Here is a 57,671-nt window from a genome sequence, read left to right as displayed (position 1 = left end):
TCTTCGCCGCGGCCGAGGTCCGCCTTGCCGGGGTCTTGGCCGCGGTGGTCTTGGCCGCCGGGGTCCGGGCCGCCGAGGTCTTACGAGCCGTAGTCGGCTTCGCGGCCGTGGCTGCCTTCGCGGCGGTGGTCTTCGCCGCCGTAGCGGCCTTCGCGGCCGCGCTCTTCGCAGCCGTGGTCGCCTTCGCCACCGTGGTCTTCGCCGCCGTGGCCGCCTTTGCGGGCGGGGCCGCCTTCGCCGCCGTGGTCTTCGCCGCCGTCGTCTTCGGCGCCGCCTTGGCGCGGGTGGTTGCCGGCTTGGCCGCCGGTGTCCTCGTCGTGGCCGGCTTTGCCGCCGTTGCGCGGGTTCGCGTGGTCGTCGACCGCGTGGTGGCCGGCTTCGGAGCCGCCGCCGCGGTGCGGGACGTGGTTGCGCGGGGCGTGGTTGCGCGCGTCGTCGTGGTCGCCGCCGCTCGGGTGGCCGTCGGTGTGCGCTTGACCGGGGTCGCCTTCGGCAGCTTCTTCGCTCCCGAAATGACGTCCTTGAACGTGGTCCCCGCGCGGAAGGCGGGCACGTTGGTCTTCTTGACGCGGACGGCCTCACCGGTGCGCGGGTTGCGAGCCGTCCGCGCGGCACGGGCGCGCTTCTCGAACACCCCGAAGCCGGTGATGTTGACCTTTTCGCCCTTGTTGACCGTCCGGATGATGATGTCGACCAGACCGTCGACCGCCTCGGAAGCGGCCTTCTTGTCGCCCAGGCGCTCGGTCAGCGCCTCGATCAGCTGGGCCTTGTTGGCCATGTCCAGTCCTCCAGGAAGGATCCACGGCCGCGTCGGCCGGCTAGCGACACGGTATTACCAAGGCAGCACAAATTCCAAACGGCATGCGGAACTTTCCCTTGCCCCGGGAGGGGTTCCGCCTCGCACCGAACCCCGGTGAAGGGCTCGCGGAGGGCCGTTCGGCAATGAAACAAAGCATCCCGGAAAGAGGCGGAATCACTTGCGGGACAAGCGATTCCGCCCCACGACCGGGCTAGCCGGCAGCCACCGGCGTCGTCGTCGGCTTCCAGGACGGGCGGCTCGCCTCGAAGCTGTCGATCTCACCGGCATGGCGCAACGTCAGCGCGATGTCGTCGAGACCTTCCAGCAGCCGCCAGCGGACGTAGTCGTCGATCTGGAAGGGCGCGGTGAAGTCCTTGGCCCGCACGGTCTTGGTCTCGAGGTCGACCGTGACCTCGGTGCCGGGCTCGTTCTCGAGCAGCTTCCAGAGCAGCTCGACGTCGTGCTGCTCGCACTGGGCGGCCACCAGGCCGCCCTTGCCGGAGTTGCCGCGGAAGATGTCGGCGAACCGGGCGGAGACGACGACCTTGAAGCCGTAGTCCATCAGCGCCCAGACGGCGTGCTCGCGGGAGGATCCGGTGCCGAAGTCCGGCCCCGCGACCAGCACGCTTCCGTTCCGGAACGGCTCCTGGTTGAGGATGAACTGCTCGTCGCCGCGCCAGGCGGCGAACAGGCCGTCCTCGAAGCCCGTCCGGGTCACCCGCTTGAGGTAGACCGCCGGGATGATCTGGTCGGTGTCCACGTTGGACCGGCGCAGCGGGACGCCGACGCCGGTGTGCTGGGTGAACGGTTCCATGTTCGGTAGCTCCTCGGGTGGTCAGCGGGCGGCGGTCAGCAGGTCTTCCGGCGACGACAGCGTGCCCCGGACGGCCGTGGCGGCGGCCACGAGCGGCGAGACCAGGTGCGTCCGGCCGCCCTTGCCCTGCCGGCCCTCGAAGTTGCGGTTCGACGTCGACGCGCTGCGCTCCCCCGGCTTCAGCTGGTCCGGGTTCATGCCGAGGCACATCGAGCAGCCTGCCTGCCGCCACTCGGCGCCCGCCTCGGTGAAGACCTGGTCGAGGCCCTCCTCCTCGGCCGCCTTGCGGACCCGCATCGAGCCGGGAACCACCAGCATCCGGACCGAGTCCGCCACTTTCCGACCGCGCAGCACCTCGGCCGCGGCCCGCAGGTCCTCGATCCGGCCGTTGGTGCAGGAGCCGAGGAAAACGGTGTCGACGGCGATCTCCCGCAGCGGCGTGCCCGGCTTCAAGTCCATGTAGGACAGGGCTTTTTCAGCGGCGATGCGGTCGTTCTCGTCCGGGATCGCCTCCGGGTCGGGCACCTCGGCGCCCAGCGGGAGACCCTGGCCGGGGTTGGTGCCCCAGGTCACGAACGGCGTCAGCGCACTCGCGTCGAGGTGCACCTCGGCGTCGAACTCGGCGCCGTCGTCGGTGCGCAGCTGCCGCCAGTTCTCGACCGCCGCGTCCCAGTCCGCGCCCTGCGGTGCGTGCGGACGGCCCTTCAGGTACTCGAACGTCGTCTCGTCCGGCGCGATCATCCCGGCGCGGGCGCCGGCTTCGATCGACATGTTGCAGACGGTCATCCGCGCCTCCATCGAGAGCGCCTCGATGGCCTGGCCGCGGTACTCCAGGATGTAGCCCTGGCCGCCGCCGGTGCCGATCTTCGCGATCACCGCGAGGATGATGTCCTTCGCCGTGACGCCGGGCCGCAGCTCGCCGTCGACGGTGATCGCCATCGTCTTGAACGGACGCAGCGGCAGCGTCTGGGTCGCCATCACGTGCTCGACCTCGGACGTGCCGATGCCGAAGGCGATGGCGCCGAACGCGCCGTGCGTGGAGGTGTGGCTGTCGCCGCAGACCACGGTCATGCCGGGCTGGGTCAGGCCGAGCTGCGGGCCGATGACGTGCACGATCCCCTGCTCGGCGTCACCCATCGGGTGCAGCCGGACGCCGAACTCCTTGCAGTTGCGGCGAAGGGTGTCGACCTGGGTGCGCGAGACCGGATCGGCGATGGGCAGCTCGATGTCGACGGTCGGGACGTTGTGGTCCTCGGTCGCGATGGTCAGGTCGGGGCGGCGCAGCGGTCGCCCGGCCAGGCGGAGGCCGTCGAAGGCCTGCGGGCTGGTGACTTCGTGCAGCAGGTGGAGGTCGATGTAGAGGAGGTCCGGTTCGGCGCCTTCGCCTCGGCGCACGAGGTGGCTTTCCCACACCTTCTCCGCCAGTGTGCGGGCCTTGCCGGTCGGGCTGGTCATCTCCGGCTCCTTCCACGGTTCGACGTCGGAACTCGGGCGCGCACCTGCGGAACGGATGCGAGCCGCGAAGGAAGGGCGCAGCTCGAGTTCGGGGTTTCCCAGATACTGGACTTCCCAAAGTGCGGGACGCTAGTATCGGGTCGTGGGACAGCATAGCGGTATCGGAGTACTGGACAAAGCAGTGGCCGTCCTGCAGGCGGTCGCGGACGACCCCTGCGGCCTCGCGGAACTGTGCACGCGGACCGGCCTTCCCCGGGCCACCGCGCACCGGCTCGCGGTCGGCCTGGAGGTGCACCGGCTGCTGCGCCGTGGTCCGGACGGGCGCTGGCGCCCCGGTACGGCGCTGGCCGAGCTCGCGGGCGGTTCGACGGACCCGCTGCTCGACGCGGCGGGCGTGGTCCTGCCGAAACTGCGCGACGTCACCGGCGAGAGCGTCCAGCTGTACCGGCGCGACGGCGTCCAGCGCGTGTGCGTCTCGACGGCGGAGCCGCCGAGCGGGCTGCGCGACACGGTGCCGGTGGGTTCACGCCTGCCGATGACGGCCGGTTCGGGCGCGAAGGTGCTCGCCGCCTGGGCGGACCCGCACACGCAGCGCACGATCCTGGCCGACGCGGTCTTCGGCGAGCGGACGCTGCTGGAGGTCCGGCGGCGCGGCTGGGCGCAGAGCGTGGCGGAACGGGAGCCGGGCGTGGCGAGCATTTCGGCGCCGGTGCGGGATTCGGCGGGGACGGTCGTGGCCGCGGTGTCGGTGTCGGGGCCGATCGAGCGGATCGGCCGCAAGCCGGGAGCGCGCTGGGCGGCGGATCTGCTCGCCGCGGCGGATGCGTTGCAGGAACGGCTCTGACGTTTCGATTGCGCCGCGCAGCCGCACCTGGCACGGTGACGCGATGCTGAACGAGGTGGCCGACGGTGTCTGGGTGCGGCAGAGCGCGTGGGTCTGGAGCAACACCACCGTCGTGAAAACGGACGACGGGCTGATCGTCGTCGACCCCGGCATCCACGGTGCCGAATTCGAGGAACTCGCCGACGACCTGGACCGGCTCGGGAGTCCCGTCGTCGCCGGGTTTTCCACCCACCCGCACTTCGACCACCTGCTCTGGCACCACCGCCTCGGTGACGTCCCCCGCTACGCGACCGCCGCCAACGCCGGCATCGCCGCCGAAGCCCGGGAACGAGCCCGGGCCATGGCACTGGAAACCGCGCCGGACATTCCCGTCGACCTGATCGCGCTCGTCACGCCGCTGCCCGCGGACGGCGGACCGATCCCCGGCGAGATCATCGAGCACGACGCGCACGCCCTCGGCCACGCCGCGCTCCTGCTCGCCGACCGGGGCGTCCTGCTCGTCGGCGACATGCTCTCCGACGTCCTGATCCCGCTGCTCGACCCGCGCCGCCCGGGCCAGCCGGACGCCTACCCGGCCGCACTCGACCGGCTGGAAGAAGCCGCCAAGCGCGTCGACGTGCTGATCCCCGGGCACGGGGCGGTGGCCGAGGGGCCGGAGATCGCGGCCCGCTTCGCCGTCGACCGGGCCTACCTCGAAACGCTGCGGCGCGGGGAGGAACCGGACGACCAGCGGTGGGGCAAGCGCCCGTAGCGCCGTTCGGGTGACCCGGCCCGAAGTGGCGTATTCGGTGACGGCGGTCACGTCTCCTTTCTGTCAGCACCACAGAGGGGGATGACCACCATGAACACCGAACTGAATCGCCGGGCGATGGCGATGCTGCGGGCCGTCGGGGCCGGGCGGGCCGAACTCACCTGCAGCTGTGAACCCGACCTGCGGGTCGACGGTCTGCCGTGCTGCGACCAGGCGACCGCGCACCAGCTGGCCCGGGCCGGCCTGATCCGGCCCGTGCGGGTCGTGGCCGTCGGGCAGTGGACGCGGGCCGAGCTCACCGCCGAGGGCCTCCGGGCGCTGGGCGGTACCCGCGCCGCCGCCTGACGCAACCTCCCGGCGCGCTCGCGCGTGTACCCGGCAAACGCGAGGGGGATCCATGAAGCTCACCGCCGTTCTGCTCGGCGCCGGCCTGCTGCTGTCCGCGTGTGGCACCACGCCGGCCGAGGCGCCGCCGTCGGAGCACCTCAGCCGAGTCGAGACCATCACCTCCGCGCCGGTGGCCGATCCGGCCGCCGTGCGCTGGATGGACGGCTTCTGCTCCGCCGTCCACGGCTACCGGGAGCGCACCAACCGGGAAGCCGACCCCGCCCAGCCGACGCCCAAGTCGATCGCCGAGGAGCAGAAGGCGCTCAGCGCGACGCTGGGCGGCATCGCGGCCCGCACCGGCGAGGCGGCCGACAAGCTCACCGCGCTGCCGCCCGCGCCGGTGCCGCTCGGCGACACCGTCCGCCAGGCCTTCGTCACGAAGTTCGCGAAGGCCCGCGACCGGGCCGCCGGGGCGAAGGCCGCGCTCGACCGCGCGAAGCCGGGCACGGAAGTGTCCCAGGACCCGGCCGTCAAGGCCCTCGAGCAGGCGCAGCAGGACGTCGACGGCACCTACGACCCGGTCGGCGCCGTGACGGCGTCCCCGGAGCTGATGCTCGCCGCCGCCACCGCGCCCGGCTGCAAGGCCTGAGACCTCACCGCCGCACGAGCGGGGCCTGCAGCGGCAGGGACCGCGACGAGCCGCCGACGGACACGGTGAACGCGCCGCGCGCCGGCTGCCACGCGTGGGCCGCCGTGTCCCAGACCGAGAAGTCGCGCTTGTCCAGCCGGATCGTCACGCGCCGGGCCTGCCCCGGCGCCAGTGAGACCCGCTCGAAGCCCTTGAGCTGGCGCGGCGGCTCACCCGCGGCCACCGGGAAGCCCAGGTACACCTGGGCGACCTCGGCGCCCGCGCGGCTTCCGGTGTTCCGCACCGTGAACGTCGCCGTGGCGCCGTCGCCGGAGTTGTGCACCGCCAGGCCGGAGTAGGCGAACGTCGTGTACGACAGGCCGTGGCCGAACGGGAACAGCGGCGCCCGCCCCTGCGCGTCGAACCACCGGTAGCCGATCTGCAGCCCCTCGGAGTAGGTCGCGACGCCGCCGACGCCGGGGAACTGCGCCGGGGTGTTCGCCGGGGTGTCGGCGTCCGCGGCCGGGAACGTGATCGGCAGCTTCCCCGACGGGTTGACGTCGCCGAAGAGCACGCCCGCCACCGCCGCGCCGTCCTGCTGGCCGGGGTACCACGCCTGGAGGATCGCCGGGACGCGCGACACCCACGGCATGAGCACCGGGCCGCCGCTCTTCACCACGACGACCGTGTGCGGGTTGGCCTCGGCGACGGCGGTCACCAGCGCGTCCTGGTTGCCGTCCAGGGCCAGGCTCGGCCGGTCCTTGCCCTCGGCCTCGTTGTCCCCGACCATCACCACGCTGACCTCGGCGGTCCGGGCCAGCGCGGCCGCGCGCGCCGGGTCACTGCCGTCGTCCAGGGTCACCACGGCACCCGGGACGCGCTGCTGCAGCCCCGCCAGCGGGTCCACTGTGGACGTCGGGATGACGGCCGAGCTGCCCCCGCCGCCGGTCTTGGCCCTGGTCGCGAACGGCCCGATCAGCGCGATCGACTTCACGCCGGGGTCGAGCGGGAGCTGCGCGTGCTCGTTGCGCAGCAGCACCATGCCGCGTTCGGCGAATTCCTTCGCGGCGGCGTCGTGCTGTGCCGTCGGCAGCGGCGAGGCGACCGGCGGGTGGTCGAACTGCCCGAAGGCGAACATCGTGCGGAACCGCGGCAGCAGCAGCTCGCCGACGCGCTGTTCGCTCACCTGCCCGGCCAGCACGGCCTGCTTCATCTTCTCGCCGTACCAGGTGCCGTCGATCATTTCGAGGTTCATGCCCGCGTTCGCCGACCCCACGGTGCTGTGCGCGGCACCCCAGTCCGACTGGACGAACCCCTTGAACCCCCAGTCGTCACGCAGCTTGTCCTGCAGCAGCGCCGGGTTCTCGCACGTGAACACGCCGTTGATCTTCGGGTACGCGCACATCACCGAGCCCGCGTGCCCTTCGGTCACCGCCTGCTCGAAGTGCGGCAGGTAGATCTCGTTCAGCGTCCGCTCGTCGATGTGCTCGTCGATGCCGTGCCGGTCGGTCTCCTGGTTGTTCGCCGCGTAGTGCTTGACCTCGGCGATGGTGCCGTTCTCCTGGATGCCGCGGATGTCGGCGGCGGCCAGCGCGCCGGCGAGCACCGGGTCCTCCCCCATGCCCTCGAACGTCCGGCCGTTGCGCGGGACGCGGGCCATGTTGATGTCGGGCCCCTCGGACACGTTGTGCGCGAGCGCCCGGGTTTCGTCGCCGATCAGCCGGCCGTACCGGCGCGCCAGACCGGTGTCGAACGTCGACGCCAGCGCCATCGTGGCCGGCAGCGCGGTCGCCGGTTTCTGCGGTTTGTCGTCGGCCGGGCCCATGCCCGCCGGGCCGTTGGCGATCCGGAAGCCCGGCACGCCCAGCCGCGGGATGGGCGGCACGAACCGCTGGTGCTCGGCGTCGGGCTGCAGGTGCAGCTGGGAGATCTTCTCGTCGAGGGTCATCGCCGCGACGAGCTCGGCGGCCCGGCGGTCGGGTGACTGGCGGGCGTCACGCCAGGGCTGTGCCTCGGCGGTCGCCGGCGCCGCCAGTGACAACCCCAGAGCCGCAACAAGAACGAACGGGCCGGTGCGCATCGAGTCTCCCTCGCCGCTGACGGGACCAACGGCGAACAAGCTAACCCATATGTGACACGGAAACATAGACTCGATTGCCGTTCACGTCCTTGAACGGCCGCGGGCTCGCCTGTTTGCCCGGCTCAACCCCGGAACGAGCGGGTTGAACCATGGTCAAGAAAACCCTGATCGGCCTAACGACCGCGAGCCCGAAGTCAGCGAGCCGCGGCCAGCCGCAGCGCCCGGTAGACGAACTGCTGGTCGCCGAGCCGGTGCCGCAGGTCGCGCTCCAGCCCCGCGATCGGGTAGAGGTTCTGCGGCGCCCGCGAGTCCTTGTAGGGGACCGACGCGAACCGCCCCAGCACCGACTGGGTGACGTTCGCCAGCTCGGCCACCTGCTCGCGCCCGAGGTGCGGCGCCGCCTCCACCCGCACGACCCCGGACCACGGCGGCCCGCCGGCCGACGGCAACCGCAGGTACCACGAGTGCCGGACCCACGTCGTGCCCATCAGGAACACCGGGGTGCGCTGGTGCGGACCGAGCCTGCCGACCAGCGCGTTGAGCTCGCCGGGCAGGTACGTCGTCTGGTGGCTCTTGATGAACCCGACGGCCCGGTCGAGGTGCGCCCGGCCGCGCAGCGGGCCGTCCACGACGAGCAGGTCGCCGCGCACGTGGCCGTCGATCGCCGTGCGCGCCCGGATGGCCGTCTCCAGCTCGGTTTCGGCCAGCTGCTCCTGCAGCGCCGAGGACAGCACCACCGGCAGCGGCTTGTCCTCCTTGGCCGCCGCGCGGTGCGCCGTGTAGATCCCGGCCGGGGTGGCGATGTCGTCGGCCTGCGGGGCGACGGTGAACAGCCCCCGCCGGACGTCGGTGCCGACGACGTGCGCCTGTCCCTCGCAACAGCACACGACGCCCGCCGCGTAGGACGCGCAGATCCCGATCGACGCCGAGTTCGTGCCGGCCGGGTCGTCGATCCAGACGCGCGCGTCGATCCGGCGGACACCGTCGACGAACAGCACGGCTTCCGGCGGGGACACCGGCGACGGGTCGATCGGCGCCCACTCGGCCTCCGGCACCTCGACGTCGAGCTCGACCTCGGCCTGCGAGCGGCCGAGCTCCTCGGCCTCCATCGAGCTGCCGTAGCCCGGGTCCCAGGCGTCGATGCTGAAGTTCATCCCGGCCACCGCGGTCATGCGCCCTCCCTGGCGATGTGCGAGCCGGTGCCGTCCCGGGTGACCAGGAACCGCACCGGGACGCGCTCGGCGAGCGCCGGCACGTGCGTGATCACCCCGACCATCCGGGAGCCGGACGCGGCGAGGTTTTCCAAAGTGGACGCCACGACGTCGAGGGTGGCCTCGTCCAGCGTCCCGAAGCCCTCGTCGAGGAAGATCGACTCCAGCTTGGTCGCGCCTTCGGCGGCCATGGCCCCCAGCTGCGACGACAGCGCCAGCGCCAGGGCGAGCGACGCCTGGAACGTCTCGCCGCCGGACAGCGTCTTCACCGGACGCCGGGCGTCGGCCTCGTTGTGGTCCACCACCAGGAAATCGCCCTTGTCGTGGGTGAGCTCGAACTGGCCGCCGGACAGTTCCAGCAGCGACGCCGACGCCTCGGCGACCAGCGTGTCGAGCGCCCCGGCGATCAGCCAGCGCGGGAACTTGTCCGAGCGCAGCAGATCCGCGAGCAGCCGGGCGACCTGGGCGTCGGACTCCGCGGCCGCGATGTCTTCGTGCAGCCCGGCGACCCGCGCCACGCGCCGTTTCATGTCGGTGTGGTCGGCTTCGGCGCGCGCCCGCGCGGCCGCGACGGCGACCGGGACGCGGTCGCGCACCGGCCCGTCCGGCACGGCGACCCCGAGCGCGGTGACGTCGCCGGCGACCGCGCGTTCGGCCGCTTGCAACGCTTCGGCGGCTTCACCTTCGGCGGTCTTCGCGACGGCCAGCAGCTCGCGGTGGGCTTTCGCCTGGCCGGCGGCCCAATCCGTGAGCGCGGTCCAGGCTTCGAGGAGGCTTTCGCCGTCTGTGACAACCGGGGCTTCGCCCTGGGCCGGGGGCTCCGCCACCCGGACCCCCGAAAAGCCGTCGATCGGCGGGGCACCCAGGCCGACCAGCGGGTCTCGGGCCCGGGACAGCCGCTGCCGCTCGGCGTCGACCTGGGCGCCGATGCCCGCCTGGGCTTCCGTGGCGCGTTTCGCGGCCACCCGGGCAGTGCGCAGATCCGCGTCCGCTCGCTTCGCGGCTTCTTCCAGGGAAGCGACCTTCGCCAGCTCCTCGGTGACGACGGCGGCGGACGGCGCACCGGCGAGCGCCGCGGCGAGTTCACCGCGCCGGCGCCGGGCGGTGGCGAGCTCGGTGGCCGCCGCCTGCTCGGCCAAGCCCGCGTCGACGGCCCGCTTCCGCCACTCCTCGGCGTTCCGCTCCGCGGCGGCGAGGTCGTCCGCCGCGACGACGGCTTCTTTGCCCGCGGCTTCGGCGGCCGCTTCGAGCGCGGCCAGCGTCGTCCGCCGGTCCGCCAGCGCGGAAGCCGCCCACGCGGTGAGCCGCTGCCAGCCTGACGGGACGTCGTCGCCGTCGATGGCCGGTGCGCCCAGCTCCACCAGGGGGTCGCGCGCGGCCCGCAGCGCTTCCCTGGCCGCCGCGAACGACTTCTCGACGGCGTCGGCTTCGTGCTGCGCCGCCGCGCGTTCGGCGCGAGCCGCGGCCAGTTCCTGGTCCGCGGCGCTCGCGGTCTCGGCGACGCGAGCGCGGCCGTCGATCGTCTTCGACAGCCACTCGCCCCGCTCGCGCACGGCGGCAACGAGGTCCGCGTAGTCCTGCTCGGAGAAAGCAGCCTCGACCGGCCGCAGCAGCACGGCCGATTCCGGCGGGCCGGCCACCTCGGCCAGCACCGCGCGCAGTTCCTCCGCCTGCGCGGCCGCCGACGCGGCGGAATCGGCGTCGCGGTCGGCGGCCCGCTCCAGCTTGCGCACGACGGCTTCGGCGGTGGCGCGCTCGCCTTCGGCGCGCTCGAGGCGTTCGCGGGCCTCGGCCAGGTGGGCGTGGCCGCCGGCATCGGGCAGCGCCGTGACTTCCTGCTCGCACACCGGGCACGCGTGCCCGACGGCGAGGCCGGCCCGCAGGCTCAGCGCCTGCCCGGCCCGTTCCGCTTCGGTCACCGCGGTCTTCGCCGCCGTCACTTCGGCGTCTGCGCGGGCGAAGGCGCTTCGCGCCGTTTCGAGTTCCCTCCGGCGCGCGGCCTGCTCGGGGGCGGCTTTCCGTTGCGCCTCGCACACCGCATACAGCGTGCGCGCATCGGAGCGCGCCGCCGCGAGCGGAGCGACGTCCGGCTGCGCGGCCAGCGCCGCCCGCGCTTCGGCGTCGGCGGCCTCGGCCGAGCTCAGGCGGGCGGCCGCGGCCGCCGTGCGCTTCGCCACCCGCGCCGAATCCGCCGACAGGTCCCCGAGATCCGCGGGCGGGCGCAGGCCGGTCAGCCGGTCGCGATCCTGGCGGGCCCGCGCGGCTTCCGCGGCGGTGTCCTCCGCGGCACGGGCCGTCGAGTCCCGGTTCTTCCGGGCCGCCTCGACGACGGCGAGGGCTTCGGTGACCGCGACGGCGGCCGCGTCCTTGCTCTGCAACGCCGTTTTCGCCGCTTCTTCGAGCCGCGGAAGGGCCGTCTCCGTCGCCTCGAGCTCGGTGCGGTCGGCGCGGATCCGTTCCAGTTCACTGCGCGCGGGCGCCGCGGCGAGCGCGGCGCGGGCGGCTTCGTCCGCCGTTTCCGCCGACTCCAACGCTCCCCGGGCGGCCGTGGCCGCGTCCGCCGCGTCGCGACGCCGGGTTTCGAGGTCTTCGACGCCGTCCGGGCGTTCTACAGCGTCGAGGACTTTCAGCTCCGTCGTGAGCGCGACGACGCGTTGCCGGGCTTCGTCGTGCGCGCGCGTGGCGTCGTTCAACCCCGGCAGGGCCGCGGTCACCCGCGCGTCCAGCTCCGTGAGCGCCGTCATCCTCGCCGCCAGCTCGGCGACGGCTTCTTCGGTGGCGTCGGCGTAGCTGCCGAGCTGTTCGGTGAGGACGGCGGCGCGCTGCTTCTGCTGCTCCGCCGTCACCCCGGCCCGGCGGCCGATGCGCTCGTAGACCTCCAGGCCCAGCAGCTTGATGAGGATCTTCTGCCGGTCGGCGGCCTTCGCGTGCAGGAACTCCGCGAAGTCGCCCTGGGGCAGCGCCACGCAGGTGCAGAAGTGCTTGAACGTCAACCCGAGCAGGCGTTCGACCGCCGGGGTGACCTCGGAGTCCGCGGCCACGGCGTCGGCGTCGTCCTCCGGGCCGCCGAGCGCGGCCGGGTCGATGAGCCGTTCCAGGCGGACGTTCTTGACGCTGACCGTGGGTTTCTTGCCGCCGCTGCGCCGGACTTCCCGCACCACGTGGTAGCGCGCGCCGCCGGCGTCGAAGACCAGCCGCACGGTGGCGCGGTTCACCGTCGGCGCCAGCGCGGGCGCGACGAGACCTTCGTGGTCCCAGCGGGCCACAGAGCCGTACAACGCGAAGGTGAGCGCGTCGATGACCGTGCTCTTGCCCGCGCCGGTCGGCCCGACGAGCGCGAAGTAATCGGTGTCTTCGAAGCTGACTTCGGTCTTCTCGCGGAAGGACGCGAAGCCGGTCATCTCCAGCAGCACTGGCCGCATGTCACACCCCGCTCGTCTCTTCGTCGTGCAGCCGCGCGAAGAGCGCCTGCACGCGCTTGTCCTCGACGGTTCGTTCCGCGCAGTAGCTCGCGAAGAGCTCTCCTGGCGAACGGTCCGCGATCGCGCGGTCGCCGCCCGACGTCGGCACCGGCGCGGCGAACTCCGGGTCGATGCGGATTTCCAGGGCGTTCGGCAGGGCTTGCTGGATCTCCTCCCGCAGCCCGGCCCTGGTCGCTTCGCGAAGGTAGACGCGGAGGTAGTCCTCGCCGAACTCCCCCGCGCGGGCGATCAGTTCCGCCACCGTGCCGTGGACCGTCCGCAGTTTCCGCCCGGCGGCCAACGGGATGTCGGTGATCTTCGCCGGCGTGGCCGGACTCACCTCCACCGACAGCACGACGCTGGTGTTGTCCTGCTCGCCGAAGTCGACGGCGAACGGCGAACCGCTGTAGTGCACCGGGCACGCGGCGGGCAGCGACTGGCGCCGGTGCAGGTGGCCCAGCGCCACGTAGTGCGGGTCGGCGCCGAACGCCGTCGCGGGCACGTGGTACTCGAAGATGGACTGCGCCGCGCGTTCCCCGCCGCCCATCGTCCCGCCGGTCACCGTCAGGTGCGCCATGACGAGGTTCACCGCACCGGGGGTGAATCCGGACTTGAGGTGCTCCAGGATGTCGCGCACGCGCTGGTCGTACTCGCCGACGTTGTCCGCCGGGGTCCCGGCAAGCAGCTCGGCGGCGCGGACCGCGTAGCGCTGGGAAAGGAAGGGCAGCACGGCGACGTTGACGCACTCGCCCGTCGAACGCGCGTCGAACGAGACGACGCCGCCGTCGTGGACCGGCCGCGGATCGCCGGTGAGCTGGATGCCCGCGGCCTTGAGCAGCGGCCGGTACGCCTCGAACGTCGCGGCGTGGTCGTGGTTCCCGGCGATGGCGAGCACCTCGGCACCGGTTTCGCGCAGCGCCATCAACGCCCGCACCACGAGTTCCTGCGCGGCCGCCGACGGCGCCGACGTCTCGTAGAGGTCACCCGCGACGAGGATCGCGTCGAACTGCCCGTCCCGCGCGATCCGGACGATCTCGCCGAGCACGGCCCGCTGCTCGTCGAGGCGGTTGCGCCCCTTGAGCGTCTTGCCGATGTGCCAGTCGGAGGTGTGCAGGAACTTCACCCTTCGTCCTTCCGTTCGGGTGGTGGGCGGCTCAGAACGGCGGCGGGTCGTCACCGAAGGGGTCGCTGCCGCGCGAGGGCAGGCCGGCGAAGGGATCGCTCTTCTTCGACGTGGACAGCCCAGCGGTGGCCGCCGGGATCGGCCCGGCCTCGGAAAGCCGCGTGGCCCAGGCGGGGAACGGGAAGCCGACGGCGATCGGCACCGGGATCTCCGGCTGGCTCACGAACATCGTGCCCGGCGTGGCGAGCGTCGCGCGGACCCGCTGGCTGGCCGGGAGGAAGCCGTACTCGGGCCGCGAAGCCTCGGCGGCGTCGAGGCGGCCGACGATGCGGACCGAGCTGTTGCTGACGATCCGGCGCTCGACCTCGCTGGCGGTCTGCTGCGCGCCGATCAGGATGACGCCGAGGGACCGGCCGCGCTCGGCGATGTCCAGCAGCACTTCCTTGATCGGGCTGCTGCCTTCCCGCGGCGCGTACTTGTTCAGCTCGTCCAGCATGGTGAACAGCAGCCCGCCCGGGCCGGCCGCTTCCTTGCGCGCGGTCTCCGCGGCGAGCGTCACGCCGACGACGAACCGCTGCGCGCGCTCGACGAGGTTGTGGATGTCCACCACGGTCACCTGCTGGTTCTCCGTGGACAACTGCCGCGCGGGGTGGTCGGCGAGGTCGCCGCGGATGAGGCCGGACAGCGCGCGCTGGCTCGAGCGCAGGCGGCGGATGAAGGCGTTGACCGTGCCCGCGCCGGTGACCGCACCCGCCCAGTTCGCGCGGGTTTCCTCGTCGGTGACGCGGTCGCAGACGACGTCGACGAGCTCGGCGTAGGTGCGGCACAGGACGCCGTCGACGTTCGCGGCGCCGTCCTTGCCCGCCGGGGTGCTGTCCAGGCGCAAGCGGTTCGCGACCTGGTGGATGACCATCGTGTACTGGTTGCGCTCGTCCTCGGCGTCGGCGAAGACGTAGGGCAGCAGGTCCTTGGCGCAGAACTCCGCGATGGTCCACCAGAACGCGCCGACGCCCGAGGTCCGCCCGGTCACGTACGGCTTGCCCGTGGTGTCCGACGGCGTCGGCGGGGCGAAGAACCCCGTCGACGCGAAGGGCTCGGCGGGCAGGCCGAGCTTGGCGTAGTCGGCCTTGAGCTTTTCGTCGAGCGCCTTGTTCGGGGTGTCGAGGAACAGCAGGTCCTCGCCCTTGACCGAGAAGACGAGGGCCTTGGCGTTGTGGGCGTTGGGCAGGGCGCCGCCGCGGAAGATCGAGTGCAGCAGGAACAACGCGAACGACGTCTTGGTGGCCACGCCGGAGACGCCGCTGATGCTGACGTGCGCGCCGCGGGTGCCGTCGAGGAAGTCCATGTTGAGGTAGACGGGTTCGCCGTCCCGGCCCAGGCCGACCGCCACCTGGCGGGTCATGTTGTCGAAGTACAGCGCCTGCGCGCGATCCTCTCCCTTGGCGCGCTCGACGACCGATCCGGGCTTCGGCGGGACGTAGCACTCGGGCTCGACGCGGGTCGTGGCGATCTCGGCGATCTCCTGCACCTGGGCGGGCAGGACCCCGTCGGAGATCAGGAAGACGTCGCTGCCGAAGCTGGCGCCTTCGTGCCGCGCGGTCACCTGCGTCACGACGCCGTAGGAGGTGACTTCGCCGAGCCCGGGCAGTTCCCGCCGGGTCACGACGACGTCGTCGAGCTGCAGATAGGCGTCCGGATCGATGGCCACGCAGAACTGCAGCGGGGTCGAGTCCTCGGTGCCTGCCACCCGGCCGACCACGGTGGTGAGCGTCTCCTGGTCCACGGTTCTCCCTGTCTCACCCGGCGCTTCCTCCCGCGGCAGACTAGCCCGCCCGGACGACAGTCCCGCGCCCAACACGGCGTTGCCGCCACCGGCGTCACCGCAGGCCACGACTGCGCCGAACGAGTGAGCTCACCCTTCGGGGAGGGTCTTTCGTCCCCGCCACAGGCATTCCGGGGGCGTACCGGTTGCGGCGCAACGCCGTGCCCGGGGGTCGCGCCGGACGGCCGCGGCGTTACGGGCGCCGCTTCCGCCTGGCTCCACGGCGAAGCGGCGCCGGGAGGCCTCCGGGGCGGCCCGCGATCCCCGGCCGTTGCGCGGGATCGGGCCCGGGTGGCCTCGCCCACCCGCCGCGACACCCCCCGACCGGCGTGTCGCGGGAAAAGTTCTCCGGAAGGGCCTCGGGTCCTATATGGACGACCACTGTGGACGGCTCTCGCCCCCGGTTTTGCCTGCTCAGAGGCATGGCGGCAGTCCGGCCCGCGCACCGGACGTCGTCCGGGAAGGGGCGTTCCGGAGGCGGAACCCGCCCCCGTACAAGGAAATATTTCGACCCCCGGTTGGATTTTGTGCGGTATTGGTAATACCGTGTGCAGTGTCGGCCGAGATGGGCCGTGACTAGTAGTTCCACTATGGAGGACTGGAATGACGAACAAGGCCCAGCTGATCGAGGCGCTGTCGGAGCGTCTGGGCGACAAGAAGGTGGCTTCGCAGGCCGTTGACGGTCTGGTGGACATCATCATCCGGACGGTCAACAAGGGCGAAAAGGTCAACATCACCGGCTTCGGGGTGTTCGAGAAGCGCGCCCGCGCCGCTCGTACCGCCCGCAACCCGCGCACCGGTGAAGCTGTCCGCGTCAAGAAGACCAACGTGCCCGCCTTCCGCGCCGGCACGACCTTCAAGGACGTCATCTCCGGCACCAAGAAGCTCCCGAAGGCGACCCCGGTCAAGCGCGCCACCGCCGCCACCACCAGCACGCGGGCCACCGCCACCAAGACCGCCGCGGCCTCCGCGCCGGCCAAGGCGACGACGACCCGCACCACCCGCGCGGCGGCGGCCAAGCCGGCCACCACGCGCTCGACCACCACGCGGACCCGCGCCACCGCGGCGAAGCCGGCCGCCAAGGCCACCACCGCCACCAAGGCGGCCCCGAAGACCACGGCGTCGAAGACGACCGCGGCCAAGGCCACCACGGCGAAGGCGACCACCACGCGGGCCAAGACCGCCGCCGCCAAGCCGGCCGCGACCAAGACCGCCGCGGCCAAGAAGCCGGCCGCCGCCAAGGCCCCGGCCAAGCGCACGTCGGCTGCCAAGAAGAAGTAACACCGGCATCGATGCCGGAAGGGCCCCGCACCGGGTGGTGCGGGGCCCTTCCGGCATTTCGGGGCGGTGAAATGTGCGCCGGGCGGTTCCAGCGGGGGCCGCCCCTGTTCCGCGCCCCTCGCGGGTCGAGAGTGCGGCCGGCACCCGGGTTCCGGAACCGGTTCGGCGAACCCCACCTGCCGGTGCCGCGGCGATTTCGGATGGGCCGCTGCCAGCGGACCAGCCACACCATCGACGATCCCAACCCCAGCCCAGCCAACCCACCCGCCCGACCACCGCGGGCCGTTCGCGCCCAAACCAGGCTGAGATCGCCGCTCACAGCTTGCCGCGCGAACTTCGCCTTTTGCCGGGTCGCCGATCCACCCCGGACCGCTCTCCGGCGGCCTGACCGCCGCCCATCGCCCAGCGGCCACCAAGGCCACCACACAGGACATCGGCCACGGAACCACCCGCAATTCCCGCCCTCCCGCGCCACGGAACCGGTCCCGTCACCGGCTCACCCGATCCCCCGGCGGCCGCCGAACAATTCACCGTGGCCACTCGTCGGGGTGAACGGCCGCGACGGTTGCGTTCGGGGCTCCGGGGGTAGCCGTCCGGCAGAGAACGCAATCCCGACGGCAAGGAGTCGCGATGACGGAGAACGAAAACCGGCCCGAAGCGGACCTCGCCCACAGCCGGCAGCTCATCAAAGAGGCGAAAGAAGCCGCCGCGGAGGCCCAACTGGCCGATCCCGCCGAAGGGGCCGCCGACGAGGCGCTGGAGACGGATCCGCCCTACCACCACGGCGAGCAGGGCTCCACGCCGTCCGGAACGTAGATTCCCGGCGTCATTTCCGCCGGTATTGCCGCCCGCGCCGCCGCCTCCGGGCGAAACCCGCGACCCGGCCGGAACGGCGGTGGCCGGTCCTATCAGGACCACCTCGGGCCGCCGCCGTTCCGCGTAAGCAGGAGGAAATTGCCGTACCTCTCCTCGGGTGGATACACTCCACCGAAGAACGCCGACCATTGTGCAACTTGTCACACGTCGCGTTCCCCCGGACGCACATCCAGCTGAGGAGCATTCACGTGGCCCAGAAAGTCCTCGTCGAGATCCTGGACGACATCGACGGCAGCACCGCCGCCCAGACCGTTCAGTTCGGCCTCGACGGCGTCACCTACGAAATCGACCTTTCGGACGAGAACGCCTCCGCCCTGCGCGACGAACTGGCCCGCTACATCGGGGCCGGCCGGCGCATCGGCGGCCGCAAGGTCCGCGTCGCCACCGGGCAGTCGACCACGACCAGCACGACCGACCGCGAGCGCAACCAGCAGATCCGCGCCTGGGCCAACGCGAACGGCTACGAGGTCTCCGAGCGGGGCCGGCTGTCCTCCGAGGTGATCGCCGCCTACGAGCAGGCCCAGGTCGAAGAGGCCGAGGCGCCCGCCGCCCCGCCGCGCAAGCGCGCCCCGCGCAAGAAGGTCGCCGCCGCCAAGAAGTAACGCGGTGGCCGGGAGATCACTGGGGAGAGATCACCGCAGCGGCGGTGGCGAGGGCTGAACACCCTCGCCACCGCCGTCGGCATTCCGGGGGAACGTGGGAGGCATCACACTTCCCGCGTTGTCAGGAATTGTCAGCGCATTCAGCGCACGGTTTCCGGAAACCGGCCGGGCGCCTCAGCCGCGCAGCGCCGGCCCGATCCAGCGGCGGACCAGGGCCCGCAGCCCGTCGTCGGTGAGCGGCGGTGTCGAGGGATACTGCAGGAACGACAGGAACAGCCGCATCAGGACCTCGGCGAGCCCCTGGAGCTCCTCGTCGGTCGCGATCCCGGCGGCCGGCCAGTCGACCGGCAGGTTGCGCAGGATCCGCGCGCCGTACGAAAACGCCAGCGGCGAAACGACGCCGTCGGTGAAGAAGTCCGCTTCGCCCGCCTGCAGGAGCAGCCCCATGCGGGGCTCCCCGGGGAGCGCCCGGACGGCGAACACCACGGACTCCACCGCGGCTTCGGCGGCCGTCCCGAACGCGGCCAGGTGCCGCTCCATCCGCCCGGCGAACTCTTCGACGCCGGCCAGCGCGACGGCCCGCAGGATGTCCTTCAGCCCCGGGAAGTAGCGGTAGACGGTCTGCCGGGTGACGCCCGCCTCGGCGGCGACGTCGGAGAGGCTCGTCTTGGCCAGCCCGGCCCGGTCGAGGCACGCCGTCGCCGCTTCGACGATCCGGCGGCGTGCCTCGTCTTCGGTGCCGGGCGGGTTGCCCTGCCATCCGTGGTGCCCCATGCCGCCATCTTCCCCGAGAACGGCGGCTCAAGCCGGGGCAGGGGCGCGGACCCGCCGGTACAGCGCGAGCAGCAGCAGGCCGGCGCCGGCGAAGCAAGCGAGCGCGTACCACCCGCTGCCGATCGGGGTGCCGTCCGCGGTGACGCCGTCCTTCGCGGCCAGCTGAGCCGGAAGGGCCCCGAGCCAGAACACCGCCATCCCGCCCAGGTACACCGCCGGGTAGAACCGCGTGAAGGCCGGCAGGGGCTCCCCGGGCTCCCCGGAACGCAGGTGCGCCACGACGATCCACGCGCCGGCCAGCCACAGCAGGCCCAGCTCGACGCCGAGGATCCACGCCCGCGCTCCTGCGTTGTCGCCGGCGAAGCTCGACGGGATCCCGGCGATCGCCATGGCCGGCGGCGTGAGGACGCCCGCCAGCAGCGTCCGCAGCACCAGCCGGCGCCGCGGCGGACCGCCGGTCAGGCGCACGACGAGGTAGGTCATCGCGGCCATCGAAACGGAAGCGAACAGCAGCATGCTGTTCAACGGCACCGACGCCAGCGCCGGCCGGTTGACGACCGCGTTGGCCGGGTTCCAGGCCCACCACTTCAGCTGCGGGCCGAGGTGGTCGAAGACTTCGTAGAACACCTGGCACACGAAGGCCACGGCCACCGAACCCCGCAGCGCCCCGCGCCGGAAGAGCCCCAGCGAACGCACGACCTCGTAGGCGAGCTGGCTGAACGCCGGGTAGAACGCCACGATGTAGAGCGGCAACCGGTCCGCCATGAACTGCACGGTGAACCGGTTGTGGGCGAAGATGAACCCGTACAGCCGGTCGAGCCCGAACCACTCCGGGAAGTACAGCGGTGGCTCGGTGACGAAGAGGTAGACCAGCGAAGCCCACCACAGCGCCAGGTTCACCGGATCGCCCTCGCGGCGACGGCGCAGCGCATGCACCAGAGCGAACACCGCACCGCCGACGATCAGCAGTTCCAGCAGCGGCATCGTCCAGTGGGCGAGCGCCCACGGCGGCCGGACCGAAACCACCGGCGAGACGTCGTGGCAGTCGAAGCCGAGACCGCGGGTGACGGCTTCGGCGTCCGGCCCGCACACCGTGCTCATCGCGCGGTCGCCGTCGCGGTCGAGTAGTCCGTGGCCGGCGGCTCGGCCTGGGGATCGAACCCGAACGGGACGCGGTGGCGGCCCAGTGCCGCGCGGACGCGGTAACGCACCAGGCCCGCGAGCACCCGCGGGTTGCGCAGCATCTCCCCCAGCGACTCGTCCAGGTTGAACACCTTGGCGAAGTGCTCGTCGACCACGGCGTCCTCCCGGGCGGCGCCGACGACGAGGCTGAACGCCGGCGCCGACACGGCCGCGACGAGGCGCCGCCGCCACTCCGGCAGCTGTTCGGTGCCCACCGCGCAGGCGTAACCCTGGTCCCTGGCCATCGCCAGGCGCCACGGCACGCGCAGCAATCCGCGTTGCGCGGCGAAGAAGCGGTCCGAGAACCTCGCGTCGAGCCGTCCGGCGCGGGACAGGTGCTCGCGCAGCAGCAGGGCCGAAGCCGACGCGGAACTGATGCCCTGGGCGTAGAAGGGGTTGAACGCGCAGATCGAGTCGCCGACGAAGACCAGCCGCCGCGGCCGCGTGCGCAGGCGGTCGTAGCGCCGCCACTTGTTGCCGGTCGAGCGGGTGAGGTGGACCGGCGAGGCGGGGGCGCACCGGTCCATGGCGTCGGCGAACAACGGCGTGCGCACCCGGCGCGCCGTCTCGACGAACGCGTCGGTGGTGCTGGGCATTTCCAGTCCCCACGACCCCATGCAGGCGATGACGCGGTTGCCCTCGATCGGGAAGAAGTTGACCAGGAACTCGTGCTCGGCGGGGTGCTCGCCCTTGTCCGGCGTCGGCATGATCACCAGGTGCCGCCACCACCAGGACGCGGGGCGTTCGGCGGGCAGGTCGTACCAGCGCGAGGTGTAAGTGACCTTGGCGTCGAGCGTCTGCACTTCCGGCTCGGGCCAGCCGGCCGCCGCCAGCCAGCCGGCGACCGGGGACCCGCGGCCCATGGCGTCCACGACGAAGTCGGCGTCGACGTGCTCGTCGCCGTCGGCCGCGGTGAAGCCGACGCCGGTGATCTCCCCGTCCGCGCTCGTCAGGCCGCGCACCGCGACCCCTTCGCGGACGACGACGTTGGCCAGCTCCCGCACCTTGTCCCGCAGCACCCGCTCGATGAGGATCCGCGAGCCGTAGACCATCGTCATGGCGCTGCGCTTGCGGGCCGACCAGCCGGGCCCGTCGAGGTAGGCGGCGTCCATGGACGGCATCAGCAGCAGGCCGCCCGCCGCGATGAGGTCGTCTTCGAAGCCGGGGAACAGCGCGCCGATCGCGCGCCGGCCCGAGTTGAGCAGGAAGTGCGGGTGCTTGCTCTGCGGAACGCCGCGGCGGTGCTCGGCCCCGTCGGGCAGTTCGTCGCGTTCCAGCACCAGCACGCGGTCGAAGTGCGGGGCGAGCGCGCCGGCCGCGCAGAGACCGGCGGCACTGCCTCCGAGGACGACGGCGGTCTTGCCGAGCCGCATGCGGATCAACTCCCGTCATTCATACAAAGAGACACTGAATGTATGAATGACCACCAGGGCGTGTCAAGCCTCGCTTCGCGTCCACAGTGGACAGAACTGCCCGGTTCGCCGGAGATTTCCGAATACTCGAGAGTTCGCCCGATCCACGATTCGACGACGTCGGTTGCCAAAGGCGGAACTCACCGTCTAAGCTCTCTCCAGCACAAATGTTAGCGCTAACACCTTGCAGCGCCGCAGGGAGGTTTTCATGCTGCCCGTCGTCGCCGGTTCGCCCTGAGCCCTCGCTCCGCTCCTGATCACGGGCCCGGCCGGCCGATCCCCCGCCGTCTTTCCCCCGCATTCCGGATGCCCGGAGGATTCTGTGCTCCGGCATCGCGGAATGCTTCGCCCTGCGTTTTTCCAGGGTCGTCATCCTCGAAACGGAGAGCTTTTCATGTTCGCTCGGAGAACTGCTTCCCTCCTGGCCGGCGGGGCACTGGCACTCGCCGCCACCGTCCTGAACGCCGGTCAAGCCGCCGAGGCGGCCACGTCGCTGCCGTGCGACATCTACGGCGCCGCGGGCACCGCCTGCGTCGCCGCGCACAGCACCACCCGCGCGCTGTACTCGTCCTACAACGGGCCGCTGTACCAGCTGAAGCGGGCCTCCGACGGCGCCGTCGCCAACGTCGGGCTGCTGGCCGCCGGCGGGTACGCCAACGCGGCCACGCAGGACTCCTTCTGCACCGGCACGACGTGCGTCATCACCGTCATCTACGACCAGTCGCCCCGGCACAACGACCTGTTCATCGAACCGGCGGGCGCGGCCGGACCGGCGAACGCCGGCGTGCCCGCGGACGCGCTGCCCGTCACCGCGGGCGGCCACGCGGTGTACGGCGCGTCGTTCTCCGGCCGCATGGGCTACCGGCACACCTCGGCTTCGGGCGTCGCCGTGAACGGCCAGGCCGAAGGCATGTACATGGTGACGTCCGGAACCCACGTCAACAACCGGTGCTGCTTCGACTACGGCAACGCCGAGGTGTCCATCGCCGACACCGGCAACGGCCACATGGACGCGATCAACTTCGGCACCGAGTGCTGGTTCTCGCCGTGCGTCGGCCAGGGCCCGTGGGTGCAGGCCGACCTGGAGAACGGCCTGTTCCAGTCCGACGCCGGGCCGAGCAAGAACAGCTCCTACACCGGCAACGCCGCGCCGTTCGTCACCGCGCTGCTGAAGAACAACGGGCAGAACTTCTTCGCCACGAAGGACGGCAACGCCCAGTCCGGCGGCCTCGCCACGCGCTACGCCGGACCGGAACCGACCCAGCCCGGGTATTCGCCGATGCAGCAGGAAGGATCGATCGTCCTCGGCACCGGCGGCGACAACAGCAACGGCTCGATCGGCTCGTTCTTCGAGGGCGTGATGACCAGCGGGCTGCCGACCGACGCGGCCGACAACGCGGTGCAGGCCAACGTCGTCTCGGTCGGCTACGGCGGCCCGAGCCCGGTGGCCGGCGGCACGCTGAACCCCGGCTCGACGATCTCGCTACGCGCCACGACATCCTGCTGCACCACGCGCTACATCCGGCACCAGTTCGACGACGCCGTCACGTCGGTGGTGAGCTCGGGCAGCTCCGCACTGGACAAGAGCGACGCGTCCTGGATCGTGCGCCGCGGCCTGGCGAACCCGTCGTGCCTGTCGTTCGAGTCGCGCAACTACCCGGGTGACTTCCTGCGCCACTACAACTACCAGCTGCTGCGCCAGCCGATGGACGGCAGCGCGGCCTTCCGCTCCGACGCGACGTTCTGTCCGCAGGCCGGGAAGAACGGCCAAGGCACGTCCTTCGCCTCGTTCAACTACCCCGACCGTTTCCTCCGCCACTACAACAACACGGTGTACATCGCGAGCAACGGCGGCCCCGACACCTTCGACGCCACGGCTTCCTGGGCCGACGACGTCAGCTGGGCCGTCAACGCTCCCTGGGCGCCGTAGCCCGTCCGGACCCGCGGAACCGTTCCGCCGTGCGGTTCCGCGGGTCCGGCGTTTCCCGCCCCGCCCGCCCGGGTAGTCCCCGCCTGCGACAGAAGGGCGGCCGGGCCATGACCGACGACGAACCGTCCACGGCCGCGCGCATGCGGGCGGTGGCCGCGGAGCTGGGGTTGCAGCCGGAGGACACGCGCTCGCACACCGGCGATTTCGCGGGCGGCCAGATCCGTTTCGCGGGCCAGGCGGGAGAACGCGAACCGAGCGACTACCTGCTGCGCTGGACGCCCGGGGAGGGCTGGGAACTGGCCGCGGACGCCGGCAGCCCGGCACTGCAGGTCGTCGCGGGACTGCCGGAAACGCGGTCACCCGAGGCGGTGGCCGACTTCGTCCTCACCGCCCTGTCCGAGCGCGGGGAACGCCCGGTGCGCCGGTCCGACGAGGACGCCCCCGAGCCGGCTCTGCGCTCGACCTCGAGGTCGCCGCGGCGATCACCCTGACCCGCTGCTGTTCGTGCGGCACTTACTGCTGCGCAAGGACTTCCGAGGCCGCTGGGCGCAGCCGGCGCATTCGCCTGCCTCGGCGTGCGCCGGTCAGGCTTTGCCGGCGACGCCTGCCCACATGTAGGGGCGGGCTTCTTCCTGCTCGTCCGTCAAACCGGTGCCGGGTACCGGGCGCCAGTCGGGCGGGTGGACGATCCCGGGCTTGAGCAGGTCCCAACCGGGAACGTCGAGCCACGAGACGATCGTGTCGTAGTCGCGCAGCCACATCGGATTGCTGGTGTTGCGGTAGCTGTCGACGACCGCCTGGATGTTGCCGGCGCCGGGTTCGGGGGCGGCGTCGTTGCAGGCGTGGGTGAGGGCGAGCCAGCTGCCGGGCGCGGCGACCTCGCGGTAGGCGTCGAGGATGCCGCGGGGGTCGTCGCCGTCGCCGATGAAGTGCATGACGGCGATGAACAGGACGCAGATCGGCTGGCCGGTGTTGATCAGCCGCCGGGTTTCGGGGTCGTCGAAGATGGCCTCGGGGTCACGGAGGTCCCGCTGGACCAAAGTGGCCCAGTGGGTGACTTCGTCCTCGTCGAGCACCTGGCGTCCCTGCTGGGCAGCGACGGGTTCGTAGTCGACGTAGACGACACGAGCGCGGATCTTGCGGCGGCGACGGCGGACGATGTCGTGGATGTTGCCGACCGTCGGGACACCGGTGCCGAGGTCGAGGAACTGGCGGATCCCGGCGTCGAGGGCGGCACCGACGACCCGGCGCAGGAAGGCGCGGTTGTGCTGGGCGACCAGCTTGACGTGCGGCCAAGTCGCGGCGGCACGTTCGCCGAACTCGCGGTCGACCGCCCAGTTGCGGGTGCCGCCCAGGTACCAGTCGTACATCCGGGCGGCGCTCGGCTTGCTCAGGTCGACGTCCGCGTCGAGCCGCTGCTGCGGCGCTCGTTCCTCCGTCGAGTCCCCCACCCGGCCGCCTCCCCTCCGCCTGCACCGCAGGCCACGGCCTCGAGCTTAGCGACGGGCCCGGGTGACGCGCGGCTGCCGCCGGGGTGACGACCGGCAACCCGCGGATACGGACTGAACACGGTCTGTCGTCAAGTGGTACGCACTCTGCGTTGAGCGGTCCCCGTTTGCCAGCCTGTCGCGCACCTCGGACAGGGGGTAAATATCACCGGAGAGTCTCGAAAGACTACCCACAGCAATACACCCGCCGTTTCGTGACACTGTTTCAGATTAATCGCGAGTGTCAACTTTTTGTCGTTTCGAGGGCCGAGCACCGGTTCTTCACACCGTCCGGAGCGGGTTATGAATCAGGGGTTCATACCCACTTTTCGCAGGATATGCGTTTGCTTAGCGTCGGCGACCGCCGATCGGCCGCGCCGATCACGGGATACCGTCCCCCTGCCGCCCGGCGCAGAATATGAACATCGACAGGATTATCGGCGTCACACGGTCTGGTGAGTTGACCGTCGGACCGTCATGCGACAAGGATCAGCTCCAGCTCGACGGAGTTGTGCACAGACGAAGGCGCGGCCCCCTGGGACACCGGGAGCCGCGCGAGTGTTCGAACGCCACGCAGACGAGGGGAACGAACGGTGAGGACCGTACTGCCGAGGACGAGAGGGACACCGAGGATGCGACCGGGACCGGAGCCCGCTTCCACCGGACGCCGGCACGCGTGGCCCCACCGCGCGGACGGCAACTGAAGCCAGGCCGACCCTCCGGCGCGCTCCGGCCGTGTCCCAGGCACACCGAGCCGCCGGGTCGAGCGGCGCGACCGAGCGCCAACCCGGTCACGCCGTCCCCGACAGGAGCCCGCCCCGACGGGCCGCTTTCCGCTCACCAGGCCACGTCGGCCACCCGGCACGCAGATCATCCCGAAGAGCCCAGCAGAGTCAACTCGCCGCCTGGGATGGGACACGAGCCGGCCGGCCGGACTGGATCACCCCGGTCCGCAGACCGGGCCGGACGTCCCGCTTCGCCCGGCCGAGACCACGTCGTCACCGTTCGACACCTCGCCGGGGATGTGGCGCAGGCCACTGCGAACGGGATGGGATGGGACTTGGGATCCGCTTTCCGGCCCTCGAGGCGCGGGCACACTGATCGCGAACTGGTGACCTTCCGTCGTTAGTTGATCACGTGGCGCCAACCACGGCGACGGCGCGACCCGGTTCGTCCCCGATACCCGCCGTTGCGCACCACGTGCTTTTCGCGCGGCACAAGCCGAAAGGCCTTCACCCATGCACGACCTGGGGCAGCGTTTCCCCGTTCCGTCCGGCGTCCGGCGGCCGGTAGCCGTCGTCTTCCCGGCCGAGCTCGTGCGCAGCCGCTGCGCCGCCGGCACCGCGTTGCGGATCCGCACCGGAGCCGACGTGCCCGTGGCCGCCGGTCCTGCCCCGTCCCCCGGCCACCTCGCTCCCCGGACCTCGCCCACCCGCCGCTTCCGCTGACGAAAGCCCGCCATGAACGACCCTGACCCGACCACGCCCCCGACCGTGGCCGCGACCACTTCCCTCCGTGATCTGCTGCTGCACTACTGGGACCAGGCCGGCCGCCCGGACGCCCGCCGGATGGCGGCGGAAACCAACCTGGCACCCGGGCTGTTCACCAGCTTCCTGACCTCCACGGGGTTCCCCGGCCTCGACGAGACCGACGCCATGGCCCGGGCGGTGGCGCCGCGGGCCTGGCACGACGTCCTGATCCGCCGATGGCACGACACGAACGCCCAGCGCCGCTCCGCCACGCCCTTGCCGCTGCCGCGGCACCCCGGCCCCACCACCGCGGTCGGAGCGGCGCTCGTGGCCACCACCCACCGCGAGTTCGCCGAGGCCCTCACCCGGCTCAAGGAACAGCGGCAGCTCACCTACGAGCAGATCGCGAAGAACTCCGACCACTTCGTTTCGAAGTCCGCGGCACAGCGCTTCGCCAGCAGCGGGCGAAACGACAAGCAGGACTTCGTCGACGCGTTCCTGCGAGCCTGCGGCGTCGACGACATCGACCTCGACCTGTGGCTGACCGCCTGGCGGCGGGTCAACCAGACCACCGGGTCCCCGCGGGCCAAGGCCGCGGGCCTCGGGGTCCCGGGCGGCGAAGCCGGGCCCACCGCACCGGCACCGCGCGGCCCGGTCCCCGAACACGCCCACCAGCCCGTCGCCCAGCACCGGCTCGTCGGCCTTCTCGCCGCCACCGCGCTGGCCGGATCCGCGGCTGCGGCCACCCAGCTGTGCCGGCCGGCGGTGGCCCAGCGGTGGCTCCTGTTCATCGGGCTCAGCAGCGCCGGCGCCGTGCTGCTGATCCTGCTCTCGGAACTCGCCGACCGCAGGCACGCCGCCCGGTGCCCGCGCCCCGGCTGCGCGACCGCACCGCCGCCTTGATCACCCGGCGGCACCCAGCCGGCGCGGCAATCCACCGAACGCCGGGAACGCCGAGGCAAGCCGAGCCTCCCGGCCGTCACGAGCGACGCCATCCATGACGGCGACCGGCACTTCCGGACCGGAATCGAACCTTGCGGGGGAACGTGGAGCATTCACGGCAAGTCGTCCATCGCACGATCGTGGCGGTGGACATCGAGAGCTACGGAGACCTGCGCCGGACGACCCCGAACCGGCTGGCGGTTCGCCGCGGTCTCGACCGGGCGCTGCGCCGAGCCTTCGACGAGGCAGGAGTGCCGTGGTTCGACTGCCGTCACGAGAACACCGGTGACGGCACGTTCGTCCTGGTTCCGGCGCAAATCCCGAAAGGCCCCTTCGTGGAGGTCCTGCCGACGGCCCTCGCCCGGGAGCTGCGACAGCACAACGAGAGCCATCCGCCGGAGGAACGGATCCGGCTGCGGATCGCCCTGCACGCCGGAGAAGTCGCCTACGACGACCAGGGCGCGACCGGACCGGCGATCAACCGGGCGTTCCGCCTCCTCGAAGCGCCGCAGCTCAAGGCCGCACTGTCCGCGTCGCCGGGCGTCGTCGCCCTGATCACCTCGGACTGGTTCTTCGACGAGATCGTCCGGAGCAGCACCGTCGTGGACGCGACGACGTTCCGGCCGGTGCAGGTGATCGTCAAGGAAACGGCCACGATCGGCTGGATCAGCCGGCCCGACGATCCCTACCCGCCGGCTCCCGGAGCCGGTTCTCCGGCCGCGGACGACCTGTCACCACGACCGCCGGTCGCGGCCGGACGGTGCACGCTGCCCCGTGATCTCCCGGTCTTCACCGGACGCGCAAAGGAGCTCGCCATCCTCAGCGCGGCGGTCACCACCGCCGCGGATCACGGGACCCTCGGCACGGCGATCCACGTCATCGACGGTGTGCCGGGGATCGGCAAGACGGCCTGCGCGGTGCACGCCGCCCATCAGCTGGCGGCCTACTTCCCGGACGGCCAGATCTTCCTGGACCTCCACGGCCACCGCCCCGAGGAGGCTCCGGCCACTCCGGCCGACGCGCTGGCTTCACTCCTGCTCCTGCAGGGTGTCCCGACCCTGGCCATCCCGGCGGATCTCGACGACCGCGCCCGGCTGTGGCGCGAGAAGCTGGCCGGGAAGAAGATCCTGCTCCTGCTCGACGACGCCGTCGACGACGCCCAGATCCGGCCGCTCCTGCCCGGCGGAGCGGGCAGCCTGGTGCTGATCACCAGCCGGCACCGGCTCGAGTCCCTCGCCGACGCCGGCCGCGTTCCGCTGCAAACGCTTCCCCCCGGCGAAGCCGCCGCGATGTTCGATCGCCACACCTCCCCGGCGCAGCACGATCCCGGTGCGGTGGCCGAGTTGATGACGTCGTGCGGAAATCTGCCGCTCGCCATCTCCCTCACCGCCGGCCGGCTGCACCGTCACCCGGACTGGACCGTGCGCCGGCTGGCCGACGACCTCGACCAATCCCGGAACCGGCTGAAGACGCTTCGAGCCGACGACCGGAGTGTGGCCGCCGCATTCGAACTCTCCTACCGCGACCTGACCCCGGACCAGCAGCGGCTGTTCCGTCGCCTGGGCCTGCACCCCGGCCGCCACCTCGACGCCGTGGCGGCCGCGGCCCTCGACGGGAACGACGTCGAGACCACCCAGGAACAACTCGAGGTGCTGCACCGCAACCACCTGCTCGACGAACCCTCCCCCGGCCGTTACCGCCTGCACGACCTGACCCATGCCTACAGCCGGTCGCTCACCGGCCCCGGCACCGAAGAAGGGGCCTTCGAACGCCTCCTCGACCACTACCTCGAGACGGTCCGCGGGGCGAACCACTTCGTGGCCAGCCCCTCCCCACGGCCGGAACTCGGTCCGCAGCCGCCGGTCCCGTCCCGGAAGTTCGACACCGAAAGCGAGGCCGTCGCCTGGCTGACCGCGGAACGGGCGACCCTCCGCGCCTGCATCATCGCCGCGGCCGACGACGACCGTGTCCGGTGGGCCGCCGAGCTCGCTGTCGCTCTCCACCCGTTTCTCGAGCAGCACGGGCACTGGCACGACGCCCACCGCATCCACCAGGCCGTGCTCGCGGCGGAGCAAGCGGCCGGCGACGTCGCCGCCGAGGGCGCCACCCGGACCGATCTGGGCCGGGTGCAGCGCCTGCTCGGCAACTACCACGATGCCGCCGCGAACCTCGCCCGTGCGCGGGCCCTTTACCTCGAACTCGGCAACCGGCTCGGTGAAGCCGACGTGCTCAACGAAGCCGGCCGTGTCCAGCTGGACCTCTCCAACTTCGCCGACGCCACGGCCTACCTGAGCCGGGCCCGGCAGCTGTACGAAGGACTCGACAACACGCTCGGCTTGGCCGCCACGTTCGCGCAGCTCTCCCGAGTCCAGTATCGGTCGTGCGATCTCGAAGCCTCGAGGAAGAACGCCGAGCGCAGCCTCGGGCTCTACCGCCTGCTGGGCAACGAGCGCGGCGAAGTGACGGCCCTGCTCGCAGTCGGGTGTGCGCAGGGCATGTCCGGCGACTACGACTACGCCTCCGGCACCTTCACGGAAGCGCTGACGCTGTCGAGAAAACTCGGCGATCGTTTCGCCGAGGCCCGGGCGTTGAACAACCTCGGCCGGATGCACTTCGACTGCGGCAACTACGGATCGGCCGACACCTGCTACACCCGCGCCCAGATCATCTACAGCCAGCTGGACTACCGGGCCCGCGAGGCGGTCACCTTGACCAACCTCGGGCGGCTGCACCACGCCGCGGGCCACTACCGGCTGGCGTTCATGTACCTGACCCGAGCGGAGGACCTGTTCGGCGACGACCAGGGCTGGCAGGCGGAGAACCTCAACAACCTCGGCAACCTCGCCCTGGAATGGCCCGAAGCCGGCGACCCCGCCGAGTTCCACGGCCGGGCACTCGACCTGGCACAGGCCGTCGGCGTCCGGCTGCAGGTGGGTCGGGCGCTCGAAGGACTCGGGCGCAGCGCGCTGAAAGCCGCGGACGAGGCCCGGGGAGCCGAGTACCTTCGCCGTGCGCTGGCGCTGTTCGAGGAGCTGGCCGTTCCGGAAGTGACGGCGGTCAGAGCGACACTGGAGCAGCTGGCGAAGCGGCCGTGATCGACGGCAGCGGGTTCAGCGCTCGGCCGGGGCCTTGAGCGTGTCCCCGAACGCGAAAGGCCCTACGCCGGCTCGGCGTAGGGCCCTTCCGATGTCGCCGGTGTTACTTCTTGGCGGCCGAGGTGCGCTTGGCCGGGCCTTGGCGCTATTGACCGTGTTCCCGAACGCGAAAGGGCCCTACGCCGGTTCGGCGTAGGGCCCTTCCGATGTCGCCGGTGTTACTTCTTGGCGGCCGAGGTGCGCTTGGCCGGGGCCTTGGCGGCGGCCGGCTTCTTGGCCGCGGCGGTCTTCGTCGCGGCCGGCTTGGCGGCGGCCGTCTTCGCCCGCGAGGTGGTCGCCTTCGCCGTGGTGGCCTTGGCCGCCGTGGTCTTCGGCGCCGCCGTGGCCGCGGCGGGCTTGGTGGCGGCGGGCTTGGTGGCGGCGGTCGCCTTGGCGGCCGGCTTCGCCGCGGTGGCGCGGGTCCGCGTGGTCGTCGCGGCCGGCTTGGCCGCCGCCGCGCGGGTGGTGGTGCGGGTCGTCGTGGCCTTGGCCGGCGCGGCGGCCGCAGCGGTCTTGGTGGCCGTCGCCCGCGTGCCGGTGGCGGTCCGCTTGACCGGGGTCGCCTTCGGGAGCTTCTTGGTGCCGGAGATGACGTCCTTGAACGTGGTGCCGGCACGGAACGCGGGCACGTTGGTCTTCTTCACCTTCACGGCCTCACCGGTGCGCGGGTTCCGCGCCGTACGAGCGGCGCGAGCGCGCTTCTCGAACACCCCGAAGCCGGTGATGTTGACCTTCTCGCCCTTGTTGACCGTCCGGATGATGATGTCCACCAAGCCGTCCACGGCCTGCGCAGCCACCTTCTTGTCATCGCCCAGACGCTCCGACAGCGCCTCGATCAGCTGGGCCTTGTTCGTCATTCCAGTCCTCCAAAGTGGAACTACCAGTCAGGCCCATCTCGGCCGACACGCGCAGAGTATTACCTGCGGGCCCAAGAAATCCAAGCACAGCGCACTCGAACTCCGTTGTGTCGCGGCGGGATCCGGCAAAGTCCTCATAGGACAGGACAGGCCCGGCAATCGAACAATTGGTCGACTTCTCCGAAAGGTGCCCGCAGAAGACGCCGTCGGCCGCAGCTCGCGCCGGACACGAAAGCGGCGGTGATCGAAAAGTGCGCGTTCGACGAGATCGACAGCAACCGATCCGGGGCCGCGACAGCGACACGTTCGACACCCACCCGCTCACCAAGCACGTCCACGGGGCCGCTGATGAGGTGACGAGCACCCCGTGATCACTTGCCCAAGACGGCTCGAGCCGCGGAAAGGATCTTCGACGCCAGGGCAGCTACACAGCACAAAGCGGGACTGACCTCGGTCAATCCCGCTTGCGTGGATGCTGCTGGTACCCCCGATGGGATTCGAACCCACGCTACCGGCGTGAGAGGCCGGCGTCCTAGGCCGCTAGACGACGGGGGCTTAGGATCTTCCCTGGTTTCCCAGGGGCTTTTCGGTTTTTCTTGCTGGAGAGAACCTACCAGAAGCGATTTCCCGCTTCGCAGGGGGGTCACTCTCCGCAGCTGGGGTACCAGGACTCGAACCTAGACTAACTGGACCAGAACCAGTCGTGCTGCCAATTACACCATACCCCAGTGAGGTACTGCTCCGGCTGGGCCGGTTCAGCACCGCACGAGGAGAAATACTAGAGCACGCCGTTCCGGACGGTGAACGCGGGGGTGCCACTGCCACGCTGGGCCGGGACCCCGATCGTGGCGTACTCCGAAACCAGCAGCTCAGGCAGCTCGGCGAGACCGGCCACCGTGTGGACGCCCTCCGGGGCGTGCTCGCCGATGCGGTCGCGGTCGAGCCAGACCGCGCCCAGGCCCGCGTCACGGGCGCCGATCGCGTCGGTGTCCAGTTTGTCGCCGACGTGGACCGCCTGGGCCGGGGCGCAGCCCAGTCCCAGGCACACCGTGTGGAACATCACCGGGTCGGGCTTGGCCACCCCGAGCTCGCCGGCGATCGCAACGTGATCGAAGAACGGCGCCAGGCCCAGGTCGGCGATTTTCTTCCGCTGGTGGCCACCCGAGGCGTTCGTCACCGCGGCCAGCATCAGGCCGGCGGCGCGCAGCCATTCCAGGCAGTCGAGGACGTCGTCGAACAGCTGCCACGAGTGGTCGAGCAGCTCCCGGCGACGGCGCTCGAAGGAACTCACCTGCTCGGCGTCGGCGAGGATGCCGATTTCGGCGAGGAAGCAGTCGGTGCGCCGCTGGTGCATCGTCCGGTAGTCGAGTTCGCCCGCGACGACGAGGGCGACGTGTTCTTCGGTGATGAGGTCCCACAACGGCCACAGGTCACCCCGGCCGGTGAGGATGTGGAGGCTCCGGCGGATCGCCGCGGTGCAGTCGATGAGCGTGTCGTCGATGTCCAGGCACACCAGCCGGAGCTCGGGCGGCGCCCAGGGCTCGGACGCCGCCGCGGCGGGCGAGGCGGTTCGCGACGGGGTCCGGGGTGCCAGGGCGAAATCCACCCAGTGAGGCTAGGGCAACCGCCGCGTTCGCGACGCTGCCAAAGAGGTGATTGCCGCTCGCCTGTTCCGGCGCACCGGCTCTACTCCCAGTTGGCGTACCGTCCCCATTCGGTTATCCGGCCGCACGCACCCGCCGAGCCGGCTCTTCCCGGACAGCAATCGATTCCCGGGCGAAACCCTTGTCCCGCTTGGGGATCCGCTCCGTCCACAAGGGCACTTCCGCAGACCGCAGCCGAAGCCGCGCGAAGCCGGTACACCGTCGACCAACTGTCGCGTTTGGACGGTTTTCGACCACCGGACGTGGACGCGAGGCCGTCGCCCGATCAGCGTATCTCCGCTCACACCCCTTGACGGCGGTGCCGCGCGGGTGCATCCTCAAGTTATTCAACAAGCGATGAATAAGGGAGATGGTCGAGATGACCGAGCGCACGAGCTGCGTCGTCATCGGTGGCGGGCCGGCCGGGATGGTCACGGGGCTGCTGCTGGCCCGGGCCGGCGTCGAGGTGACAGTGCTGGAGAAGCACGCCGATTTCCTGCGCGACTTCCGTGGGGACACGGTGCACCCGTCGACGTTGACGCTGCTCGACGAGCTGGGCCTCGGCGAGCGGTTCCACGCGTTGCCGCACAGCGAGCTGACCTCGGCGGGCTTCCCCCAGGAGAACGGCGAGCTCATGAAACTGGCCGACTTCACCCGGCTGAAGGTGGCGCACCCCTACATCGCGATGGTGCCGCAGTGGGACTTCCTCGACCTGCTCGCCGAAAGCGCGCGCAAGGAGCCGACGTTCGTCCAGCGGATGGAGACCGAGTGCACCGGCCTGGTCCGCGAGCACGGCCGGGTCGCCGGCATCACCTACCGCACGAGCGCCGGGGAAATCGGCGAAATCCGCGCCGACCTGGTCATCGCTGCCGACGGCCGCTGGTCGCTGGCCCGCCGCGAGGCCGGCCTGGTGCCGCGGGAGTACGACTGCCCGTTCGACGTCTGGTGGTTCCGGCTCTCGCGCGGCGACGACGAAGCGGGCACCATGCTGCTGCCGAAGATGCGGGACCGCCGCTTCGCGGTGCCCCTCCCCCGGCCGGACTTCTACCAGGTCGCCTACCTCGCGCCGAAGGGCGAAGACCTGCGCGCCCACGGCATCGAGGCGTTCCGGGAGAACGTGGCGCAGATCTGCCCCGAGTTCACCGACCGGGTGCACGAGCTGGCGGCGATGGACGACGTCAAGTTCCTCGACGTGCGGCTCAACCTGCTGCGCCAGTGGCACGTCGACGGGCTGCTGTGCATCGGCGACGCGGCGCACGCGATGTCCCCGATCGGCGGCGTGGGCATCAACCTGGCGGTGCAGGACGCGGTCGCGGCGGCGACGCTGCTGGCCGAGCCGCTGCGCCGGGGCCGTCCGACGCCGGCCGAGCTGGCGAAGGTGCGCGCGCGCCGCCTCGCGCCGACGCTGCTGGTGCAGGGGCTGCAGCGGCTGCTGCACCGGACGGTGGTGCGCGGGGTGATGAGCGGCAAGCGCAACGGCCCGCCGGCGCCGATGATCAAGGCGTTCGCCCGGTTCCCGCGCCTGTCGTACTTCCCGGCCCGCTTGCTGGGCCTGGGCCTGCGCCCGGAGCACGCCCCGGCCTTCGCGCGACGGGCGATGGAGCCGGCGCAGCGCTGACGAACCACCGAAGGCCACCCGGCATGGGGTGCCTTCGGTGAAGCGGCTCGATCCGGGCCGAGCGGGTCTAGACGTCCTCGACCGGGTTGGTCAGGGTGCCGATGCCTTCGATGGTGATCGAGACGCTCTGGCCGCCCTCGATCGGGCCGACGCCCTCGGGCGTGCCGGTCAGGATGAGGTCGCCGGGCAGCAGCGTCATGACGCCGGAGACGAACTCGACCAGCTCGGGGATCCGGTGGACGAGGTCGGACGTGCGGCCGTCCTGCTTGAGCTCGCCGTCGACCTCGGCCCGCAGGGAGAGGTCGGAGGCGTCGATCGAGGTCTCGATCCACGGGCCGATCGGGCAGAAGGTGTCGAAGCCCTTGGCGCGGCCCCACTGGCCGTCGGACTTCTGCAGGTCGCGGGCGCTGACGTCGTTGGCGACGGTGTAGCCGAGGATGACGCTCGCGGCGCGGGCGGCCGGGACGTTCTTCACCGGCTGCCCGATGACGATCGCGAGCTCGCCCTCGAAGTCGACCCGGCCGATGCCCGACGGGCGGCGGATGGCCGCGTTGGGCCCGATGATGGTCGTCGACGGCTTGATGAACAGCATCGGCTCACCGGGCACGTCGTTGCCGAACTCGGCCGCGTGCTTGGCGTAGTTGCGGCCGACGGCGATCACCTTCGACGGCAGGATCGGCGCGAGCAGCCGCACGTCGGCCAGCGGCCACCGCTTGCCGGTGAAGTTCGGCTGGCCGAAGGGGTGCTCGGCGATTTCGAGGACCTGGGCGTCGTCGCCGTCGCCTTCGATCGAGGCGAACGCGACACCACCGGGATGGGCAATTCGGGCTAGGCGCACGCGGCCAGTCTACGTGCGCCCGCCCGGCCACCTCCGGGGGTTCCGGGTGGTGGAGCCCCCGGCCCGGGTCACCGTGACTCAGGCCACGGTGGTGCTCTTGTGCACGAGCGCGTCGCACAGCGCCAGCCAGCTGGCCTCGACGATGTTGCCGTGCACGCCCACGGTGGTCCACTCGCGCTCGCCGTCGGTGCTCTCGACCAGCACGCGCGTCACCGCGTCGGTGCCCGGGTGACCCTGGAGGATGCGCACCTTGTAGTCGGCCAGGTCCACACTGTCCAACCAGGACAGGTGCGGCGACAGCGCCTTCCGCAGGGCGGCGTCGAGCGCGTGCACCGGCCCGATGCCCTCGGCGGTGGCGATGACGCGTTGCCCGCCGACGTGCACCTTGACGGTGGCTTCGGCCATGACCTCGCCGTCCGGGCGGTGGTCGAGGACCACCCGGTAGGACTCCAGCTCGAACGGGGCCTCCGCCGGGACGTCGGCCTCCTGGCGCAGCAGGAGCTCCAGGGAGGCGTCGGCGGCCTCGAAGGACCAGCCTTCGGCCTCGAGCCGCTTGACCTTGGTGATCGCGCTCGTCAGCGCTTCGGGCCGGCCGGCAAGGTCGACCCCGAGCTCACGTCCCTTGAGCTCGAGGCTGGCCCTGCCGGCCATCTCGGTGACCAGTACCCGCATGTCGTTGCCGACGGAAGACGGATCGATGTGGTTGTACAGCAACGGATCCACCTTGATCGCGCTCGCGTGCAGTCCCGCCTTGTGGGCGAAAGCCGACGCCCCTACGTAAGCCTGGTGGGTGTAGGGGGCGAGGTTGGCGATTTCGGCAAGGGCGTGGGAGACCCGGGTGAGTTCGGCGGCGCCTCCGGTCGGGAGGACGTCGAGGCCGAGCTTGGTCACCAGGTTTCCCGTCACGGCGAAGAGGTCGGCGTTGCCGGCCCGCTCCCCGTAACCGTTGGCGGTGCACTGGACGTGCGTCACGCCGGCCTGCACCGCGGCGACGGAGTTCGCCACGGCGCAGGAAGTGTCGTCCTGACAGTGGATCCCGAGCCGGAATCCCGTCTTTTCCTTGACGGCCCGCACGGTCTCGGCGAGCCCGAGCGGCAGCTGGCCGCCGTTGGTGTCGCAGAGCACGAGGACGTCGGCGCCCGCGTGGGCGGCGGCGTCGAGGACCCGGAGCGAGGTCTCGGGGGAATGCGCGTAGCCGTCGAAGAAGTGCTCGGCGTCGAGGAAGACCCGCCGGCCTTCTTTCGTGAGGAACTCGACGGTGTCTTTCACCATCGCGCAGGCTTCGTCGACATCGACGCGCAGAGCCCGTTCGATGTGGCGGAGGTCGGACTTGGCGACGAGGGTGATGACCGGCGCTTCGCTGTCGAGCAGGGCCCGGACCTGCGGATCGGCGTCGGCGGTGGTGCCGGCCTTGCGCGTCGCGCCGAAGGCGACGAGCGCGGCGTGGTGGAGCTTCAGTTCGCCTTTCGCGGCGCGGGCGAAGAATTCGGTGTCCTTGGGGAGCGCCCCGGGCCAGCCGCCTTCGATGAACCCGACCCCCAGCTCGTCCAGCAGCCGCGCGACGGCGAGCTTGTCCTGGACGGAGTAGGAGATGCCCTCTCGCTGCGCACCGTCGCGCAGGGTGGTGTCGTAGAGGTGGAAGGCGTCGCCGAGCGGAGTATCGGCGGGCTCCTTGCGGGTCACGGTCTTCTCCTAGCGTTTCCTGGCGTTTCAAGGCAACAAAAAAACCTCCCGCATGGGTGCGAGAGGTTGCGCGCCGGGGGCTCTTGTGGAGCTATCGTCCGGCGCGCTCGTCGATAATGATCGCGAAGCTGGTCATGCTCGCATCATGCCACAGCATTCGCGGCCAAGTCCAGAAGCTGGGCGAAGCTCCCACCATCCGGGAAGCTTCCCCGATGCGTTTTGCAGTTCCTGATCAAGGAGCCGCACGATCACCGGAGGGTGTCACCGGGCCTGCCGCTGTCCGAGGAAGCAGGGCGGCGGAGTCACCCCTCCACTCTTTTCACAGCCATCAGGCCCCCAAGACATGCCCCACCGCACCCTGGGGGCTGACCCCGGTCCAGTCTATCGCCACCCCCCGACAGAACCGCCCGAAAAACCGCTCAGCCGCTCACTTCTCCACATCACGGCAGCATTGTGGACAACCCCGCCAACCCCCGCAGCCAGGGCACGAAAAAGCCCCGCACCCAGGCAGCAGGTGCGGGGCTTTCCCGAAGGATCAACCAGTACGCACGTTCGACGAAACCAGCGCCGCCAGCCGGTCACCGATGGCCTGCGTGGCCCCCGGCGACGCCTGGTCCCGCGTGGCCAGATCGAACGCCACCGACGCCTCGATCCGTCGCGCCGCTTCCTTCTGCCCCAGGTGGTCCAGCAGCAGCGCCACCGAAAGCACCGCTGCCGTCGGGTCCGCCAGCCCCTGGCCCGCGATGTCCGGCGCCGAACCGTGCACCGGCTCGAACATGCTCGGGTTGCGGCGGGTCATGTCCAGGTTGCCGCTGGCCGCCAGGCCGATGCCGCCGGTCACCGCGGCCGCGAGGTCGGTGATGATGTCGCCGAACAGGTTGTCCGTCACGATCACGTCGAACCGGGACGGGTCCGTCACCAGGTGGATGGTCGCCGCGTCCACATGGGAGTACGCGACCGTCACGTCCGGGTGCTCCAGCGAAACCTCTTCGACGATCCGCGACCAGAGCGAACCGGCGAACGAGAGCACGTTGGTCTTGTGCACCAGCGTCAGGTGCTTGCGCGGCCGCGCCTCGGCCCGGCTGAACGCGTCCGCCACCACGCGCCGGACGCCGAACGCCGTGTTGACGCTGACCTCCGTCGCGATCTCGTGCTCGGTGTCCTTGCGGATCAGGCCGCCGGTGCCCGCGTACGGGCCTTCGGTGCCTTCGCGCACGACGACCATGTCGACGTCGCCCGCGTCGGCCAGCGGTCCCCGGACACCCGGGTACAGCCGCGCCGGGCGCAGGTTGACGTGGTGGTCCATTTCGAACCGCAGGCGCAGCAGCAGGCCGCGCTCCAGGATCCCGCTCGGCACCGAGGGGTCGCCGACCGCGCCCAGCAGGATCGCGTCGTGCTGACGGAGCTCGCCGAGGACCGATTCCGGGAGCAGCTCGCCCGTCGAGTGCCATCGCGCGGCGCCGAGGTCGTAGTTCGTGATCTCCGCCGTCGGTACTACCTCGCCGAGCACCTTCAGCGCCTCGGAGACCACCTCGGGCCCGATCCCGTCTCCTGGGATCACCGCGAGCCGCATCCACACACCTCCGTCGACCGGACCACCGGCCGCACCGATGGCCCACCGCAACAAAACGCCAGCAGCCGGAAGGTTACCGGCCGTAGACAAACTGCCGTAGCCGCACCACCCTTATGCCGCATCCTCCCGCAGGGTGAGACACCCAATCGGGTGAACAGCAGCGGGGCGCCCCCGGCGGAAATCCGCCGGAGACGCCCCTGGTCCTGCAGGAATCGATCTTGCCGGGACCTAGCGGCGACCAGGCCCGATCGGCTGACGCTCGTTCCCCGGCCGGGCGCCCTGGGTCGCGTCCACCTTGACCACGTTCGCCCGGTTGCCCGCGGCGTTGTGGTGCTCGATGGCCAGCAGCCCGAGGGCGTTGTCGGCCGCGGCCGACGCCGCGTTCCGCGTGACGACCAGCGCCGTGCCCGGCTTCGCGACGTAGCCCAGCGCGGCGTCGCCGCCGCCCTGCACCGCGTAGCCCGGCGCGAGCGCGTCGAACGAAAGCGGCGTGCCGACGTAGTCGATCAGCCCGTTCGTCGTGCCCGGCGCGACGTAGAAACCGCTCACGCCCACCGTGTAGGAGATGCGGTGGCTGTCGGCGTTGGCGTCGATGCCCAGCGCGGCCAGCGAAACCGGCAGCGTGAGCACGTTCGTGTCGAACACGTTGGTGTCGACGTCGCCGAGCTGGCCGTTGACCGCCTGGACGTCGACGGTCGGGAAGCCCGGGGTCAGCGCGACCGTGTTGGCCAGGAGCACGTCGGTCGACGTCGCCTTGGTCACGTAGGTCTCGAAGTCCGGCTGCCCGTCCCCGGTCGTGTCGATGTCGACGAACGGCGAGGTGTTGCTGCCGATGTTCGCCCAGTCACCCCAGGTGGACAGGCCGAACGCGAGGATCGCGTTCTCCGGCTCGCCCTGGGCCTTCGCCAGCGGAGCGGTCGAAGCCGCGCCGATGTAGCGGAGGTCGCCGCCCTTGGCCGTCTTGTTCAGCGTGCAGTCGGTGACCACGTCCGCGTCGCACTCGGGCAGCTGCGGGGACTCCGCCTGCAGCTCGAGCACGCTGATCAGCGAGCGGTACCGCTGCGCGCCGGCCCCCTGGTCGACACCCTTGCCGGTCAGGTTGAGCACGGCCTGGGTCGCGTCCGGGGCGAACTTCACCGACGGCGGCGTCGAAATCGTCGACACCGGCTTCGGGGCGGAGTAGACCGACACCCGCAGCGGCACCGTGGCCCCGCTGGTGGGCGTGAAGGCGACGCGCCCGGAGGCGTCCGCGACGAACTGCCGGGCCAGACCGGCCTGGGTGGCCTGCATGGTCGGGTCCATGACCTTGCGCAGCGCCTTCGGGTCGGTGATCTTCAGCGTCACCTTGACCTTGGCGGTGCCGCGCGGGGTCAGCTTCACCGTCGGCTTGTCCACTGTGTACTCGACGCCCGGCAGCGCGTTGACCGCCTGGTAGGCCACCGAGTACTCGGCGGGCGTGACGCCCTTGTTGACGAGCTTGATCGTCTTCGACAGCGTCACCGGGCCGGACGCCTCGACCGTGCCGAAGCTGACGCTCACCGCGCCCGGGTCGTCGGCGACGTAGGCGAGCACCTGGTTGTCCAGCGCCGCCTTGGCGTCGATCCGGCCGCTGCCGACGCGCTGCGGCGCGTAGGTGTGCCCCGCGCCGTCGCCGACGTCGTGGCCGGCGGTGTCGATGACCGACGCCTTGACCTCCTCGACCGACCAGTCCGGGTGCGACTGGCGGACCAGCGCGGTGATACCCGTGGTGTGCGGGGCGGCCATCGACGTACCCGAGAGCACGGTCCGGCCGTTGCCGCTGCCGCGGAAGGCCGAGGTGATCGTGTCACCGGGCGCGGCGAGGTCCGGCTTGAGCGCCGGGCCCCGGGTGCCGCGCGAGGTGAACGAGCTCGGGGTGTCCACGATCGTCTTGTCGTAGGTCTGGATCGAGGCGCGGCCGGCGCCGAAGAGCCGGACCTGCAGCGTGCCCGCGGTGAGCGCGGCGCGCAGCGTCTTCGTGGCGGACCCGGTGAACTGGAACATCGGGATCGCCGCGTTGCCCGCGATGCCCGCGCTGAAGTGCTCCAAAGTGGACGAAAGGAGCGCACCCTTCGCCCCGGCGGCCTGCGCGTTGTTGGCACGGGCGGCCGAACCGCAGGCGCGGGTCGAGTCGTTGTCGTCCCACTCCAGCCAGACGAACTTGCCGGCGGCCTTCGCCTTGTCCTCGGCGGAGTACGGCGCGCAGCCCGCGGCGTTCGCCGCCGACAGGGCGACGACCGGCGCGGCCAGGTCGAGCGTGTCGTAGCCAGCGTAGTTCTGGCTGTACTGCCCGGTCTTCTGGCCCGCGGCGGTCGCCGGAGCCTTGACCTCGGCGGCGTCGCGGAGGATGCCCGCGTCGCGCGTGCTGGCGACGGTGAGCGCCTCGGGGGTGTTGCCAGGGGAGCCGGCGATGTCGTTGATGTCGCCGCCGTTGCCCGCGGAGATCACCGGCAGCACGTTGTTCGCGGCGAGCTTGCGCACGAACAGCGAATCCGGGTCGTCCGGCGCACCGAAGTCGGAGCCGAGCGAGAGGTTGACGATGTCGAGGTGGTCGGTGAAGTCGCCGTCGCCGTCCGGGTCGAGCGCCCAGTCCAGGGCCTGCGAGGTGACGTTCGTCGAACCCGTGCAGCCGAACACCTTGATCGCGTAGAGCAGCGACTTCGGCGCCGTGCCCGGGCCGATCTGCATCGCGTCGACCTTCTTGGCGTCGAGCTTCTTGTAGTCGCCCTTGAAGGTCTTGCCGTCGGCGGTGACGCCGAAGCCGCCGATGGTGCCGGCGACGTGCGTGCCGTGCTCCCCGCAGGCGAGCGGGTTCGGGTCCGGCTTCGGGGTGGTCTTGCCGGCCGTCGCGGCGTCGTAGTCGTTGCCGACGAGGTCGGTGCCGCCGACGACCTTGGCGCTCGGGAAGAGCGGGGTCGGCTTGGTGCTGTCGACGCCCTTGTAGGCGGCCTGCGTGCCGGGGCCGCCGAAGTCGGCGTGGGTGTAGTCGATGCCGTCGTCGATGACGCCGACGCGGACGCCGTCGCCGAACTTGCCGGTCTGCTGCCAGGCGGCGAGGGTGTTGGTCAGCTGCTCGGCGCTGGCGTTGGTGCGGGTCTTCGGCACGACCGTGCGCACCGCGACGACGTCCGCCCGCTTCGCGACCTCACGCAGCTTCGCGGCGTCGGCGGTGACGACCACGCCGGGAACGGCGTTGGCGGTCTGAGTGACGACCTGCGGCTGGGCGTTGCCCGCACGCAGCTGGTTCACGACGGAATCCACGGTGGCGGCGGTGTCGGCCTTGGCGGCGCGAGCGGCCCGCTTGGCCTGCTCCTTGCCCTGCGGTTGCGCGTCGGCGAACGCGTCGACGGCCGGCTTCTTGGCCAGCTCGACGAACGCGGTGACCCGGCCCTGCGCGGCCCCCAGGCGCGGCGACAGCTTCCCCTGCAGCTTCGCGTCGTCGATCTTGGCGGGTGCGACGCCGTCGGCGAGCGGCACGTCTTGAGTGGACACAGTGGCTGCGCTCGCCGACGGCGCCCCGAGCGCGGCCGCCAGAACGACGGCGAAGGCCGCCGTCGTGGCGCGCGCGGGGAGGCGGGATCTGCTCATGAGTCGGCCCCTTACTCGAGGTCTGGACCCGAACCTGCCTGCCGCTCCTGACACCCCCGACGGTGAAGCGCGGCACAGCGCCGTGCCCTCGACGACGCGTGGTTCAACCTCGCGGGGAGAACCTAATGCCCCAAAACACCTACTTACGTAGGCAAAGGACTCCGTTACGTGAATGTGATTGCGCACGAAGGCCCCCTGCCGGGTGACAGGGGGCCTTCGAAAGGGTTACGTCAGTTGAAGTCCACCGCACGAATCGTGTGCGCCCCGACCGAAGCCCCGATCGGCTCCAGCAGGTGCGCGTCGATGTGGCGGTCGACGCGCAGCAGCATCACCGCGTCCGAGCCGTCGGTGGTCTGGCTGATCTGCGCGGCCTCGATGTTGATGCCCGCTTCGCCCAGCAGCGTGCCGACCCGGCCCATCACGCCCGGGCGGTCCGGGTACTCGACCAGCAGCACAGTGCCTTCGGCACGCAGGTCGAAGCCGCGGCCGTTGACCTCCACCAGCTTCTCGACCTCGTCCAGGCCGGTGACCGAACCGGACACGGTCAGCACCGCGCCGTCGGCGTGCACCGCGCGGACGGTGACCAGGCTGCGGAACTTGGGGCTCTCCGGCTCGGTCTCGAGCTCGACCTGCACGCCCAGCTTCTCCGCCAGCTGCGGCGCGTTGACGAACGTGACCTGGTCCTCGACCACGCCGGTGAACACCCCGCGCAGCGCCGCCAGCTGCAGCACGCCGGTGTCCTCGTTGGAGATCTCGCCCTTGACCTGCACGGTCACCGACGTCGGCGACGTCGGGTTGAGCGCCGTCAGCAGCTGGCCGAGCTTCTGGACCAGCGACAGGTACGGGCGGACGTGCTCCCCGACGGCCCCGCCGCCGGAGACGTTCACCGCGTCCGGCACGAAGTCGCCGCGCAGGGCCAGCAGCACCGACTTCGCGACATCGGTGCCCGCGCGGTCCTGCGCCTCGGCCGTGGAGGCGCCCAGGTGCGGCGTCACGACGACGTTCTCCAGCTCGAACAGCGGGCTGGAGGTGGTCGGCTCGGTGACGAAGACGTCGACGCCGGCGCCGCCGACGTGGCCCGAGCGCAGCGCGTCGGCCAGGTCCTGCTCGACGATCAGCCCGCCGCGAGCGGCGTTCACGATGATGACGCCCGGCTTGGTCTTCTTCAGCGCCTCGGCGTCGATGAGGCCCTTGGTCTCCGGCGTCTTCGGCAGGTGGATGGAGATGGCGTCGGCGCGGGTCAGCAGCTCGTCGAGGGTGACGAGCTCGATGCCCAGCTGCGCGGCGCGGGCGGCCGAGACGTAGGGGTCGTAGGCGATGAGCTTCGTGTCGAAGGCGGCGAGGCGCTGGGCGAACAGCTGCCCGATCTTGCCGAGGCCGACCACACCGATGGTCTTGCCCTGCAGCTCGACGCCGGAGAACGAGCTGCGCTTCCACTCGCCGCCGCGGAGGCTCTGGTCGGCGGCCGGGACCCGGCGCGCGACCGCCAGCAGCAGGGCGACGGCGTGCTCGGCGGCGGAGACGATGTTCGACGTCGGCGCGTTGACGACCAGGACACCGCGCTCGGTCGCGGCGGGCACCTCGACGTTGTCGAGGCCGACACCCGCGCGGGCGACGACCTTGAGCTGCGTGGTGGCCGCGAAGACCTCGGCGTTCACCTGGGTGGCGGAGCGGACCAGGAGCGCGTCGGCGCTCTTCACCGCCTCGAGCAGCGCGGACCGGTCCGTGCCGTCGACGTGCCGGACCTCCACCTCGTCACCGAAGACACTCAGCACGGAGGGGGCGAGCTTTTCCGCGATGAGGACGACGGGCTTGCTGGGCTTGCTCACGATACGGCTCCCACTATCTGGTCATTTCCAGGACGCTCGGTGTCGACTGACGGTCAAAGCACGTCGTTGTGCCCCGGTCGAGGCGGAGTTTAACGCGCGCGCCGGACCTGTGGCGTCGTCTGGTGTTAACTCGCCCGCAATCCCTCGAAAACAAGAGCCAGCAACCGCTGCATGCCCCCTTCGCCGGGCAGGTGCCCGCCCGCCCAGGATGCCGCGTGCAGCAACAGAAGCAGCTCCTGGGCCGTGACGTCCTCGCGGAGTTCGCCCGCGCGCTTGGCACGTTCCACCAATTGGGAACCGACCTCGCGCATAGCGTGGCAGGATTCGTACAACCGGGATGATTCGTCGTTCAGCGCGTCCGCGGTGAGCTCGACCAGCCCGCGGAAGGTGCCGGTGGCGTCCCCGAGCCCGGCGAGCCAGGTCTGCAGGGCGTTCAGCGGCTCCGGGTGGGTCAGCAGTTCGCGCGCCCGCTCGGCCTGCGCGTCGAACCGGGCGCGCAGGAGCGTCTCGAGCAGCGCCTCCCGGGTCGGGAAGTGCCGGTAGAGCGTGCCGATGCCGACGCCGGCGCGGCGCGCGATCTCCTCCAGGGACGCCTCGACGCCGTGTTCGGCGAAGGCGCGCCGGGCCTCTTCGAGGAGGCGCTCGTAGTTGCGGCGGGCGTCCGCGCGCATCGGTTTCACGTCGGTCATCGCCTCCGGGACTTTACCGGGTAGCCAATCGGAGGCAGCCTCCGTATATTAACCGGAGGCAGCCTCATCTTACTGGAGGGAAGTTCGAGGATGACCCTGATCGAAGACACCCGGACCCGGATCGGCGCGATCGGCGCCTGGCTGCCGAGCGCGCCACTGGCCCCGCCCCCGGACGTCGAACGCGCGGCGACGCGACGGCTCGCCGACGCCGGCTACCGCTCGGTCTGGAGCGGCGAAGGACCCGGCACGCGCGAGGTGTTCGCCCACTTCGGCGACCTGCTCGCGTCCGTGTCGGACGTCGTGCTCGGCACCGGCATCGCGAACCTGTGGGCCCGGCGCGGGGCGACCGCGCAGAAGGGCGGCGCGACGCTGGCCCACGCCCACCCGGGCCGGTTCGTGCTCGGCATCGGCGCCGGGCACGCGTTCCAGGCCACGGAACTCGGCGAGGCATACCGGCCGATCGACCGGATGCGGGCCTATCTGTCCGAAATGGACGCGACGGAAGCCGGAAACCCGTCGCCGGTGGCATTTCCGCGAGTGCTGGCCGCCGTGGGGCCGAAGATGCTGGAGCTGTCCCGCGACCACGCGGACGGCGCGCACCCGTTCGCCCAGCCGGTCTCCCACACGCCGTACGCCCGACAGATCCTCGGGCCGGACAAGCTGCTGATCCCCCAGCAGACCGTGCTGCTCGGCAACCGCGAGGACGCCCGCCGGAGCGTGCGGCGCCGGGTGGCGCAATCGCGGGAGTACTCCGTCACCGTCTACCTCGCGGGCTGGAAACGGCTCGGGTACACCGAAGCCGACATCGCCGGGCCGAGCGACCGGTTCGTCGACGACCTCGTCCTCTGGGGCGACGCCCCGACCATCGCGAAACGCCTCGGCGAGGTGCTCGACGCGGGCGCGGACCACGTGCTGCTGACGCCGTCCGCGGCCACGTTCGAGTCCACTGTGGAAATGCTGCTCGAACTGGCCCCGGCGCTCCGATGAGCGTCGGCATCTGGCGGTTCTTCGACGGCGCCCCGATCGGCGCGGTCCGCGAAACGGCCGCCGAGGTGGAGGAACTCGGCTTCGACGCGCTCTGGTTCGGCGAGTACGCCGGCCGGGACGCGTTCACGCAGGCGGCGCTGCTGCTGGCGGCGACGTCCCGGCTCACCGTGGCCACCGGGATCGCGCGGTTCGACCGCCGCGCGCCGATCACGGCGGAGGCGGCGACCCGGGCGCTCGGCGAGGCCTACCCGGGCCGGTTCACCGTCGGCCTCGGCGGCCACTTCGCGGGCGCACGGCCGATTTCCGCGATGCGCGAGTACCTCGCCGGGATGGACGAGGCCGAGCTGCCCGCCCTGCCGCCGCCGTCGCCACGGCCCCGGCGGCTGCTCGCCGCGCTCGGTCCCCGGGCGCTCGACCTGGCCGCCGAACGGGCGGACGGCGCGCACCCGTACTTCGTCCCGCCGGAGCACACGGCGCTCGCGCGGGAACGGCTCGGCCCGGGCAAGTACCTGGCGGTCGAGCAGGCGGTGCTCCTCGACGTCCCGCCGGAGGCCGCCCGCGAAGCGGCGCGCGAGCACGTGGGCCTGTACGTCCGGCAGGCCCCGCACCACCAGGCGAACCTGCGCCGCCTCGGCTTCACCGACGCCGACCTGGCCGACGGCGGCAGCGACCGCCTGGTCGAGGCCATCGTCGCCACCGGCGAGCAGGCGGCGGCAACCCGGATCCAGGCCCACCTCGACGCGGGCGCCGACCACGTCTGCGTCCAGATCCTGGCCCGCACGGAAAAGTCCTACCGCCTCCTGGCCGACCTCCGCCCGTGACCGGAACGGACGACACGCGTACCTGCGCGGACGACACGCGCACCGGAACGGACGACAAGGTGGCCAAGCCGGCAAGCGCCGTGTCGTCCGTCCAGGTACGCGTGTCGTCCACCTGCGTACGCGTGTCGTCCGGCCAGGTACGCGTGTCGTCCGCCGGGGTAGGGTGGCGGGGCGCGGTGCGGGCCGCGGCCCCGTCCGCGGAAAGGGCCGAGCCCACCCCCGCTTCACCGCACCACCAGCTCCGCACCTCTTTCCTGCCCGGTGCCGGCGGACCACGGGCGACGAGGAAGGAGGCACCATGGGCACGCTGCCCGCGAAACCCAGCCTGGACCAGCTGCGCAAGCGCGCGAAGGACCTTGCGCGCGCGGAGAACGTCAAACTCGCCGAAGCGCAGTTCCGCATCGCGCGGGACCACGGCTTCCCGAGCTGGCCGAAGCTGCAGGCCTACGTCCGGCGCGTCACCGAGCACGGGGAAACCCTGCAGCACCCCTACCACCAGGACGTCGGCTACTACGCCGAACGCGCGCTCGGTCTGCTCGCCTCGGCGGAGGACGACACGCCCGGCGCGAAGGAGCCGTTCGCCCGCTGGAACCAGCCGCTCACCCGCGACGGCGCCCGCGCGGTCGTCGCGCGTGAGCACGGTTTCGGTTCCTGGAAAGCACTTCGCGACCACGTAAAGTCTCTTGTGGACAGTGGCGAGCCGTTCGCCCGCGCGTACCGGGCGATCGAGGCACGGGATCCCGAGCGGCTCGAAACGCTGCTCGGCGAGTTCCCCGGGCTCGTCGACGCCCGCGGCACCAACGGCAACGACCTGCTCGGCATGGCCGGCGCCACGCACGACGAGCGGCTCAGCCGGATCCTCCTCGACCACGGCGCCGATCCGGCCCGCGGCAACGTCCACGGCTGGACACCCCTGCACCAAGCCGCCTACAGCAACCTGCCGCTCCTGCTCGACCTGCTCCTGCGGCACGGCGCACCCGTCGACGTCTCAGCCCGCGGAGATGGCGGCACGCCCCTGGTCGTCGCCCTCTTCTGGGGAAACCGCGAAGCCGCGGAGACCTTGGCCGCGCACAGCCGCGCGCCGGGCAACCTGCGCGTCGCGGCCGGGCTCGGCGACCTCGACGCCCTCGACGAACTCCTGGCCTCGGGCCGCGGCGGCGCCCACCGCGGGTTCTACCGGCCCCACAGCGGTTTCCCGCGCTGGCAGCCGACGGACGACCCCGCCGAAGTGAGGAACGAGGCCCTCGCCTGGGCGGCGCGCAACAACCGGGTCGACGCGCTGAGAACGCTCGTCGCCCGAGGGGCCGAGGTGGACGCGGACGTCTACCGCGGCACCGCGCTGGCCTGGGCGGCGGCGCAGGGCAGGCTCGACGCCGTCCGGACGCTGCTCGACCTCGGCGCCGACGTGAACTTCCGCGGCACGTTCGGCGGGCCGACCCACGGCGAGGGCGTCACGGCCCTGCACCTGGCCGCGCAGTCCGGGCACCTCGACGTCATCCGCACCCTCGTCGAGAACGGCGCCGACCTCGGCGCGCGGGACGCGATCTACGGCAGCACCCCGGAGAAGTGGGCGGAGGTGGGCGAGCAGCCGGCCGCGCAAGACCTGCTCCGGTAGACAAACGGAGTCTGTAGTCCGTATCGTCGCAGGCGGACTACAGACTCCGGTTTGCCTTCTGGGAGGACCCATGACCACACCCTGCGACGTCTTCAGCGCGTTGTCCGACGGGATCAGCGAAGGACGCTTCAGCGAGCTTTCCGCGCTCTACGCCGAAGACACCGTCGTCGAACACCCCCAAGCGGTTCCGCGGCCGACGCGCCTCCACGGCCGCGCCGCGGTCCACGAGCGCTTCACCAGTGCCCTCGCCGGGGCGCTGCGGCTCAAGCGCAAGAACGTCGTCGTCCACGAGACGACCGACCCCGAGGTGATCGTCGCCGAATACGACTACGACGCCGAGTCGGCCGAAACCGGCCGGACGATCTCCACGGCCAACATTCAGGTGCTGCGGGTCCGCGACGGCCTCATCGTCCATTCCCGCGACTACCACGACTACCTGCGGTTGGCGGTCATCCGCGACGGCGTCGACCAGCTGGTCCAGGCCTACGAGCAGGCGCCGCCCCGCGAGTTGTCGCCGATCGGACCACGAACGTCGAGCGACCCGAACAGCCGGCGCGGAGTGTTCGAGCGGCTCGTCCACGGCGTGTGCGACAAGGCCGGACCGCACCTGGCGGAGCTGTACGCCGAGCCGACCCACGTCACGCACCCGTTCCAGCCGGGTTCGGCCGTCGTGCGCACGCGCGAGGAGCTGCGGGCGCACTTCGGGCAAGCCGCGGCCATGGGTGTCGACTTCGAGATCGCCGACCTCGTCACCTACGAGGGCACGGACCCGGAGATCCTGATCGCCGAGTTCGCCTACCAGGGCAGCTACGGCGGCCACCCGGTCCGGATCGCGAACATCTTCGCCATGCGGATCTCGGGCGGCCTGGTGGTCGAGTCCCGCGACTACGGCGACCACCTCGGCATCGCCGGCGACCTCGGCCGGATTCCCGAGCTGGCGGCGAAGGTCTAAGCCTCCGCGGCGAGGTCCTCGGGCAGGTCGAACTCGCCGTCGCGGACGCCCTTCACGAACGCGTCCCACTCCCCCGGCGTGAAGACGAGGATCACCCCGTCCGGCTTCGCCGACTGCCGCATCGCCGTGTAGGTGACGCCGTCGGTGTGCTCGATGAACGCGTACTCGACGCAGTCGTCGAGGGTGACGCCTTCGGGCTCGGCCCGGATCCACTCGGCCTTGGTGAAGTCGAGGTGGTGCCGGATGTGCGCCTTGTCGTCGACCGGCTGATCACTCATACCGCAAGAGTAGCGAAACGACCACCGAACGCACCGAAGGGGACGCCCGGCACCGGGCGTCCCCTTCGGCTGGAAAAACTCAGGCGGTCTCGGTGATCGGCCGGTCCACCCACGACATCAGGTCGCGCAGCTTCTTGCCGGTCGCCTCGATCGGGTGCTGGTTGCCCTGCTCCTCGAGCTTGGTGAAGTTCGGCCGGCCGGCCTCGTCCTCGGCGACCCATTCGCGGGCGAACGTGCCGTCCTGGATCTCGCCGAGGATCTTCTTCATCTCTTCCTTGACCGCCGGCGAGATGACGCGCGGGCCGCGGGTCAGGTCGCCGTACTCGGCGGTGTCGGAGATCGAGTAGCGCTGGCGCGCGATGCCGCCCTCGTACATGAGGTCGACGATCAGCTTCAGCTCGTGCAGCACCTCGAAGTAGGCGATCTCCGGGGCGTAGCCCGCCTCGGTGAGCACCTCGAAACCGGTCTGCACCAGCGCGGACGCGCCACCGCAGAGCACGGCCTGCTCGCCGAAGAGGTCGGTCTCGGTCTCCTCGGTGAACGTCGTCTTGATGACGCCGGCGCGGGCGCCACCGATGGCGGCCGCGTAGGAGAGGGCGAGCGCCTGGGCGTTGCCGGAGGCGTCCTGCTCCACGGCGATGAGCGCCGGGACGCCCTTGCCGTCGACGAACTGGCGGCGGACCAGGTGGCCCGGGCCCTTCGGGGCGACCATCGCGACGTCGACGTTCGCCGGCGGCTTGATCAGGTCGTAGCGGATGTTGAAGCCGTGCCCGAAGAAGATCGCGTCGCCGTCCTTGAGGTTCGGCGCGATGTCCTGCTCGTAGATGAAGCGCTGCTTGGTGTCCGGCGCCAGGATCATGATCAGGTCGGCCTCGGCCGACGCCTCGGCCGGGGTGAGCACGCGCAGGCCCTGCTCCTCGGCCTTCGCCCGCGACTTGGACCCCTCGGGCAGGCCGATGCGGACGTCGACGCCGGAGTCGCGCAGGCTCAGCGAGTGGGCGTGGCCCTGGCTGCCGTAGCCGATGACAGCGACCTTGCGCCCCTGGATGATCGAGAGGTCGGCGTCGTCGTCGTAGAAGATTTCCACTGCCATGGGGGTTACTGCTTCCTTTCCTGACTTACAAAGTTTCTAGCGTGGCGAGGTTGCGGTGATCGAGCGGGCTCCGCGCCCGACCGCGACCATGCCGGACTGCACGAGTTCGCGGATGCCATACGGCTCCAGCATCCGCAGCAGCGCGCCGATCTTGTCCGACGTCCCGGTCGCCTCGACGGTGAGCGCCTCCGGGGACACGTCCACCACCTTCGCACGGAAGAGCTGGACGGTTTCGAGGACCTGGCTGCGCACGGTGTTGTCGGCACGCACCTTGACCAGCAGCAGTTCGCGCTGCACGGCGGTCGACTGCTCCAGCTCGACGATCTTGATCACGTTGACCAGCTTGTTGAGCTGCTTCGTCACCTGTTCGAGCGGTAGCTCTTCCACGGCGACCACGATCGTCATGCGGGACACCTCGGGGTTTTCCGTGGGCCCGACGGCGAGGGACTCGATGTTGAACCCGCGGCGGGAGAACAGGCCCGACACGCGCGCGAGCACACCGGGCTTGTTCTCGACCAGGACACTCAGCGTGTGGACGCTCATCTCAGCGCTCACCTTCCCCAGCGGCTTCCGCGGCAGCTTCGGTCGTCTCGACCGAAACCTCGTCGTCGTCGAACAGCGGCCGGATGCCCCGGACCGCCATGATCTCGTCGTTGCCGGTGCCGGCGGCGACCATCGGCCACACCTGGGCATCCTTCCCCACGACGAAGTCGATCACGACGGGGCGGTCGTTGATTTCCATCGCGCGGCGGATGGTGGCGTCGACGTCTTCCTTCGTCTCGCACCGCAGGCCGGCGCAGCCCAGCGCCTCGGCCAGCAGGACGAAGTCCGGGATGCGGTGCTTGTGCGTCCCGAGGTCGGTGTTGGAGTACCGCTCCGAGTAGAAGAGGTTCTGCCACTGCCGGACCATGCCCAGGTTGCCGTTGTTGATCACGGCGACCTTGATCGGCGCGCCTTCGATGGCGCAGGTGGCCAGTTCCTGGTTGGTCATCTGGAAGCAGCCGTCGCCGTCGATCGCCCACACCTGCTTGTCCGGGACGCCGAACTGCGCGCCCATCGCGGCGGGCACCGCGTAGCCCATGGTGCCGAGGCCGCCGGAGTTGATCCAGGTGCGCGGGTTCTCGTACTTGACGAACTGCGCGGCCCACATCTGGTGCTGGCCGACGCCCGCGGCGTAGACGGCGTCCGGGCCGACGATCTGCCCGATCCGCTCGATGACGTACTGCGGCGACAGCGAACCGTCGTCGGGCCACTCGTAGCCGGCCGGGTAGTTCTTGCGCCAGTCGTCGGCCTGGGTCCACCAGTCGGCCAGGTCGGGCTGGCCGCTGTGGTCGAACTCCGCCTTCACCGCGGTGATGAGTTCGCCGATGATCTCCTTGCAGTCGCCCACGATCGGGACGTCGGCCTTGCGGTTCTTGGAGATCTCGGCCGGGTCGATGTCGGCGTGCACGATCGCGGCGTCGGGCGCGAACGACGACAGCTGGCCGGTGACCCGGTCGTCGAACCGGGCGCCGAGCGCGATCAGCAGGTCGGCGCGCTGCATGGCGGCGACCGCGGCGACCGTGCCGTGCATGCCCGGCATGCCGAGGTGCTGCGGGTGCGAGTCGGGGAACGCGCCGCGCGCCATCAGCGTGGTGACGACCGGGATGTTCGTCAGCTCGGCGAGCTGCTTCAGCTGCTCGTGCGCCTCGGCCTTGATGACGCCACCGCCGACGTAGAGCACCGGGCGCCGCGCCTTCGCGATCAGCTTCGCGGCTTCGCGGACCTGCTTGCCGTGCGGGCGCAGCGTGGGGCGGTAGCCCGGCAGCCGCAGCTCGGTCGGCCAGGAGAACGAGGTCATCTCCTGCAGCACGTCCTTGGGGATGTCCACCAGGACCGGGCCGGGGCGGCCCGTCGACGCCAGGTGGAACGCCTCGGCGATGGTCCGCGGGATGTCGATCGGGTCCGTGACGAGGAAGTTGTGCTTGGTGATCGGCATGGTGATGCCGCAGATGTCGGCTTCCTGGAACGCGTCGGTGCCGATCAGGGCGCGGGACTGCTGGCCGGTGATGGCCACGACCGGGACCGAGTCCATGTTCGCGTCGGCGAGCGGGGTGACCAGGTTGGTCGCGCCCGGGCCCGAGGTGGCCATGCAGACGCCGACCTTGCCGGTGGCCTGGGCGTACCCGGTGGCCGCGTGGCCGGCGCCCTGTTCGTGGCGGACCAGGATGTGGCGGACCTTCGTCGAGTCGAGGAGCGGGTCGTAGGCGGGCAGGATGGTGCCGCCCGGGATCCCGAAGACCACCTCGGCGCCGACGGCCTCGAGCGAGCGCACGAGGGACTGGGCGCCGGTGACGCGCACCGGCGTTCCCGCCGGTGGCGCCGGCTTCGGACGTGCTCCGGGCGTTCCGGGCGTCGGCCCGGGCTTCGCGTCGCTGCGCGACGTCGCACTGGTCATCGGATCTGCCTCGTGGGTCTCGGTGTCACTCGTTCGGGTCGGTTTTGTGCGGTGGGGCCAGGAATCTCTTCCCTTGGGCAACAAAAAACCCTCGCCGACCGTAAGGTCGCACGAGGGTTCGCGCGTCGACGCAGCGGAAAGTCTTCCCTAAGCGTCGACGCGCTTGGGAAGTACGAGGCCGGTCAGCGGTGTCACGGCGATGACGCTAGACCGAACGCCATGCGGGTGTCAACTCTGCGGGATGATGCGTCCGCATGGTGGACACCCGCGCGGCGCACGTCACGCGCGCGCGACCCGGGTTCGAGCCGGGCGTGCACGCGGTGCACCATTTCCGCGTGGCCGAAAAACAGCAGGACGAAGGCCGGAAGGCCGTCTTCCGCGTCCCCCGCACGTCCTTCATGGCGATCGCCCTCCTGACGATCTGCGTGACACCGATCGCGCTCGGGGAGATTCCGTACCTGCAGTGGCTCTACCTCTTCCCGATCGCGCTGGCGGTGTTCGTGGTCCGCCACCGCACGATCGCGACGCGCTCGGGGCTGGCGGTCCGCACGATGTTCGGCCACCGCGACATCCCGTGGTCGGCGTTGAAGGGGCTCGCGATCACGAAGAAGTCGCGGGTGCAGGCGGTGCTGCACGACGATACGAAGGTGCCGCTGCCGACCGTGCGGACCCGGCACCTGCCGGTGCTGTCGCTGGTGAGCGAGGGGCTGGTCGCCGACCCGAGCGGGGTGCTGGAGTCCGGGGACATCAAGCCCGGGACGTCGCCGAGCGAGTAACTCCGTGGCGCCCGACGGGAATCCGGTCCCCGCTCCGCCCCACCCTCGACGGGCAGGCTTCGCCTGGCGGCGTAAATTGGTCCTACCAGTTTCGTCGGCCACCCTTTGACCTGGGAGTTCCCCGTGCCGCCTCTCCGTTCCCGGACCACCACCCACGGCCGCAACGCGGCCGGCGCGCGCTCGCTCTGGCGCGCCACGGGCATGACCGACAGCGACTTCGGCAAGCCGATCGTGGCGATCGCCAACTCCTACACGCAGTTCGTGCCCGGCCACGTGCACCTGAAGGACCTCGGCGAGATCGTCGCGGGCGCGGTCAAGGAAGCGGGCGGCGTCGCGCGCGAGTTCCACACCATCGCCGTCGACGACGGCATCGCCATGGGCCACTCCGGCATGCTCTACTCGCTGCCCTCGCGCGAGATCATCGCCGACTCGGTGGAGTACATGGTCAACGCGCACCAGGCCGACGCGCTGGTGTGCATCTCCAACTGCGACAAGATCACCCCGGGCATGCTCAACGCCGCGATGCGCCTGAACATCCCGGTCGTGTTCGTCTCGGGTGGGCCGATGGAGGCCGGCAAGGCCGTGGTCGTGGGCGGCGTCGCGCAGGCCCCGACCGACTTGATCACGGCGATCGCGGCGTCGGCGAGCACCGAGGTCGACGACGAGGGTCTCGACGTCGTCGAGCGCTCGGCCTGCCCGACCTGCGGGTCGTGCTCCGGCATGTTCACCGCGAACTCGATGAACTGCCTCACCGAGGCGCTCGGGTTGTCGCTTCCCGGCAACGGCTCGACGCTGGCGACGCACGCCGCGCGCCGCGCGCTGTTCGAGGAGGCCGGCCGGACCGTCGTCGAGCTGTGCCGCCGCTGGTACGAGGAGGACGACGCCTCGGTCCTGCCGCGCTCGATCGCGTCGAAGGCGGCGTTCGAGAACGCGATGGCGCTGGACATGGCCATGGGCGGTTCGACGAACACGGTGCTGCACATCCTCGCGGCCGCCCAGGAGGGCGAGGTCGACTTCACCATCGCCGACATCGACGCGATCGGCCGCCGCGTGCCGTGCCTGTCGAAGGTGGCGCCGAACTCCGACTACCACATGGAAGACGTCCACCGGGCCGGCGGAATCCCGGCGATCCTCGGCGAGCTGTACCGCGGCGGGCTGCTCAACACCGACGTGTGGTCGGTGCACTCGCGCGATCTGGACTCGTGGCTCGGTTCCTGGGACATCCGGGCCGCTTCGCCTTCTTCCACGGCTGTCGAGCTCTTCCACGCGGCGCCGGGCGGGGTCCGCACCACACAGGCGTTCTCGACTTCGAACCGTTGGTCGTCGTTGGACACGGACGCGGCGGGCGGCTGCATCCGCGACGTCGAGCACGCGTACACGAAGGACGGCGGCCTGGCGATCCTGCGCGGCAACCTGGCGGAGAACGGCGCGGTGATCAAGGCCGCGGGCATCGACGAGGACCTGTGGCACTTCGAGGGCCCCGCGCGGGTGCTGGAGAGCCAGGAGGAAGCGGTGTCGGCGATCTTGAAGAAGGAGATCCAGCCGGGCGAGGTGCTGGTGATCCGCTACGAGGGTCCGGCGGGCGGCCCGGGCATGCAGGAGATGCTGCACCCGACGGCGTTCCTCAAGGGCTCGGGCTTGGGCAAGAAGTGCGCCCTGATCACGGACGGCCGGTTTTCCGGCGGCTCCTCGGGCATTTCGGTGGGCCACATCTCCCCGGAGGCGGCGGCGGGCGGCCTGATCGGCCTGGTCGAGAACGGCGACCGGATCCTGCTGGACATCCACGAGCGCCGGCTCGAGCTGCTGGTCGACGAGTCGGTGCTGGCCGAGCGCCGGGCGAAGATGGAGGCGTCCGAGCGGCCCTGGCAGCCGAAGCACCGCCAGCGCCCGGTGACGGCGGCTTTGCGCGCGTATGCCCGGATGGCGACATCGGCGGACACGGGCGCGGTCCGCGACGTGAACAAGTAGCTCTGGCTCGAAGCCGCGAAGGCCGTCCCGCACCGCTGGGGCGGCCTTCCGCCGTTCAGAACCGCGGTCTTCCGGCGTCCAGAGCCTCGGCACGACGGCCGTCCCCTTGCTTCCGGGGCGCCCTTTTCGGGCATTCCAGACCCCCGCCGCTTGGGGGACCCCCGGATTCAACGTTACCGGAGCGCACCGACAATTCCGGACCCGCGAACCGCAGTTGTCCACAGGCCCGCTCCGAGCCGCCGAGTTGTCCCCAACCCCGTGCCGGCCCGTCTCGCTACCGTGTCAAAACAATGACCACGACGGCCGCGGCGGCCGCCAGCAGCAGCGACACCAATCCCAATGGCAGCGGCCGCTTCCGCCAAGGCGTGTTCCGCTCCAGCGAAATCGGCCCGGACCCGGTGAACAGCAGGCTCAACGCCGAAGCCGCCAGCAGCAGCTCGAACTCGAACCCCCGCCCCGTCCCCTCGAAGAACCCCCCGTGGAACTTCGCGTACACGGCGTTGGCCGCCACCGCGAGCAACCCGGCCGCGGCCAGCGGCGTGAACAGCCCGACGATCACCAGCACGCCACCCCCGACCTCGGTGATGCCCGTGATCCACGACAGCAGCGTCGTCTGCTTGTGGTAGCCGTACGTCTCCAGCACCCGCGCGAACCCGCCGATGCCCGGCCCGCCGAACAGGCCGAACAGGTGCTGCAGGCCGTGCGCGCCCATGGTCACGCCGAGCGCCAGCCTCAGGATCAGCAGGCCGAGGCCGAGCCCGCCCTGGCGCGGGATGTCGTCCGACCGATCGTCCTCGACGCCCGACAGGACGCTGGTGGGCTGCTGCGAAAAGTCGTCTCCCCTGCTCACCCGCGCAGGTTAGGGGATCGCCGCGGGCCTGGCGAGCTCAGTATTCGCCGTGCACCAGGTTGTCCGGCAGCTCGCCGCCGGCGTACCGGGCGATCTCGGCCGCGGCGACGGCGTACGAACGACCACGAACCCCGCGCACGGCCCCGCCGACGTGCGGCGTCAGCAGCAGCCCCGGCGCCGTCCACAGCGGGTGCTCAGCGGGCGGCGGCTCGGGGTCGGTGACGTCGAGGGCGGCCCGCAACCGGCCCGTGGTCAATTCCGCGACCAGGGCGTCGGTGGCCACGACGGCGCCGCGCGAGACGTTGACCAGCACCGCGCCGTCGCGCATCCGGGCCAGGAACTCCGCGTCGGCCATCCCGCGCGTGCGGGAGGTCAGCGGCACCATCAGCACCACGACGTCGTGCAGCTCGAGCAGGCCGGGCAGCTCACGCACGCCGTGCACGCCTTCCCGCGCGGTCATCCCGACCATCGTGCAGCGCGCGTCGAACGGCTCGAGCCGGCGCCGCAAGTGCTGTCCGAGATCTCCGGCGCCGATGACGAGCACGCGCTTGCCCTGCAGCGTGTCCGCCGATTGCCGCTCCCACCGGCCTTCGCGCTGCGCCGCGGCGAAGACGTCCAGTTTTCGGTAAATCGACAGCAGCGCGGCGACGACCCACTCGGCCGTGCTCCCGCCGTGCGCGCCGCGGCAGGTGGAGAGCAGGACGCCGTCGGGCACCTTGCCGACCCAGTCCTCGGCGCCGGCGGACAGCAGCTGGATCAGCTTCAGGTTCGGCAGCGCGCGCCACAGCTGCTCCCCCGGCGGGTGCTTGCCGGGGATGAGCACCTGCGCCTTCGCGGCTTCGGGCGGCACCGGTTCGCCCCACTGGTAGCGCACGGGCAGGACCCGCGGGACCTCGGCGAGCACGGTCATGCCCTCGTCGTCGGGCACCAGCACGGTCAGCGTCATGATCTCCAACGTAATCGAGGAGTACTCACCCATGGTTCACGCACCGGCCCTTAGGCTGGGGGATCATGCGCACCCGCTACCGCTCGGCCCTGCTGGCGATCTTGGCCTGCGGCGTCCTGCTGCCCGCCGGGTGCGCGCGGTTCGACGACACCGCGGCGGGCCAGACGTTCAGCCCCGCGCCCGTCCCGAGCCCCGAATCGCCGCCCGA

General features: G+C 71.2%; 46 protein-coding genes and 2 tRNA genes (2 of these 48 only partly in view). 20 read left to right on the top strand and 28 right to left on the bottom strand.

The features are described 5' to 3' along the window. From ISP_RS09265 to leuC, 3 genes are all read right to left on the bottom strand, one after another. Positions 1–778 carry the 5' portion of an HU family DNA-binding protein gene (locus ISP_RS09265; protein ID WP_013223621.1) on the bottom strand. The gene continues 8 nt to the left of window position 1, outside the view, so the window shows 778 of its 786 coding nt (coding positions 1–778); its start codon is at positions 776–778; its stop codon lies off the left edge, out of view. Positions 779–1,010: 232 nt separating this feature from the next. Continuing rightward, complete coding sequence (leuD, locus tag ISP_RS09260) at positions 1,011–1,613, bottom strand: 3-isopropylmalate dehydratase small subunit (protein WP_013223620.1); 603 nt, start codon at positions 1,611–1,613, stop codon at positions 1,011–1,013. Positions 1,614–1,634: 21 nt separating this feature from the next. Then, positions 1,635–3,068 carry a 3-isopropylmalate dehydratase large subunit gene (leuC, locus tag ISP_RS09255; RefSeq protein ID WP_013223619.1) on the bottom strand — a complete coding sequence of 478 codons (1,434 nt, stop codon included), beginning with the start codon at positions 3,066–3,068 and terminating at the stop codon, positions 1,635–1,637. Between the two features lie 142 nt (positions 3,069–3,210). Here leuC and ISP_RS09250 point away from each other — a divergent pair, with 142 nt between their 5' ends. The 4 genes from ISP_RS09250 to ISP_RS09235 all read left to right on the top strand — a co-directional run bounded on the left by ISP_RS09250 (position 3,211) and on the right by ISP_RS09235 (position 5,639). After that, positions 3,211–3,912, top strand: coding sequence for an IclR family transcriptional regulator (locus ISP_RS09250; protein WP_004560682.1), 702 nt, complete (start codon positions 3,211–3,213; stop codon positions 3,910–3,912). Positions 3,913–3,955: 43 nt separating this feature from the next. Next, positions 3,956–4,663, top strand: coding sequence for an MBL fold metallo-hydrolase (locus ISP_RS09245; RefSeq protein ID WP_013223617.1), 708 nt, complete (start codon positions 3,956–3,958; stop codon positions 4,661–4,663). A 90-nt stretch (positions 4,664–4,753) separates the two neighbouring features. Next, a complete protein-coding gene (locus ISP_RS09240) occupies positions 4,754–5,008 on the top strand; it encodes a hypothetical protein (RefSeq protein WP_013223616.1) in 255 nt (84 codons plus the stop codon). Between the two features lie 52 nt (positions 5,009–5,060). Beyond that, on the top strand, positions 5,061–5,639 hold the full coding sequence (locus ISP_RS09235; protein ID WP_013223615.1) for a hypothetical protein: 579 nt from the start codon (positions 5,061–5,063) through the stop codon (positions 5,637–5,639). A 4-nt stretch (positions 5,640–5,643) separates the two neighbouring features. Here the strand turns inward: ISP_RS09235 and ISP_RS09230 are convergent, their stop codons facing one another. The 5 genes from ISP_RS09230 to ISP_RS09210 all read right to left on the bottom strand — a co-directional run bounded on the left by ISP_RS09230 (position 5,644) and on the right by ISP_RS09210 (position 15,276). After that, entirely contained in the window at positions 5,644–7,698 is a 2,055-nt protein-coding gene (locus tag ISP_RS09230) for a glycoside hydrolase family 3 C-terminal domain-containing protein (protein ID WP_013223614.1), read from the bottom strand. Positions 7,699–7,892: 194 nt separating this feature from the next. Continuing rightward, a complete protein-coding gene (locus tag ISP_RS09225; RefSeq protein WP_013223613.1) occupies positions 7,893–8,870 on the bottom strand; it encodes a hypothetical protein in 978 nt (325 codons plus the stop codon). After that, on the bottom strand, positions 8,867–12,331 hold the full coding sequence (locus tag ISP_RS09220; protein ID WP_071831747.1) for an AAA family ATPase: 3,465 nt from the start codon (positions 12,329–12,331) through the stop codon (positions 8,867–8,869). Before ISP_RS09220 ends, ISP_RS09225 begins: the two co-directional genes overlap by 4 nt. A gap of 1 nt (position 12,332) precedes the next feature. Beyond that, complete coding sequence (locus ISP_RS09215; protein ID WP_013223610.1) at positions 12,333–13,493, bottom strand: exonuclease SbcCD subunit D; 1,161 nt, start codon at positions 13,491–13,493, stop codon at positions 12,333–12,335. Between the two features lie 31 nt (positions 13,494–13,524). Then, entirely contained in the window at positions 13,525–15,276 is a 1,752-nt protein-coding gene (locus ISP_RS09210; protein WP_013223609.1) for an ATP-binding protein, read from the bottom strand. Positions 15,277–15,918: 642 nt separating this feature from the next. Here ISP_RS09210 and ISP_RS09205 point away from each other — a divergent pair. From ISP_RS09205 to ISP_RS09195, 3 genes are all read left to right on the top strand, one after another. Further along, complete coding sequence (locus ISP_RS09205; protein ID WP_013223608.1) at positions 15,919–16,596, top strand: HU family DNA-binding protein; 678 nt, start codon at positions 15,919–15,921, stop codon at positions 16,594–16,596. A 630-nt stretch (positions 16,597–17,226) separates the two neighbouring features. Further along, positions 17,227–17,412: a hypothetical protein gene (locus tag ISP_RS09200; protein ID WP_013223607.1), complete on the top strand. Its 186-nt coding sequence runs from the start codon at positions 17,227–17,229 to the stop codon at positions 17,410–17,412. 248 nt (positions 17,413–17,660) lie between these two features. Beyond that, complete coding sequence (locus ISP_RS09195; protein ID WP_013223606.1) at positions 17,661–18,074, top strand: histone-like nucleoid-structuring protein Lsr2; 414 nt, start codon at positions 17,661–17,663, stop codon at positions 18,072–18,074. A gap of 174 nt (positions 18,075–18,248) precedes the next feature. Here the strand turns inward: ISP_RS09195 and ISP_RS09190 are convergent, their stop codons facing one another. The 3 genes from ISP_RS09190 to ISP_RS09180 are packed head-to-tail and all read right to left on the bottom strand — an operon-like array spanning position 18,249 to position 21,403. Continuing rightward, positions 18,249–18,848, bottom strand: a complete 600-nt coding sequence (locus tag ISP_RS09190; RefSeq protein ID WP_013223605.1) for a TetR/AcrR family transcriptional regulator — start codon at positions 18,846–18,848, stop codon at positions 18,249–18,251. A gap of 27 nt (positions 18,849–18,875) precedes the next feature. Further along, positions 18,876–19,949, bottom strand: coding sequence for a hypothetical protein (locus tag ISP_RS09185; protein ID WP_013223604.1), 1,074 nt, complete (start codon positions 19,947–19,949; stop codon positions 18,876–18,878). After that, positions 19,946–21,403: an NAD(P)/FAD-dependent oxidoreductase gene (locus tag ISP_RS09180; protein WP_013223603.1), complete on the bottom strand. Its 1,458-nt coding sequence runs from the start codon at positions 21,401–21,403 to the stop codon at positions 19,946–19,948. The genes ISP_RS09185 and ISP_RS09180 overlap by 4 nt, the downstream gene beginning before the upstream one ends. 433 nt (positions 21,404–21,836) lie before the next feature. Here ISP_RS09180 and ISP_RS09175 point away from each other — a divergent pair, with 433 nt between their 5' ends. Both ISP_RS09175 and ISP_RS09170 read left to right on the top strand, forming a co-directional pair. After that, the gene (locus ISP_RS09175; protein ID WP_013223602.1) at positions 21,837–23,372 is read left to right on the top strand and encodes an alpha-L-arabinofuranosidase B; all 1,536 of its coding nucleotides are present in this window, start codon (positions 21,837–21,839) and stop codon (positions 23,370–23,372) included. 107 nt (positions 23,373–23,479) lie between these two features. Beyond that, positions 23,480–23,863, top strand: coding sequence for a DUF6292 family protein (locus ISP_RS09170; protein ID WP_013223601.1), 384 nt, complete (start codon positions 23,480–23,482; stop codon positions 23,861–23,863). Positions 23,864–23,956: 93 nt separating this feature from the next. On the opposite strand, the gene ISP_RS09165 is transcribed toward ISP_RS09170, so the two are convergent. After that, the gene (locus tag ISP_RS09165) at positions 23,957–24,823 is read right to left on the bottom strand and encodes an SAM-dependent methyltransferase (protein ID WP_013223600.1); all 867 of its coding nucleotides are present in this window, start codon (positions 24,821–24,823) and stop codon (positions 23,957–23,959) included. A gap of 1,274 nt (positions 24,824–26,097) precedes the next feature. On the opposite strand from ISP_RS09165, the gene ISP_RS09160 reads away from it, so the two are divergent. From ISP_RS09160 to ISP_RS09150, 3 genes are all read left to right on the top strand, one after another. Further along, positions 26,098–26,307 (top strand): hypothetical protein, encoded by a 210-nt coding sequence (locus tag ISP_RS09160; protein WP_014466706.1) that lies wholly within the window; start codon positions 26,098–26,100, stop codon positions 26,305–26,307. 12 nt (positions 26,308–26,319) lie between these two features. Continuing rightward, positions 26,320–27,231, top strand: coding sequence for a helix-turn-helix domain-containing protein (locus ISP_RS09155; RefSeq protein WP_013223599.1), 912 nt, complete (start codon positions 26,320–26,322; stop codon positions 27,229–27,231). Positions 27,232–27,416: 185 nt separating this feature from the next. Further along, positions 27,417–30,365, top strand: coding sequence for an ATP-binding protein (locus ISP_RS09150; RefSeq protein WP_013223598.1), 2,949 nt, complete (start codon positions 27,417–27,419; stop codon positions 30,363–30,365). Positions 30,366–30,583: 218 nt separating this feature from the next. Here ISP_RS09150 and ISP_RS09145 read toward each other — a convergent pair whose 3' ends face one another. From ISP_RS09145 to ISP_RS09130, 4 genes are all read right to left on the bottom strand, one after another. Next, positions 30,584–31,261, bottom strand: a complete 678-nt coding sequence (locus ISP_RS09145) for an HU family DNA-binding protein (RefSeq protein ID WP_013223597.1) — start codon at positions 31,259–31,261, stop codon at positions 30,584–30,586. A 479-nt stretch (positions 31,262–31,740) separates the two neighbouring features. Continuing rightward, positions 31,741–31,816 (bottom strand) — tRNA-Glu (locus tag ISP_RS09140). Between the two features lie 101 nt (positions 31,817–31,917). Continuing rightward, positions 31,918–31,989 (bottom strand) — tRNA-Gln (locus ISP_RS09135). Between the two features lie 50 nt (positions 31,990–32,039). Further along, a complete protein-coding gene (locus tag ISP_RS09130) occupies positions 32,040–32,867 on the bottom strand; it encodes an HAD family hydrolase (protein ID WP_013223596.1) in 828 nt (275 codons plus the stop codon). 407 nt (positions 32,868–33,274) lie between these two features. On the opposite strand from ISP_RS09130, the gene ISP_RS09125 reads away from it, so the two are divergent. After that, complete coding sequence (locus tag ISP_RS09125) at positions 33,275–34,522, top strand: FAD-dependent oxidoreductase (RefSeq protein WP_013223595.1); 1,248 nt, start codon at positions 33,275–33,277, stop codon at positions 34,520–34,522. 67 nt (positions 34,523–34,589) lie between these two features. Here ISP_RS09125 and ISP_RS09120 read toward each other — a convergent pair whose 3' ends face one another. The 6 genes from ISP_RS09120 to ISP_RS09095 form a co-directional block, all read right to left on the bottom strand. After that, the gene (locus tag ISP_RS09120; protein ID WP_013223594.1) at positions 34,590–35,360 is read right to left on the bottom strand and encodes a fumarylacetoacetate hydrolase family protein; all 771 of its coding nucleotides are present in this window, start codon (positions 35,358–35,360) and stop codon (positions 34,590–34,592) included. A 78-nt stretch (positions 35,361–35,438) separates the two neighbouring features. Beyond that, on the bottom strand, positions 35,439–37,043 hold the full coding sequence (gene cimA / locus ISP_RS09115) for a citramalate synthase (protein WP_013223593.1): 1,605 nt from the start codon (positions 37,041–37,043) through the stop codon (positions 35,439–35,441). Between the two features lie 535 nt (positions 37,044–37,578). Then, positions 37,579–38,616: a 3-isopropylmalate dehydrogenase gene (locus tag ISP_RS09110; RefSeq protein ID WP_013223592.1), complete on the bottom strand. Its 1,038-nt coding sequence runs from the start codon at positions 38,614–38,616 to the stop codon at positions 37,579–37,581. Positions 38,617–38,844: 228 nt separating this feature from the next. Beyond that, complete coding sequence (locus ISP_RS09105) at positions 38,845–42,222, bottom strand: S8 family serine peptidase (protein ID WP_014466704.1); 3,378 nt, start codon at positions 42,220–42,222, stop codon at positions 38,845–38,847. Positions 42,223–42,452: 230 nt separating this feature from the next. Continuing rightward, positions 42,453–44,051, bottom strand: a complete 1,599-nt coding sequence (gene serA / locus ISP_RS09100) for a phosphoglycerate dehydrogenase (protein ID WP_013223590.1) — start codon at positions 44,049–44,051, stop codon at positions 42,453–42,455. A gap of 125 nt (positions 44,052–44,176) precedes the next feature. Then, the gene (locus ISP_RS09095) at positions 44,177–44,740 is read right to left on the bottom strand and encodes a TetR/AcrR family transcriptional regulator (protein WP_013223589.1); all 564 of its coding nucleotides are present in this window, start codon (positions 44,738–44,740) and stop codon (positions 44,177–44,179) included. Between the two features lie 90 nt (positions 44,741–44,830). Here ISP_RS09095 and ISP_RS09090 point away from each other — a divergent pair, with 90 nt between their 5' ends. From ISP_RS09090 to ISP_RS09075, 4 genes are all read left to right on the top strand, one after another. After that, positions 44,831–45,727: a TIGR03620 family F420-dependent LLM class oxidoreductase gene (locus tag ISP_RS09090; RefSeq protein WP_013223588.1), complete on the top strand. Its 897-nt coding sequence runs from the start codon at positions 44,831–44,833 to the stop codon at positions 45,725–45,727. Next, positions 45,724–46,548 (top strand): TIGR03620 family F420-dependent LLM class oxidoreductase, encoded by an 825-nt coding sequence (locus ISP_RS09085; RefSeq protein ID WP_013223587.1) that lies wholly within the window; start codon positions 45,724–45,726, stop codon positions 46,546–46,548. Before ISP_RS09090 ends, ISP_RS09085 begins: the two co-directional genes overlap by 4 nt. A gap of 298 nt (positions 46,549–46,846) precedes the next feature. After that, entirely contained in the window at positions 46,847–48,163 is a 1,317-nt protein-coding gene (locus ISP_RS09080; RefSeq protein WP_013223586.1) for an ankyrin repeat domain-containing protein, read from the top strand. A 70-nt stretch (positions 48,164–48,233) separates the two neighbouring features. Further along, complete coding sequence (locus tag ISP_RS09075; protein WP_013223585.1) at positions 48,234–49,115, top strand: nuclear transport factor 2 family protein; 882 nt, start codon at positions 48,234–48,236, stop codon at positions 49,113–49,115. On the opposite strand, the gene ISP_RS09070 is transcribed toward ISP_RS09075, so the two are convergent. The 4 genes from ISP_RS09070 to ISP_RS09055 form a co-directional block, all read right to left on the bottom strand. Next, positions 49,112–49,393: a DUF397 domain-containing protein gene (locus ISP_RS09070; RefSeq protein WP_013223584.1), complete on the bottom strand. Its 282-nt coding sequence runs from the start codon at positions 49,391–49,393 to the stop codon at positions 49,112–49,114. The two genes, ISP_RS09075 and ISP_RS09070, sit on opposite strands and share 4 nt — an antisense overlap. A gap of 79 nt (positions 49,394–49,472) precedes the next feature. Further along, the gene (ilvC, locus tag ISP_RS09065) at positions 49,473–50,486 is read right to left on the bottom strand and encodes a ketol-acid reductoisomerase (RefSeq protein WP_013223583.1); all 1,014 of its coding nucleotides are present in this window, start codon (positions 50,484–50,486) and stop codon (positions 49,473–49,475) included. A 36-nt stretch (positions 50,487–50,522) separates the two neighbouring features. Then, the gene (gene ilvN / locus ISP_RS09060; protein WP_003080760.1) at positions 50,523–51,029 is read right to left on the bottom strand and encodes an acetolactate synthase small subunit; all 507 of its coding nucleotides are present in this window, start codon (positions 51,027–51,029) and stop codon (positions 50,523–50,525) included. 1 nt (position 51,030) lies between these two features. After that, a complete protein-coding gene (locus ISP_RS09055) occupies positions 51,031–52,923 on the bottom strand; it encodes an acetolactate synthase large subunit (RefSeq protein WP_034284399.1) in 1,893 nt (630 codons plus the stop codon). A gap of 254 nt (positions 52,924–53,177) precedes the next feature. Here ISP_RS09055 and ISP_RS09050 point away from each other — a divergent pair, with 254 nt between their 5' ends. Both ISP_RS09050 and ilvD read left to right on the top strand, forming a co-directional pair. Beyond that, a complete protein-coding gene (locus ISP_RS09050) occupies positions 53,178–53,699 on the top strand; it encodes a PH domain-containing protein (protein WP_013223581.1) in 522 nt (173 codons plus the stop codon). A gap of 123 nt (positions 53,700–53,822) precedes the next feature. Further along, complete coding sequence (ilvD, locus tag ISP_RS09045) at positions 53,823–55,667, top strand: dihydroxy-acid dehydratase (protein WP_013223580.1); 1,845 nt, start codon at positions 53,823–53,825, stop codon at positions 55,665–55,667. Positions 55,668–55,941: 274 nt separating this feature from the next. Here the strand turns inward: ilvD and ISP_RS09040 are convergent, their stop codons facing one another. Both ISP_RS09040 and ISP_RS09035 read right to left on the bottom strand, forming a co-directional pair. Then, on the bottom strand, positions 55,942–56,517 hold the full coding sequence (locus ISP_RS09040) for a DoxX family membrane protein (RefSeq protein ID WP_013223579.1): 576 nt from the start codon (positions 56,515–56,517) through the stop codon (positions 55,942–55,944). A gap of 37 nt (positions 56,518–56,554) precedes the next feature. Then, positions 56,555–57,463 (bottom strand): 2-hydroxyacid dehydrogenase, encoded by a 909-nt coding sequence (locus ISP_RS09035; protein ID WP_014466703.1) that lies wholly within the window; start codon positions 57,461–57,463, stop codon positions 56,555–56,557. 65 nt (positions 57,464–57,528) lie between these two features. Between ISP_RS09035 and ISP_RS09030 the strand changes: the two genes are divergently transcribed. Then, positions 57,529–57,671, top strand: the 5' portion of a protein-coding gene (locus tag ISP_RS09030; protein WP_013223577.1) for a PQQ-dependent sugar dehydrogenase. Its footprint extends 1,066 nt past the window's final position; only the first 143 of its 1,209 coding nucleotides appear in the window; the start codon lies at positions 57,529–57,531; the stop codon falls past the right edge of the window.

This window comes from Amycolatopsis mediterranei, assembly GCF_026017845.1.
Taxonomy (GTDB): domain Bacteria; phylum Actinomycetota; class Actinomycetes; order Mycobacteriales; family Pseudonocardiaceae; genus Amycolatopsis; species Amycolatopsis mediterranei.
This window is presented reverse-complemented; position numbering and strand designations above follow the sequence as displayed.

Excerpts from the sequence above, each read along its gene's own strand:
- leuD (WP_013223620.1), bottom strand. The coding sequence starts at position 1,613 with ATGGAACCGTTCACCCAGCACACCGGCGTCGGCGTCCCGCTGCGCCGG.
- leuC (WP_013223619.1), bottom strand. The coding sequence starts at position 3,068 with ATGACCAGCCCGACCGGCAAGGCCCGCACACTGGCGGAGAAGGTGTGG.
- ISP_RS09245 (WP_013223617.1), top strand. The coding sequence starts at position 3,956 with ATGCTGAACGAGGTGGCCGACGGTGTCTGGGTGCGGCAGAGCGCGTGG.
- ISP_RS09240 (WP_013223616.1), top strand. The coding sequence starts at position 4,754 with ATGAACACCGAACTGAATCGCCGGGCGATGGCGATGCTGCGGGCCGTC.
- ISP_RS09235 (WP_013223615.1), top strand. The coding sequence starts at position 5,061 with ATGAAGCTCACCGCCGTTCTGCTCGGCGCCGGCCTGCTGCTGTCCGCG.
- ISP_RS09230 (WP_013223614.1), bottom strand. The coding sequence starts at position 7,698 with ATGCGCACCGGCCCGTTCGTTCTTGTTGCGGCTCTGGGGTTGTCACTG.
- ISP_RS09225 (WP_013223613.1), bottom strand. The coding sequence starts at position 8,870 with ATGACCGCGGTGGCCGGGATGAACTTCAGCATCGACGCCTGGGACCCG.
- ISP_RS09220 (WP_071831747.1), bottom strand. The coding sequence starts at position 12,331 with ATGCGGCCAGTGCTGCTGGAGATGACCGGCTTCGCGTCCTTCCGCGAG.
- ISP_RS09205 (WP_013223608.1), top strand. The coding sequence starts at position 15,919 with ATGACGAACAAGGCCCAGCTGATCGAGGCGCTGTCGGAGCGTCTGGGC.
- ISP_RS09200 (WP_013223607.1), top strand. The coding sequence starts at position 17,227 with ATGACGGAGAACGAAAACCGGCCCGAAGCGGACCTCGCCCACAGCCGG.
- ISP_RS09190 (WP_013223605.1), bottom strand. The coding sequence starts at position 18,848 with ATGGGGCACCACGGATGGCAGGGCAACCCGCCCGGCACCGAAGACGAG.
- ISP_RS09185 (WP_013223604.1), bottom strand. The coding sequence starts at position 19,949 with ATGAGCACGGTGTGCGGGCCGGACGCCGAAGCCGTCACCCGCGGTCTC.
- ISP_RS09180 (WP_013223603.1), bottom strand. The coding sequence starts at position 21,403 with ATGCGGCTCGGCAAGACCGCCGTCGTCCTCGGAGGCAGTGCCGCCGGT.
- ISP_RS09175 (WP_013223602.1), top strand. The coding sequence starts at position 21,837 with ATGTTCGCTCGGAGAACTGCTTCCCTCCTGGCCGGCGGGGCACTGGCA.
- ISP_RS09170 (WP_013223601.1), top strand. The coding sequence starts at position 23,480 with ATGACCGACGACGAACCGTCCACGGCCGCGCGCATGCGGGCGGTGGCC.
- ISP_RS09160 (WP_014466706.1), top strand. The coding sequence starts at position 26,098 with ATGCACGACCTGGGGCAGCGTTTCCCCGTTCCGTCCGGCGTCCGGCGG.
- ISP_RS09155 (WP_013223599.1), top strand. The coding sequence starts at position 26,320 with ATGAACGACCCTGACCCGACCACGCCCCCGACCGTGGCCGCGACCACT.
- ISP_RS09145 (WP_013223597.1), bottom strand. The coding sequence starts at position 31,261 with ATGACGAACAAGGCCCAGCTGATCGAGGCGCTGTCGGAGCGTCTGGGC.
- ISP_RS09125 (WP_013223595.1), top strand. The coding sequence starts at position 33,275 with ATGGTCGAGATGACCGAGCGCACGAGCTGCGTCGTCATCGGTGGCGGG.
- ISP_RS09110 (WP_013223592.1), bottom strand. The coding sequence starts at position 38,616 with ATGCGGCTCGCGGTGATCCCAGGAGACGGGATCGGGCCCGAGGTGGTC.
- ISP_RS09105 (WP_014466704.1), bottom strand. The coding sequence starts at position 42,222 with ATGAGCAGATCCCGCCTCCCCGCGCGCGCCACGACGGCGGCCTTCGCC.
- ISP_RS09095 (WP_013223589.1), bottom strand. The coding sequence starts at position 44,740 with ATGACCGACGTGAAACCGATGCGCGCGGACGCCCGCCGCAACTACGAG.
- ISP_RS09090 (WP_013223588.1), top strand. The coding sequence starts at position 44,831 with ATGACCCTGATCGAAGACACCCGGACCCGGATCGGCGCGATCGGCGCC.
- ISP_RS09085 (WP_013223587.1), top strand. The coding sequence starts at position 45,724 with ATGAGCGTCGGCATCTGGCGGTTCTTCGACGGCGCCCCGATCGGCGCG.
- ISP_RS09080 (WP_013223586.1), top strand. The coding sequence starts at position 46,847 with ATGGGCACGCTGCCCGCGAAACCCAGCCTGGACCAGCTGCGCAAGCGC.
- ISP_RS09075 (WP_013223585.1), top strand. The coding sequence starts at position 48,234 with ATGACCACACCCTGCGACGTCTTCAGCGCGTTGTCCGACGGGATCAGC.
- ISP_RS09070 (WP_013223584.1), bottom strand. The coding sequence starts at position 49,393 with ATGAGTGATCAGCCGGTCGACGACAAGGCGCACATCCGGCACCACCTC.
- ilvC (WP_013223583.1), bottom strand. The coding sequence starts at position 50,486 with ATGGCAGTGGAAATCTTCTACGACGACGACGCCGACCTCTCGATCATC.
- ilvN (WP_003080760.1), bottom strand. The coding sequence starts at position 51,029 with ATGAGCGTCCACACGCTGAGTGTCCTGGTCGAGAACAAGCCCGGTGTG.
- ISP_RS09055 (WP_034284399.1), bottom strand. The coding sequence starts at position 52,923 with ATGACCAGTGCGACGTCGCGCAGCGACGCGAAGCCCGGGCCGACGCCC.
- ISP_RS09050 (WP_013223581.1), top strand. The coding sequence starts at position 53,178 with ATGGTGGACACCCGCGCGGCGCACGTCACGCGCGCGCGACCCGGGTTC.
- ISP_RS09035 (WP_014466703.1), bottom strand. The coding sequence starts at position 57,463 with ATGACGCTGACCGTGCTGGTGCCCGACGACGAGGGCATGACCGTGCTC.